Here is a 56,030-nt window from a genome sequence, read left to right on the forward strand (position 1 = left end):
TTCATCCTTGACCGCCCTGACGATCACGCCACCGCGCATCCGGGCGACAATCCCGACGCCACCGCCCGCACTGTCCTCTACGGCGTGCTCCAACACAGCGGTGCTGAGCTGTCGGCGCACGAGACCATCACCGCCGAACAGGACCGGTGGGGCTCGATCGCCCAACTCGCCGCCGAATACGAAACCATCGCCGCCGCAGCCCAACACGACCGCTGGGCTGCTCTCATCACCACCAGCGGCCTCACTACCGACCAGGCGCAAGCCGTGATCGACTCCGATGCTTTCGGCGCTCTGACCGCGGAACTGCGCCGGGCCGAAGCCAACCACCACAACGTCGACACCCTCCTGCCACGCCTCATCAAGGCGCGCGGATTCGCCGACGCCGACGACATCGCCTCCGTCATCCACTACCGCCTCGCCCAGGCCACCGCCCGACCCGCCGGCTCCGGCCGCACACGACAAGCGCCGCGTCTCATCGCAGGGCTCATTCCCGAAGCCACCGGCCCCATGACCCCCGACATGCAACGGGCCCTGACCGAACGCCGCCACCTCATCGAAACCCGGGCAGAAGCCGTCCTCGACACCGCCCTCCACACCCACGAGCCATGGATCACAGCACTCGGTCCGATACCCACCAGTGGGCGGGAGCGGCAGCACTGGCGACGCCGCGCCCTGGTCGTCGCCGCCTACCGCGACCGCTACGCGATCACCGACGGGAGTCCACTCGGACAGGTGCCGCAGGCGACCGCGCAGAAGATCGATCGTGCCCGCGCAGATGCCGCACTTCGCGCACTTACGAGCCCGCAGCACCGAGACCAGCAGCGGCCAGCTCAGAGCCTCGCCCGAAAGCTCGAGTTTTGACCAGGCCAATCGCAGGACAGAGGAAGGGCCTCACATCACGGGATGCGAGGCCCTGCACGAAGAGGGCGGTGCTCGGGCGCCTACATCGACCGCGTCGGCTTATCCGTTGACGGCACCGGGCGGTGTGCGAACTCCGGCCCCATCGCTGCTCGATCAGCGCCGCGGCCAGGCGCCCGGTTGATCAGATCCTCAACGTCTCTCCCGTCGGTGACCAGGTGGGCGGTGCCGTTACGCAGCAGCATGTGCGGGCCACTGCTGGTCACCGAGGTCACCGGTCCCGGGACCGCGCCGACGCTCCGGCCCAAACGCTGCGCCTCGACCGCCGTATGCAGCGCACCCGAACGTACGCCCGCCTCGACCACCACGGTGCTCCCAGACAGCGCCGCCATCAGCCGCCCGCGCGCCAGGAACCGCTGCCTCGTCGGCACCGACCCCGGCGGCACCTCACTGACCAGCAGACCAACATCCGCGATCCGATCAAGCAGTTCCCGGTGACCGGCCGGGTACGGGCGGTCCACCCCGTTAGCAAGCACCGCAACCGTGTCCGCACCCGACGCCAGCGCTGCCCGGTGAGCGGCGCCCTCGATCCCGTACGCTCCACCGGCCGCCACGACCCGCTCGCCGCGCGAGAGGTCGCCAGCAACCTGACTGGCGACATGCTCGCCATACGCCGTCGCCGCCCGAGCACCCGTGACCGTCACCAGATCCGCGGTCGGCCGGGCCAGGAACGACGTGGCACCGCGCGCCCACAGCACATACGGGGCACGGTCGCCCAGCTCATTCAGTACCTGCGGCCAGTGCGCATCACCCGGAATCACCGTGGCAACCCCTGACTGCTCGATGCCGCGCATCCGTTCGGCCACATCCTCAACTCGGTGCGGCAACGCGAGACGATCGCGCCAAACCTGCGCGTCCACACGATTCAACCCCGGCACCGCGCCGTCGCCGTCGAGCAGGCGGATCGTCTCGACGCCACCTTCACGGGCGAGCAGCCGCCCGGTGATGGCGTCGTCGGGTTCAGACAGAAACGACAACAGCATCCGCGCGCGACGTTCATCAGTCGCCAGATCAGCGATACCGGCCATGACGTGGCCTCCTTCTCGGTCAGATGACGCCGAAAAGGTGCACAGCACGCACGCAGCGGGCTCGCGGTCAGGCGACTGCAGCCACGGAGCGGCGAGACAGACGACGCTCGCGCCATTCGACAGCACGAGCCTGCAGCAGCAGGGCCACGCTGACCGGGCCCATGGTCGCGAACTTCATCGCGTTCCAGACGCACAGCACCACCAGCACGTGCAGCCAGCCCGGTGCGCCGTCCTCGATCAACACCGTGAGGAAGCTCGCGACGTACAGGTAGGGGAGTACCAGCAGCATCGCCGGCACGCCCCACTTCAGCCCACGACGCGCGCGGATCGCATCGAGCAGGATGTTGGTGGGCATGTATCGGCGCAGGAAGTAGCGCGTGTAGACGCTGCCGATCCAGATCAGGCGGAACATGAGCACAGTCCTCTCCTCGTCTCCGGCGACAAGGAATCATGAAGGACCGCTCCGGCCGAAGCCAGCTGGTCGCCCCACCACGTCCGGCGGTGGGCCACGCAGGTAGAGGCCGCCTACCGTCAACGATACCGCCGTCGGCGTTGCCTTGGAAGAGGCTCGGCGCACCATGGGTCTGCGTGGCTCCGTGCATCCGCTCAGCGAACGAGGTTCAATAGATGCAACAGGTGAGAGGTTCCCGACGGCGCCCAGCGAGATGATCGGGCTGGAGCAGAGGGAGCAGACAATGCCCGAGAGTCGCCACCGGTACCTCTACGAGCGTCTCGGAGACCACGACTTTCAGCAGCTCGTCAGCGCACTGCTTGCGAATCAGTTCCCCGACTACATTCCGATGGCACTGCGTCAGGCCGATGGCGGACGCGACGGCCTGCGCAGGGTTGACGCTTCGAAGGTCCTGATCTATCAGGTCAAGTGGTCGGTCACTGGCAAGGAGAAGGACCCGGTCACCTGGCTCGACCAGGTCGTCAAGAACGAGGAAGCCAGTCTGAGGCGTCTGGCGGCGCAGGGAGTCCGTCACTACACACTGGTCACTAACGTCGGCAGCACGGCCAAGGAGGATTCGGGCACGTTCGACCGACTGGACAAGAAGCTCCAGGCGTACGCGAAGGAGTTCGGCTATGAGCAGATGGCCTGCATCTGGCGCGAGGCCCTGAACCCGTGGGTCGATAATGCCCCCACCGAGACGAAATGGGCCTACGCCGAGATGCTCGCCGGGTGGGACCTGGTGCGATACCTTGTCGCCGAACACGTCGGCGTCGGGGCGGATAAGGCGCATCGTGACCTGGTCCGCAAGGTTGCCGCAACCCAGTGGGAAGAGGACAAGCGCGTCAAGTTCAGCCAATCTGACGTGGACCGAGAGAAGATCGTGGACCTCTTCGTCGACGTCACCGCCGATCGTGTCCACACCGCAGCCAGCCGACACTCGCAAGCACAAGCAGCGAACACAGTGGGTGGTGCCGCCGCCTACCTGCTGCGCGCACCGGCTCCTTTTACACTCGTCCGCGGCGCGCCGGGACAGGGCAAGTCGACGCTGAGCCAGTTCATCTGCCAGGCCCACCGCAGGTTGTTCATCCCCGAGGCCGAGTGGCCTGACTCGCTCCCCAAACTGGATCAACCACGTTTCCCTATCAGGCTGGACCTGAGCGACTATGCACTCTGGCTCGGCGGCAACAACGTGTGGGACCACCACGCCGAGGACCGCAGGCAGCCGAAGGCCAAGGCACGTAGGGGCGAGCAGGCGACGATCGAGTGCTTCCTTGCCGACCTGATGACCCACGAGAGCGGCGGAATCACCACCGACGCGAAGACGGTGCAGGACATCTTCGAGCGGGTGCCCAGCCTCGTCGTGCTGGACGGGCTCGACGAAGTCGGCAGCGCCACCATGCGCGGCAGGATTGTTAGAGAGATCGACAAGTTCGTCAGTCGCGGAAAGGCCTACACCGACCCGCCCAAGGTCATCGTCACCACGCGCCCCAGCGCCGGTGAACTTCCTGAGCCGTCGTCCAACCTGTTCGAGATCGTGACCCTTAACCAGCTCACCGTCGAGCAACGGGACACGTACCTGCGCAAATGGTGTGCGGTCCGGGGGATCAAGGGCAAGGACGGTCGTGCCTTGCGGAAGAGCTTTAAGGACAAGAGCCGCGAGCCCTACATCAACGAACTCGCCGGTAACCCGATGCAGCTCACGATCCTGCTCGATCTCCTCCACCAACAGGGTGCTGCTACGCCCACGCAACGCACCGATCTCTACGACAAGTACGTCGAGCTTCTCCTGGCCCGCGAAGCGAACAAGCATCCCAAAGCGGTGCGCGATCACAAGGAAGAACTACTCGAGATCATCCCGTTCCTCGGCTGGTACCTCCACGCACACACCGAGGAATCTCAGATCAACGGCCGCATGAGCGTGGGCGAACTCAAAGAAGCAATGCGGCACTTTCAACGCACCTACGGCAACCGCGAGTCGATCGTCGACCAGCTCTTCGAGGGCGCCAGTGACCGCCTGTGGGCACTGACCAGCAAAGTCGACGGAACCTACGAGTTCGAGGTCCTCTCCTTACGGGAGTACTTCGCCGCCCGCTTCCTCTATCACAACGCGGGCGAGGACAACACGGACTTCGACAGCACGACCGTGCTACGCGAGCTGCTACGTCGACCGTATTGGCTCAACACCGCCAGGTTCTATGGTGGCAACGCGAAGGGCAACGGCATCTACCCCCTGACTGCCGGAATTGAGCAAGAACTGGCCCAGAGCACATCGCCCGCCTCCTACCTCGCCGCATGGGCACTACTCACAGACGGTGTGTTCCTGCGCCGCCCCCGCGAGGCACGCAAGATCCTCACAGCACTCTGCTCCGACGCCGGGATCACGATCCTCCTGGCAGCGCTCGACCGCCGCGACATCATTCCGCTGCCCGAAATGCCCGACCTCCCAGGCGAGGACGGCCCTGATCCAACCTGGAATCGGCTCACCACTCTGATCAGCAAGGACCCAACCGACAGTGACAACACTCAGCGCGTACGCGCTCTGCGCGAGCTATTGAACCAACGCAGCCAGTTCGGCACATGGTGGTACAAGCAACTCACCGCAGCCATCGGCACACCTCAGCAGAACGCATGGCTCAACATCGGTGCTCAGTGCGAGGCCGGCGCTGGTGTCGCCGCATCGTTCGAGCACATCGACCTTTCCGAGGGCGCTGCTGAACTCTTTCTGAGCGCTGGCCTCGTCCCGGCGCCCGGAAGCGCACTCGAAGCAGCACTCCTCAACGCGGTCTTGGATGGAGAGTGCCCGCACGTGACATCGACTCGATCCATGCCAGCACAAGTCGCGGTCGCCCTCTCCCCAAGAGCCTTCCTTACGAACTCCAAAACGGGTTTCGTTGCCAGCGACGAGAAGACGAAACGTCGGCGAAGCGACGCGATCAGCCAGCTCAGAAGGACCGGATCTCCGTACGCTCAGATAGCCAAGCAGCGAGCCTTCAAAGCTGGGCAGAAGGGCAGTACGTTCCCTTGGTCGGAGACCGCCGCCGCTTTGCACGCACACGCCGGGCGCCGGTGGCTTGCCTCTGAAATCGCCATCCTCGGTGCGGCGTCTCCCTTTTCGCTGGCCTACACTAAGAAATCCGGTACGACGCCCTTCGGAACTACTAGCCACCCCTCCGAACTCCTTGCTCAGGCCCGTGCCAACGGCCGCAATGCTGAATGGTGGCGCGAGCAGTTTGAGGCCCTCGATAACGACCTGGATAGCGCGGAATGGGCTCTCGCCCTGTGGTGCACCGCTTCCGGCCCGGTCATCTCAGAACTGATGCCGTTGCTGGAGACCGTGCTAGCCCAGCTACCTGCGCCGCGGCGCACCACTGTACTCCGTGCCGCCGAACAGGCTGCACGTTACGGCTGGCTGAGAGGTCGACCGGTGACCGCGGCGACGGGCGACCCGGAGCTGGCCGCCCTCAACCAACTCCGAGTCCCGGGAACGTCGACGGCGGAGCGAGGCGGCGTGATGTCCTCAGCTCGCGAAAATTCGGCGGGGTCACCCTCGCTGCTCAGCGTGGCCCGAGAGCAGAAGTGGCTCAAGGTCGATGCCATGCCCAGTTATCGGTAGGGGCAGCAGTGGAAGCGTGCGGATCGTCGTCGGTCTCACCGCACTCGACCATGCGTGTCTCGTAGGGTTACGCCTTCGGCGAGAAGGTAGTTGCGCACGGTGCCGGCGGAGTACCCAAGACCGGTACCGACACGTTCCAGCGATTCGCCCTCCGCATATCTACGGGTCATTTCAGCTACCTCAGAAGGGGATGGTGCGGTGCGGCGGAGACGGACTCCCCGCGCCCGCAACAGAGACCCTAGCCGCTGCCGGCTCACGCCGAGGTCCCGCATGATCTCCCGCAACGTCTCTCCGGTCGCGTACCGGGCCTCAGCTATGAGCAGCTCCTCCTCGCTAATCTGTGTCTGCTGCCGGGCGCGCGGCGCCTCGCTATCACGCGACTGCCTAGTGCGGAGCCTGATCGCGCTGTGCATAGATCTCATCCGAGACAGCCGCGGGGCAAGTTTCGACAAGCCTCCCGCTAGGTCCACAGAGGATTCAGCAGCGCCCGTTCCGCATCTGCGGGGCGGGCGCTGCTGTGTTCCGCGCACCGCGCGGCTCAGGCCAGCTCGCGCGGGTACTCACCGCGGTAGCCGAGGAAGTCCACCCGCAGGCCGTTCTCGCCGCGGCGCACCCGCACCATGCGGGTGATCGAGTAGATCGCGCCGACCACTCCGAGGTATTCGAGCATCTCCTCGATCTGGATGGCCAGCATGAGATGCCAGGTGACCTGGCCGAAGTGCTTCTCAATGTGGCCGCCCACGGTCTCCAGCACCACGGCACCCAGCAGGAACACCGCACCGGAGAGCACGAGGCCCACCACCACGGAGCGGGGCAGATGCCACAGCAGCGGCAGCATCACGAGCGCCACGAACAGCACCACGATGATCCCGGCCGCCACCCAGCTGTAGGACAGCAGCCCCTCCGGCATGTGCAGCTTGAGCTTCCCACCGACCCGGTACAGCTCCTCGTGCAGCATGCTGGCCTCATCCGCGGACGCATACAGCGCGATCGCCGCCAGGATGTACCAGAGGAAGGATCGGCGGTCAGCGGCGAGCCCTACCACGACCGCGGTGACGGCGAACAGCATCCAGAGCGACGCCGCCCACCAGGCCGCAACGTTCGCCTCGCCGGCCACATCGAACCGCTGGAACAGCCACAGCCACACCGTGTCCGCCCACTGCGTCTGCACCATCCGCACATACAGCAGCCCTGACGCGGTCACCACGAGCGCGGAGATGACCGCGAGGACAGCGGCCAGGCGGGTGCTGCCGAGGCGGCGCGGCCGGGCGGGGCGGCGCGCTTCGCCGGCGACCCCCGCGGCCTGGGGACCGACGGGGCCTGAGGTGGGAGGCGCCGCCACCGAAGATGAACGCGACATGACCATCAGCCCTCCAAGAAGTGAAGAACAGCCTGAGGTTAGCCAAGTGGTCGGCAGATTGCCCACAAAGGCGGTCGGAGCCACACGCACCTCACGCACCAGGCACTCCCCCGGGAGGAGAAGGACGGCTCGGCCGCGTCACTCACCGATCGTCAGCTGCTCCGAGGCGGGCAGGCCGACGGGGTCATCCCCGAACGGTGCAACCTCCAGATACGACGGCACACCGCCATCGATGAACAGCAGGACGAGAGCGGAACCGTCCGCGAGATCGGCGGACAGCACGATCCTCTCGCCGCCGCTCGGGTGATCGGGCGCCGGCTCCGGTTCCAGCTCGATCGACGGGCACAGCCCGCAGCCGCACTCCCCCGACACCACGAACGCATCCAGCATCCCCAGCCACCGGTCACGGTCGGCACCCGTCGGCACCGCTTCACCACCGCCCGGCACCGCCTCGCGGATCAGCACGTCCAGCAGGGCGCGCTCCGCCGCGCTGAGGGACCGCCGCGCCGACGCGGCGTGGTCCGCGCCGGTCATCGGTTCGTGTCTGCGATCAGGCGCGGCCGAACCGACGCATCGGTCTGCAGCCAGGCCGCGATCACCCGCGGGCGCACATCGAACTCGTGCAGACGCTCGATCGGCAGCCACGCCGCCCCCGTCTGATTCTGCGAATCCGGCAGCGCCCCCAGACCCGGCTCCTCACCCTGCTCCAGGCCGCACCAGAACATCAGGTTGATCTGGTGGAAGCGCGACCCCGTCGGCTTCCCATCCTGGCGGCCGAGCCGCTCCGAAATGACCTCACAGACCACCGCGAGATCATGGACCCGCACCTGCACGCCGATCTCCTCGAGGCACTCGCGCCTCACGCCGTCCTGCACGGTCTCCCCGTGCTCGAGACCGCCGCCGGGAACAGCGAAGAAGCGCCCGCCCGTCACCGGGTCGGAGAACTCCTCCAACAGGATGTGCCCATCGGCCTGGATGAGCGCGCGCACGCCCGTGCGAACATTCGAATACCCCGGATCCAGCTCCATGCCGGTCACGCTACCACCGCCCCGCCGGCCCCACAGGACAGTGTCCGAACAGTCAGGGAAGGGAGGCTCCCATGGCCGCAGAGCAGGGCGAACAGACTTCGCAACCTGCCCCGCACCGCCCCGACGCCCCACCCGTCTGGGCGCTCGCCACCGCGTTCGCCGGCGGCGTCGTCGGCGCCGCCCAGTCCCGCATCAACGCCGAACTCGGGACCGCACTGGCCGACGGGTTCGCGGCCGGACTCACCTCCTTCACCGTCGGCCTGATCGTCGTCACCGCCGTCATCGCCGCCCGGCCCCGCCTGCGCCGACGCACCGCCGATCTCCTCACCGACCTCGCCCGCGGCCGCGTCCCCTGGCTGTACGCCTTCGGCGCGATCGGCGGCGTCGCCTACGTCCTCGGCCAGTCCCTCGTGGTGGCACTGACGGGTGTAGCGCTGTTCCTCGTGTGCGTCGTGGCGGGGCAGACGATCAGCGGAATGGTGCTGGACCGGGTCGGCTTCGGACCCTCCGGGCCGCGCACCGTCAGTCTCAACCGTCTCGGCGGCGCCGCCCTCATGCTGGTCGCCGCCGCGATCTCCGTCTCCGGCGGCTTCACCGGAGGCATCCACGTGCTGCCGCTGCTCGCCCCCATCGCCGCGGGCCTGCTCATGGGCTACCAGGCCGCCGCGAACGGCCAGGTCACCGCCCACGCCGGCCATTTCCTCGTCGCCACCCACTGGAACTTCCTGCTCGGCACCGTTCTGCTCGCCGCCGCCGCCATCGTCAACATCGTGGTCAACGGGCCGCCGACGGTGCCGCCCGCCGATCCGCTCCTGTTCACCGGCGGAGTCCTCGGCATCGCCGTGGTCGGCGTCAGTGCCGCCCTGGTGCAGTACCTCGGCGTCCTCACCTTCTCCATGACGCTCGTGGCCGGCCAGATCATCGGGTCGCTGCTGCTGGATGCTGCGCTGCACCCGTCGGCCCTCACCCTCCCGACCGTGCTCGGTGCCGCCCTCACCCTCGTGGCCGCTGTGCTGACCGCCGGGATGTGGCCGCGGCGGCGGGGCCGGGCGCGGGCAACCGCGACGGAGTAGGCTGAAGTCCCGCCGACCCCGGCCAGCAACCACGGCCATTCCCGGCCAGCGACCGACCCGAAGGAGCCGACGTGCCCGCACCGCGCGACACCGCCCTGCTGGTCCGCGCCGCGCGCCTCTACTACGAAGAGGACTTCTCGCAGGCCGACGTCGCCCGCACCCTCGGCATCTCCCGCTCCAACGTGTCCCGCATCCTCGCGCGCGCCCGCGACCAGGGCATCGTCACGATCCGCATCTCCGACCCGGAGGCCGCCCCCGCACGCGTCGGCGACCTGGAGCGCATCCTCATCGAACGCTTCCACCTCGACGACGCCATCGTCGCCTCCGACTCCGGCGAACCCGCGATCGACGCCGTCGGCCGCTCCTGCGCCGAACTCGTGGAGCACCTCGACGCCCAGTCCTTCGGCCTGTCCTGGGGGCACACCCTGCAGACCCTCGTGTCCCACATGGAGCCGCGCGGCACCCGGCAGAACATCGACGTGCTCCCCCTCGTCGGCGGGGTGTCCGGCCTCGACACCCTCGACTCCGGCGACACCCTGCTGCGCGTGTTCGCCTCCCGCCTCGGCGCGAAGCCAACGCCGCTGTACGCGCCGGCGCTTCTGGAGTCCGCGACGGCGTACTCCGCGTTCATGGGTGAGTCGTCGATCGCGTCCGTGCTGGAGCGCGCCGGCGGGGTCGACGTGGCGCTCATCGGAATCGGCTCCAAGGGCAAGCACTCCTCCACCCAGATCCTGCGCGCCATGAAGCTCACCGACGACGAAATCGCCGCGTTCGAAGCGCAGCAGCCCGTCGGCGACCTCTGCGGCCGCTACTTCACGGCCGACGGGGCCGAGATCGGTCCACCCACCAGCCAGCGCGTCATCTCCGTGACGTTCGACCAGCTCAGGTGCATCCCCACCACCGTCGGCCTCGCTGCGGGCACGGAGAAGGCGCCCGGCGTGCTCGGCGCGCTGAATACGGGCCTGCTGAACGTGGTGGTGCTGGACGTGGCGCTCGCGCAGGCCGTGCTCGGGATGGTCTGAGGCGGGCGAGGCCGGCAGCCGGGCACTCCGCCCGGGGGCACTCCTGCCGGGGCACTCCGGCCGGGGCGCGCCAGTGCAGAATTCGACGGATGTTCGTTATTCCGCCTGAATTCCGACCATCCGACGAATTCTGTGATCGGTGATCGCGCCGCAGCGTCCGCCCCGGGGTGGGATTGGCCGGCCGGGACAACGAAAGCGACTTTTTTGCGGATCGACCAGGGTCTTACTGCAAAAAAGTCGCTTTCGAATGTCGGCGTCCACGGCAGTCAGCGGTGGCGGCGCGAGCGGCGACTCTTGGGGGAAACGCCGCCGCGCCGCCGTCAGCACTCAGTCCTTGAGGCGGACCTTCCGGGCACGCATGGCGATGCCCAGACCGATGGCGCCGCCGGCAGCGGCGATCAGACCGCCCACCTCAGCGCCCGTCCGTGCCAGGACACCGCTCGGAGCAGCCTGCGCAGGCTGCTGTGCCGAGCCGGTCGAGCCGGCTCCCGCAGTACCCGGGGCGTCGGCGCCGCCCTTGCCCGGCGCGTTGGCCGAGGCGTCGCCCGGCCGCTCCGGCTCACCAGGCTGCTCAGGCTGCCCCGGCTCAGGCTGCCCGGGCTCAGGCTGCCCGGGCGCCGGCGCTTCCACCACGGCACCGAACGCGTCGCAGTCCGCCATCACGGTGGTGAGGGCTCCCGCCTTCACCCCGTCCTCGAAGAACCAGACGGCGCGCTGATCGCCGTCGCACACGTCCGAGATCGCCATGCCCTCGTGGTTGCTGTTCGGCAGGCCGGCCGGGCGGGCCAGATGCGTGATCTCCGGCTCGCCGCCGGTGAGGGCGAGGCGGGTGGTGACGCCGTCGAAGCCGTCGTCCGCGTGGACCACCAGGGTGCGGGCACCCTCGCGGTAGTCGAGCGCCATCGCGCCGTCGATGCCGGTGGCGAGATCCGCGACCAGGGTGGCGGTGCCGTCCGGGTGGAGCACGAACGCGTACACGTGCCCGTTGGCCTCCAGCGCGGTGAAGAACACGCCGCCGGACACGGCGTCCGGGTAGGCGCCGATGGTGAACGGCTTGCCGGTCGCCTGGTCCACGAACGCGCCCTCAAGGCCGGCGCCGTCAGCGAACTCGACCGCTTCGATGCCGGTGTTCGCGGACACCTGCGGCAGCAGCTCGGTCAGGTCCCATTCGGCGGAGGCGACCACGTCGGGCCCGGCCGCATTCGGATCGACCTGAAGAATCGTGTTCTGGTTGACTCCCTTGTCGCCGTTGTCGCGCTCGGACGCGGCGTAGAGGAGCCCGTCGGAGGCGGCGGTGATGCCCTCGGTGTCGGGGCCGGCGGCCGACGGGTTCTCGGCGTCGCGCTGGAACCGGCCCCGTTTGCCGTCAGCCCAGCCGTCGGCGAAGGACACGGTGCCGTCGGCGGCGGCGTTCAGCTTCCAGATGGTGCCGGTGCCGTTGTCGATGGCCCACAGGACTCCGTCGCGGTAGTCGAGGCCGGAGGAGTCCTCCAGGAACATGCCCTTCTCATCGAGGACGGTCGGGTCCTGGGCGCCGGGCCAGTCCTCAGTGTCGGGACCCGTCGGCTGCTCCCCCGTGTCGCCGTCGCAGGCGTTCGGCGCGCCCTTGGTGCCAGCGGCGGTGTCGACGACGTCGCCGGTGCCGTCAGGGCAGCGGCCGAGCGTGGTGGCGGAGTGGTCGCCCCACTCGATGATGTCGACCCGGGCGCCGAGGCGGTTGCGCAGCTCCACGTGGTCGTTCTTGCCGAGGCCGAACCCGAAGTGGGTGCCGGTATCGAACACGTACATCTCGCCGGGCTGGAGCACCGTGCCCTCGGGCACGGGAATGACGTCGGCGGCGTGGCCGACGGGATCGTTGTCCATCACGGTCCAGCCGGAGATGTCCACGGGGGTGCTGGAGGTGTTGGTGATCTCCACCCAGTCGGTGGCGTCGCCGTTGGATTCGATCTCGTTGATGGTCACGAGCGGACGGGACAGGATGTTCGCTTCGCCGGGGGTCGCTTCGGTGAGGGCGAAGGTGCCGACGCCGTCGGGGCTGCGGCCGAACGTGGCGGCGGCTTCGTCGCCGTCGATGGCGGCGTGGCCCTGCCAGGAGAAGGAGTCGATCTCCTTCCCGGTGGTGTCGAACAGGCGGATGGAGTCGCCGGAGCCGATGCCGATGGCGGTCTCGAACGTGCCGGCGTCGTACGCGCCGGTCTGGTCGTTGAACACGAGGCCGTCGCTCTTGGCGTCCACCACGAGGTGCTGGCCGGGCTGGATGACGGTGCCGTCGGGGAAGCGCCACCGGTGGTCGTCGGAGTTGTCGCGGATTTCGTACCCGGAGATGTCGAGCGGTTCGTCGCCGGGGTTGACGAACTCGACCCAGTCGGCGGGCGCGGAGTCGATCTCGTTGATGGCCATCGACCCGCTGCTGGGCTCGGGGGTGTCGGCGGTGCAGTCGTTGGCGCCGCCGAGGGTGACGCGGGTGGCGTGGGCCCAGTCGCCGATGCCGTCGCCGCAGCGGGCCCAGGCACCGAGCGGGGCGGTGGCGTCGTACATGTAGGAGTCGACGACCGCGCCGTCGGCATCGCGGATCTCGACGCGGTCGCCCTTGCCGAGGCCGAAGTCGAAGTCGCCGTTGCCGGCGTCGTCGACCTGCGTGAGGACGAGGTATTCGCCGGGCTCAAGGGTGCCGTGGAGGTCACCGAGGCCGGGCCGGTCCTTGTCATCATGGAGGGACCAGCCGTCGAGGTCCACCGGTTCGCTGCCGACGTTGAGGATTTCAACGGCGTCGGATCCGGGGCCGTTGTAGACGATCTCGCTGATGATGATGCTCGGCGAGTCGGCCGACGGGGTCGCGGCTGCCTCGATGCTGGCCGGTGAGGAGGGGGCGGCCGTGGCGGCCAGGGAGAGCCCGAAGGCTGACAGTGCGAGGCAGCTGGCGAACGCTGCCGTACGGGTGGGGATCCGCATGGGGAACCTTTCGCGTCACGAAGCGGGGGATGGGGACAGAACCGTCGGCCAGTGTGCGTGAGCAAGGCGACCCGAACGTGTCGCGGAGGTGAACGGCGAGGGCGCGGTCGCCGACGGCACCGCTGGGGGGCGGCCGACGGTTCCGGCGAGGGCGCGCGAAACGAAAGCGACTTTTCTGCGAAATGACCGCAGTCAAAGCGCAAAAAAGTCGCCCTCGATCAGATGAGCTGGGCGCGGAGAACCGCGCCGGCCTCAGCCCTTGACGATCGTCGCCTGCTGGCCGTCCTCGCTGAACTGGACGCGGGCGTCGAGGTCCTCCACGGTGTTCAGCACGTTCACGGTCGACACGGTGTGGCTGAGCAGGTGCATCTTCACCCGCTCACCGGAGTCCGAGCCGACCGCTGCGATCGCGTTGCCCACGGTCTCGAGATAGGCGGGCAGAGAGGTCGCGAGCAGGTGCAGGCCGAGCTCCTCGTCGATGTACCAGACGCCGCCGGCGTTGCCGTTGTCCGCGATGGTCACGATGATCGCTTCGTCGGCGGTCTCGAACAGGGGGTAGTACTCGTCGGTGTCGCCGAGCAGGGTGTACGGACCGAGGTCGGTGCGCTCATCGATGACGAGGTTGACCTCGAAGTCGTCGTCCAGATGGATCCCGGCGAACTCGTCCACCAGGGGCTGCAGAACGGGCGGGATCTGAGCGGCGGTCTCGTTCGGGTCGATCAGCTGAGGGCCGGCGCCGGGCACGGTGCCGGCAGCGGACGCGGAGTCGGTGGCGGCGGAGGAATCGGTGGAGGCATTCTCTGCGGCGCCAGCGGCCTTCACGAACGCGGTGAGGCGCTCGAAGGCGGGGCGGGCGGCGGAGAGGTCAAGCATCTGGGCGGGCTCGGTGTACGTCATGGGAAGTCCCTCTCTCGCAGGAGTGACCGGGCGGCGTGCCGGCACCGCTCACGATACCGGCAGGGGTCTGCGGCATCTCAGCGGCGCGGCCGACGGGTGCCGAATTTCCGAGAAGTTCACGCCCCGGGGTCGGCGGGCTCGGTCGGCGCGGTCGGCTCCGAGGGCTCCGTCGGCGCGGCCGGCTCAGCAGGCGCGGCGGGCCCGGTCGCAGTGGCGCGGATCGTCAGACCGAGGTCGGTGGCGCACACGAGGGAGCGGCCGCCGCTGGTGGCGCGGACGTACTCGCGCAGGGCGTCGTGCTCGGGGCCGATGATGAGGCAGACGTCGGTGACGCCGGCGTCGGCGAGTGCGGAGATGACGTAGTCGAGGAACGGCCGCCCCACATCGATGAGCGCTGTGACACCGCTGCCTGCGGCCGCGGCCTGCTCGGCTGTGAGGGCGGCCGACGGGTCCTCGCGGCGCATGCGGGTGCCGAGGCCGCGCGCCAGAATCACTGCATGTGTCGTGGCCATGACTTCCACGCTCATGCGGGGACCGGCCGCACGCGGCTCACGCGGCGGGTTCGCCCCGATCCGACAAGCCGATCACCGGTTGCGTCCCTCACATTCCGGGCGGTGCTGGAGACCGTCCTCCCAAGCTGGCGTCCAGGTTCGCGGGGGTCTGTTCAGGTTCGACGGGGGCGCTGTCAGGAACCGCCGCGAATCCCAGCAGATTGGGAGCCTAGTATCAGCGCCGCCCAAGGTCCATGGGTTTTCATGGTTTCAACGCGTTACGAGCGGACAGTCGTTTGAGGAGAGGACTGATCCAGAAAAGCCGTGACGCGGGGGAAAGGGATATGGCCCGGGCTCGTGGGGACGAGCCCGGGCCCTTCTTTAACCGCCCGGCCCCGGCCCGGGCGCAGCCCCCGGAACCGGCCGTGGCGGCGAGGGCTGTGCACATTCCGACCAAAAACGGCATCATTGCCCTGGCGGGGCCCTCAACGGGCCGTTTTGCTCCAGATTTTGTCCGGCCGCGCCGCGCACCGCCCCCGCAGCGGCTATCGCGCCCCCCGACCCAGCAGCCGGCTCACCCGCGGATTTCGGCCGACCCGCCGGCGGCTTTCCTCCGGTTCACCCGCGGATGTCGATGCCGAACACGCGCTTGACCTGCGCGGTCACCATCTGCGGGTGCCGCCGGTCAGACGGCGTCGACGCCCACGGCGTGAACAGTCCCGGGAAGTCCGGGTGCGTCACCTTCCCGTGCGTCGGGCCGGAGGTGCTGACCCGGAACCCGTGCGCCTTCAGCCGCAGCCGCAGTTCCCGCAGGTCAGCGGGATGCCGTGTCCCCTTCTTCCGACGGTTCGACGGTCCGCTCACGTCGATCGGCGCCTCCGCTTCGAACTCCTCCGGCCGCACGCTCAGCGCGTACCGGCTCGGCAGCACCGCGATCACATGGTTGTCCGCACGGCGCACCTGCACGGTCCACTGGCCGCGCAGAAAGTGATCGCTCGCGCCGTTGTCCGCGGTCCACACTTCCTCCGGATCGGCCACGGTCATCACCACCGTGTCGTGCGTGATCACAGCGAGCGACGTCCCGGACAGCAGCCGGATCTCCCGCTCGATCACGCGCAGCGGCCGCGTGTAGGGCCGCGGGTCGGAGGGATTGAGGGTGACGACGGCGTCGTCGGGTGCGGCCGACGGGTTCGGCACCAGCTCGAAGCGCTGCGGCTTGCGCGGGCCCGGCTTCGGGGCGGCCGACGGGTTCTGCTCGCCCGCCTCGAGCTGCTCCCGGGCCCGCTGCTGCGCCTCTCGGCTGGGAATCTGCGTGTAGTCGACCGGCCGCACTTCAGCGGCCTGCCTCCGTCGGCCCGCGAGCTGGGCGGGAGAGGGCGCGCCGGGACTGCCGGGATGCTGGCGCGGCTGGCGGGGTCGGGAGGTCATGGCTCCACGGTACCGGTGCGCTACCCTGATCGGTGCACTGGCGCCGTCACACCACTGCCCGTCACCCCGATCTGCCCGCTGGAGGCCCCATGTCCGACCGCTCCTCCGCCCCCACCCTGGCACGCCGCCCCCGCCCTCTGCGCGCCGTGGCGGCCGCTGCTCTCGCCGCGGGTGTGCTCGTGACCGGTGCGGCCTGCTCGTCGGACGCCAACGGCGGCGGCAACCCGGGTGCTGAGGTGCGGATGAAGGAGTCCCAGTCGCCCGAGCTGAAGGACGGCGCCGCCTCGGACGCCGGCGGTGCCGAGAACACGGCCGGCAGCGGGGTGCCCCGGATCGATTCCTCCGCCCGAGCCTCCGAGGGCCTGACCGACGCCTGCACCGGCGAAGGCGCCGTCACGATCGCGCAGGGCAAGGAGCCCGAGCCCGCGATGAAGGACGGCGAGGACACGGTGAAGTTCGCGTTCGAGGAGGCGGTGGACGGCGAGCATGTGAAGGCCGCGCAGTTCACGATCGACCTCGGCGACGGGCCGCAGAAGATGGAGCCGGCGAACATCGGCGACCAGTTCGAGATCGGCGAGCACCGCTACTCGGTGACGTCCGTGTGCGACGACAGTGCCGCGCTCGATGTTGTGCAGTGACTCGGGCGTCGCGCCAGCCCGCCCCCTCCCCGGCCCGGCGCCGCGCCGCCGCTGATCCGCCATGACGCTCTGCGCCCACTTCGACCGCGGTGAATGCCGCTCCTGCACCCTCCTCCCCCAGCCGTACCCCGCGCAGCTGCAGGACAGGGACTCCCAGGTCAGGGGCCTGCTGGAGCCGTTCGGCGCGGGGACCGACGGGTGCTGGCTGCCGCCGATCGCCTCGGCGCCGGCCGGTTTCCGGACGAAGGCGAAGATGGTGGTCGCCGGCACCGCCGCGGACCCGATCCTGACTCTGCCGGGGGCTGAGGAGCCCGTCGGCCACTCCCCCGCCCCCTCGGTCTCCGCCGCTCCCGCGCCCGCCGGCGCAGCCGCTCCCGTGGACCTCGCGGACTGCCCGCTGTACCCGCCGATCATCCACGACGTCCTCGCCTCCGCCCGCGAGGTGATCCGCCGCGCCCAGATCCCGCCCTACTCGGTGGCGCGCCGGCGCGGCGAGGTGAAGTTCGTTCTCGTCACCGCCGCGGAGGATCAGGCGCTCGTCCGCTTCGTCCTGCGCAGCGATTCCGCTCTCGGCCGGCTGCGCGAGCACCTCGACAAGCTCGATCCGCGCGCCGTGGTGGTCAGCGCGAACATCCACCCGGAGCATGTGGCCCGCCTCGAAGGCGACGAGGAGATCCCACTGACCGAGCAGCGCGCCATCACGATGCCGGTGGGGGATGTGCCGCTGCGGGTGCTGCCGCAGTCGTTCACGCAGACGAACACGGACGTTGCCGCGCAGCTGTACCGCCAGGTCGGCGACTGGGCCGCCGAGCTCGTCGACGAGAACAGCGGCCCGAGCGGAGGGGCGGGCCTGCGGGCGTGGGACCTGTACTGCGGCGTCGGCGGGTTCGCCCTCCATCTGGCGCAGCGCGGCGCCGTCGTCACCGGCGTGGAGATCTCCGCCGACGCGATCGACTCCGCCCGCGCCACCGCCGAGGCCCTCGGCCTCACCGACAGCACCGGCTTCCATGTCGCGGACGCGACGGCGTGGGCGCGCGAGCAGGACCCGTCGGCCCTCCCCGACCTCGCGGTGGTGAACCCGCCGCGCCGCGGGCTCGGCCCCGACCTCACCGCCTACCTGGAGTCCGCGCCGATCCCCCACGTCATCTATTCGTCCTGCAGCCCGGCGAGCCTCGCCCGCGATCTCGCCGCGATGCCGTCGCTGCGCCTTGTGCGCGGCCGAGTCGTCGACATGTTCCCCCACACGCCGCACGCCGAAGTCGTCGTGCAGCTGACACGGAAGGAGAAGCGCGCATGACAGCGCAGCGCCGCGTCACGATCATCGCCCTCGGCGGCACCATCGCCATGGAGCAGGCAGCGCCCGGCGAGCACGCCGCCCCCGGCACGCCCGCACCCGTCGGCCCCGCCGGCTCCCCCGCCGCCGACTCCCCGGTGCCGGGCGTGGAGGTCACCCGCGTGCAGGTCGCGAACGTGGGCTCGCCGTCGCTGCGGTTCGAGCACGTGCGCGCCGCCCTCATCGCCGCCGATGAGGCCGTCGAGGCGGGGGCCGACGGGGTCGTCCTCACCCACGGAACCGACACCCTCGAGGAGACCGCGTTCCTCCTGTCCCGCCTGTGGACGCGCGAGGAGCCCCTGGTGATCACCGGTGCGATGCGGCCGGCGAACGCCGCCGGTGCCGACGGGCCCGCCAACCTCCGTGACGCGGTCCTGACCGCCACCGCAGAGTCGGCGCGCGGCCTTGGGGTCCTCGCCGTGTTCGACTCCCACCTGCACCTCGGCGACCGCGTCACCAAGACCAGTTCCCGCAGCGTCACCGCCTTCGACTCGGTCCCCTCCGGGCCCATCGGCGTGGTGCATGCGGACGATGTGCGGCTGGTGTACCGGCCGACGGATGCCCCGCTGCGCCTGCTCGCCGGCACGGCGGCGCGGGATCTGCCGGAGGTGCTGCCGAGTGTGCCGATCATCGGAACGGGCCTCGGTGACGACACGACGATGCTCGACCTGATCGCGGCGAGCGTCGGCGCCGGTCCCACGGGCGCCGACGACGGCCCCGGGGCAGGGTCCGCGCAGCCGATGGCAGGGGCGGCGCAACCGCTGGCGGGGCCCGCGCGGCCGGTGGCCGGGGTCGTCATCAACGCCGCCGGGATGGGGCACGTCCCCGCCGGCCACATGGACCCGATCCGGTCGCTGATCAGCGCCGGCGTGCCCGTGGTGGTGTCCACGCGCATCCCAGAGGGCGGCACCTCCACCTACCACTACGCCTACCCCGGCAGCGAGGTCGATCTGATGGATGCCGGTGCCGTCATGGCGGGGGCTCTGAGCGCCCACAAGGCGCGCCTGCTGCTGCAGATGCTCCTCGCCGACGCCGCACAGGGCCCGTCGGCGCCGGCAGCACCCGCGGGCTCGGCGGCGCCGGCAGCACCGGCTGGCCTGCCCACCCTCGCCGATCTGCGCGCAGCGTTCGACGTCTTCAGCTACGAGTAACCCCCGGGGCCCCGTCGGCCCACGCCGCCCGGCCACCGCGCCCCGCGGTGCCCCGCCGCGCCCCGCCGCCGGCGCTCGTACCTCCCGGCCGACGGGTGCCGGCGACCGCGAGCATTGGCGCATAGCGGCACACCGTTCCGTCTATGGAGCTGGTGCGCCGCTATGCGCCCACCGATGCGCGCGGTGACGTGAGTGGGTGGGCACACCGACCCAGCCGCGTCAGAGGAGGCCGCGCTGCCGCAGGTAGGTGCTGATGCCGCCGCGGTGCCGCGGGAAGCCAGCGCCGAGGATGAGCGCGAGGTCGATGTCCTCGATCCGCTGCACCACGCCCTCGTCGACCATGCGGGTGATCTCGTCCGCGAGGCCCTTCTCGACCTCCTCGAGGAGCCGGTCACCGGTCTTCGGCCGCGGCTGGTCCGGCTCGCCCTCATTGGCGCGGGCGAAGACCTCGTCCACCTCGGCGCGCACGGGTGCGGGCGGGCGGTGGCCCTCCTCCGTGAACCGCTCCCCCGCCTCCGCCATGGCGTGCAGGCCGCGCGAGGCGTGGAACCGTTCGGGGCCCTCCTTGTCCACCATCACCTGGCCAACGTGGTCGGCCACGGCGAGGCCCACCATGTCCAGCAGGGTGAGGGGACGCATCGGCAGGCCGAGGGCGTCGAGGGACTCATCGACCTTCTGGGCGGAGGCACCGGCGTCGATCGCGGACAGCACCGTGCCGAGCATGCGGAACAGGAGGCGGTTGACGATGAATCCGGGGGCGTCGGCGGAGTCCACGGCGAACTTCCGCATCCGTCGGACCACTTCGCGGCCGGTGGCGAGGGTGGTCTCGTCGGTGGCGTCGGTGTGGATGACCTCCACGAGCGGCATCTTCGCAACGGGGTTGAAGAAGTGCAGGCCCACCACGCGCTCGGGGTGGTCGAGCTTCGAGGACATCTCGGTGACGGAGAGGCTCGAGGTGTTGGTGACGAGCAGGGCATCGGCCTCCAGGACGTCCTCGAGTTCCGCGAAGACGGACTGCTTGATGCCCATGACTTCGGGGACGGCTTCGAGGACGAGGTCGGCGCCGCGCAGGTCCTCGAGATCCGTGGTGGCGGAGAGGAGCTCGGCGGCGTCCGCATCGCCGGCGTCGGTGAGGATGCGCTGGGCGTTCGCGAGGCCCTTCGCGGCGATGGCGTCGTCGAGATCGCGCATGATGACGGGGACGCGCAGGCCGCGGGCGAGCTGCGCGGCGATCTGGGAGGCCATCAGGCCTGCGCCGGCCACGCCCACCTTCGTGATGTCCTTCGCGCCCTCGATCGGGGTGCGGGACGGCTTGCCGCGGCGGAGCAGTTCAGCGGCATGGAGGGCGCCTTCGGCTGCGGGGGTCTGCGCGAGCTCCACGATCGCGTCGGCTTCGCGGGCGAGGGCGTCCTCGAGGGTGGAGTCGAGCAGCTGGGTGACGAGGGTGAGCACGCGCAGGGTGGCGGGCGCGCCCTGCGCGTCGCGGACGCGGGCGAGCCTCTCCCGCTTCTTCAGCGCCTCCACCAGGGCCTTCGCGCGGTCCGAGTCGGCGGCGGGGAGTGGTTCGGCGCGGTCGGCGGCGGCACCGGCCGCGGCGGCGCTGTCGCCGGCATCTGCGGCGCGGTCGGCGCCGTCGGCGGAGTCTGCGGCGCTGCTGCGGCTGTCCGGGCCGACGGCGCCGGACACACCAGGGTTCTCGGCGACGTAGTCGAGAGCGGCGTCGAGGTCATCGACGAGGGCGAGGACCACGCCGCGCTCCAGGGCGGTCTGTGCGTCCATCGTGCGGTCCTTCGCGGGCTCGTCCACGATGATCGTGAGGGCGTCCTCGGGGTCGATGAGGGCGGGCAGAAGGGTGGTGCCGCCCCAGCCGGGGAGGATGCCGAGGCTGGTTTCGGGCAGTCCGATGCCCTTCACCTGGGGGCCGGCTGTGCGGATCGAGGCCATCAGGGCGGTTTCGAGGCCGCCGCCGAGAGCGGCGCCGTTGATGTGGGCGAGGACGGGGACGTCCACGGTGCGCAGGAGCACCTGCAGCCCGTGCATCTTCCGCGTCATGTCGCGGATGACCTCGGGGTCGGTGCCGGCGGCGAACATGGCGAGGTCAGCACCGGCGAGGAAGATGCGGTCCTCGCCGGTGAGGGCGATGGCGCGGATGTCGCCGTTTCCGGCGGCGGCGACGGCCTGGGCGACGGCTTCGACGAGGTTGTCCACCGACTGCCGGCCGAGCGTGGCGGGTTTGGGGCCGCCGGCGCGGGCGGTGATCACGCCGACGGGGCCGAGCGTCGCGTGGTCGCGGACCTCGTAGTCGAAGGCGGTGACCTGTTCGGTGTAGTTCGTCATTGTCGGCGTCCTCCTCGGCGCTCACAGGTATCCGGTACTCCCGGTTGCAGGTACCAGTGTGGCGCATGAGGCTGGACCGCCGCTACCCCGTGCCGCCCTCCCCCGCGCCGCGCTCGCCGCTGCCCCTCGGCGACGCGCTCCCCTGCTGGCCCTCGCCGCGCTCCCCCGCTGCCCGCAGGAGCTCCTCGAAGCGGGAGCGGCTGAGCGTCACGGAATCCTCCGCGTCGTCTGCCCGATCGGTGCCGACGAAGTCCTCCACGAACGGCGTCTGCGCCGACGCCAGTACGGCATCCGTCGGCCCCTCCGCGACCAGACGGCCGCCTTCGATGACGGCCACGCGGTCCGCGAGCGCGAGCACGTCCAGCACATCGTGGGTGACGAGCAGCGCTGTGGTGCCGGCGAGGCGGGCCCGCAGCAGGCGGCGCATCGCCGGGGCGAGGGCGGCGTCGAGCGCGGCGAGGGGCTCGTCGAGCAGGACGAGGTCGGGGTCGGTGGCCAGCGCACGGGCCAGGGCGATGCGCTGCGCCTGGCCGCCGGAGACCTGGTGCGGGCGGCGGCCGGCGAAGTCACCGCAGCCGACGGCCTCCAGCTCCTCGCGGGCCCGGGCGCGCGGCCGGCGCACACCGTGGGCCCGCATGCCGAACTCCACGTTCGCCAGCACGCTCATGTGGGGGAAGAGCAGGGCGCGCTGTTCGAGGCAGCCGAGGCGCCGGCGGTGGGCCGGCAGGCCGGTGAGATCGCGGTCGCCGAGGGTGACAGTAGAGCCGTGGCCGGTGAGGGTTCCGGCGAGGACATCGATCGTGGTGGTCTTGCCGGCTCCGTTCGGGCCGATCAGCGCGAGGGTGGTGCCGAGCGGCCAGGTGAGGTCGAGGTCCACGGCGCGGTCGGGGACGCGGGCGCGGACGTGGACGGCGGGGCCGACGGGGGCCGCGGCGCCGTCGGGGCGGGCGGGATCCACGGCGCCGACGGAGTCAGTCATGGCTGCTCCTCACCTGCAGCCGCATGGAGATGCCGACCACGACCGCGGCGACGCCGAGGAGGATCGCGGCGAGCGCCATGGAGAGTTCGGAGTCGGATTCGCGCAGCAGGTAGATCTCCAGCGGCACGGTCCGCGTCACGCCCTGCAGGGAGCCCGCGAACGTGATGGTGGCACCGAATTCGCCGAGCGACCGCGCGAATGCGAGGGCGGTGCCGGAGGCGATGGCGGGCAGCACGGTCGGCAGCGTGACGCGGAGGAATGTGCGGGTGGGGCCGGCGCCGAGCAGGGCGGCGGCCCGCTCGAGCCGGCGGTCCGAGGCGCGGATCGCCCCTTCCAGCGCCACGATCAGGAACGGCAGGGACACGAACACCTGCGCGATCACAACGGCGATGGTGGTGAAGCCGATCTGCAGTCCGAAGGCGTCGAGCTTCTCGCCGATGAGGCCGCGCCGGCCCAGGGTCACCAGCAGCGCCATACCGGCCACCACGGGCGGCAGCACCATCGGCACGGTCACCAGGGTGCGCGCCCAGGGCGTCCACCAGGCGCGGGAGCGGGCGAGGATGTGCGCGGCGGGGATGCCGAGCAGCATCACCACGACGGTGGAGGCCAGGCAGGTGCGGATGCTGAGTCCGAGGGCGTCACGGGCGGTGGGCCGGGCGAGCAGTTCCGGGATCTGCGACCACGACACGGTGGCGAGCAGACCCGCCAGGGGGATCACGAGGATGCCGAGGGCGAGGGCGAACGGCGCCCACGCCCACGCCGGCGGCCGGGTCACTGGACGCCGAACCCGTAGGAGCGCAGGAGGTTCTGCCCCTTCTCACCGGTGAGGTCCGAGATGAACGCACGGGCGGCCGACGGGTTCTTCGCCTCCGCCGTCACCGCGACCCAATAGGTGCTGGGGTGCTCGCTCGCGGCGGGGATCGGGAAGGTCTTCACCGTGTCTCCGGCGTTCTTGGCGTCGGTGCGGTACACCAGGCCGGCGTCGGCTTCGCCGCTGGTGACGGCGCCGAGCACGTTCGTCACGGAGGTCTCCTCGGACACGGGCCTGAGGTCGAGGCCGGCGGTGTCCGCGACCTTCAGGGAGGCGGCTCCGCACGGCACGGACTTCTCGCACACCACGAGGCGGGTGCCGTTCAGGGAGTCATCGAAGCCGGTGATGCCGGCGGGGTTGTCCGCGGGGGTGACGAGCACGAGCTCGTTCGTGGCGATCTGCTGCGGTTCCCCATCGAGGAGGCCGGCCTTCTCGGCGGCGCGCATGGTGCGCTCGTCCGCGGTGACGAGGACGTCCGCGGGGGCGCCCTGCTTGATCTGCTCCACGAGCCCGGAGGAGCCGTCGAACGAGAAGGACTCCTGCACGGCGGTGGAGTCGGCGAACTCCTCGAACGGGGCGGTCAGGGATGCGGCGGCGAACACGGTGACGGGCTGGGCGCCGTCGGACGCACCGGAGCCGTCGGCGCTGGACCCGCCGGCGGATCCGCAGGCGGTGAGGGCGAGGGCGGCGGTGGCGGCGAGGGCAGCAGCTGCGCGGATGGGGAGGGCGGGATGAGCGGGGCGGAGAGTCACAGGAGGGCCTTTTCGATCTGAACATCGGTGGACTTCACCAGGGCGGAGGCGACGGAGCCGACGTCGAGGCCGAGCTGGTCAACAGCGTCCGTGGTGATGACGGAGACGACGTGGAACGGCCCGGCCTGCAGCTCCACCTGGCTGAGCACGTCGCCGCGGCGCAGCGCCACGACGAGGCCGGTGAAGCGGTTGCGGGCCGATCGGGTGCCGGCGCGGTCGTCGAGCGCGCCTGCGCTGGCGGCGGCGGACTCCGCGGTGTCACTGGCGAGGCGTGCGAGGTCAGCGCCGTCCACGACCTTCACCCCGGCGCTGTCCTTGGCAGCGCTGAGGCGGCCCTGGTCGATCCAGCGGCGCACGGTGTCGTCGCTGACGCCGAGCAGAGCGGCTGCACGGGATATCCGAATCTGCGTCATAACTCCGCAGTCTACACCGCATCTGCGGAGTCAACGTGGGGCCGGAGTCCGCGTTGGCGGATACGCCACCGCGTCAGGCCTCCGCGAAGACGGTTCGCACGAGACCAGCCGAGAGGACAACCCGGTCCGCCGTCACGAGCTGGGCTCGATGCCGTATCGCATGGGAGACGATCATGCGGTCGAAGGGGTCCCGGTGATCCCACGAAAGGGCTCCCGCGAGGATCATGTCCTCGCCCGTCAGAGGAATCTCGAGGATCCGAGCCTCCTGGAGGAGCTGACTCCACGACTGCAGGACCGGTTCACCGGCGAGTTTTCCCACTCGCGTTCTTTGGGCGATCTCGAACGCGGAGGCCGCGGACACCACAAGCCGGTTCTCCGCCTTCTGGAGCTCCTCGCGGAGCTCAGCCTTCACACGCCCCGGGGAACCGAGCAGCCAGAGAAGCACATGGGTGTCGAGAAGATACGTCACTCCCACAGAGCAGCCTCGGACTCATCCATGGGTGCGCCGAAATCGTCGCTCACGGAAATGAGCCCCTCAAGCTGACCAAAGCTTCGCGTGTCGCCGCTCGCCACCGGGACAAGGACGGCTCGGGGTCGATGCGCTCGTGCGATCACAACCGACTCACCGGCCTCCGCTCGGGCCACGAGCGCTGACAGCTGCGCTTTGGCTTCCGCAATGTTGTACACAGTCATGCCACCATGATTCCTTGACCAACTGAGTTGGTCAAGGTTCAGGTCAGGGCTGTTCGCAGTGAAGGGCACGACACATGGAGCCCCTCCCGGAGCCACGCGAACGCCCTGGGCCACGCGAGCACGCTGGCCTACGCGAACGCGCTCACTCCGGCGATCTCACGGCCCACGAGCAGCGACTGGATCGTGTCGGTGCCTTCATAGGTGTGGAGCGCTTCGATGTCGGCCATGTGCCGGATCACCTGGTTCTCCAGCAGGATCCCCACCCCGCCGAGCAGGTCGCGCGCCTCCGCAGCAACGGACCGGGCGGCGCGGGTGCAGTGCACCTTCGCCATGGACGCCTGCACCGGTGTCAGCGTGCCCGCCTCATCGAGCTGAGCCACGCGGAAGCAGTGCAGCTGCGCCCCCACGAGGGTCTGCAGCATGTCCGCGAGCCGCACCTGCACATGCTGGGACTTCGCGAGCGGCCTGCCGAACTGGGTGCGGTCCTTCGCGTACTGCGCGGCGATCTCGAAGCAGGCGATGGCGTGCCCGAGCGCGCCCCAGGCCACACCGGCGCGGGTCGCTGCGAGCACGCGGCCCGTGTCCTTGAAGGAGCGGGCCTCCGGCAGACGCGCATCCAGCGGCACTCGCACACCGTCCATGCGGATGTGCGCCTGGTGGATGGCGCGCAGGGACAGCTTCCCTTCGATGAGGTCGGCGCTGTACCCGTCGAGGTGCTGCTCCACGATGAAGCCGGAGACCTGCCCGTGCAGCTGCGGATCGGACTCGTCATCCACGCGCGCCCACACCACGGAGACGTCGCAGTTCGCGCCGTTGCCGATCCACTTCTTCTCCCCGGTGATGACCCAGTGATCGCCCTCGCGGCGCGCCACTGTTTCCAACGCAACGGAGTCGGAGCCGTGATCCGGTTCGGTGAGGGCGAATGCGCCGAGCTTCTCGGCGGAGGCGAGCGCGGGCAGCCACTTGTCCTTCTGCTCCTGGGACCCGAGCAGGGCGATGGAGCGGGCGCAGAGCCCTGCCTGCACGCCGACGACCGTGCCCATGGAGCCGTCGATGCGGGACATCTCCATCGTCACGAGGCCCGCACCCAGGGGGGAGAGCCGCCGGTGGCCGGGGATATCGAGGCCGTCGGTGAGGAGGTCGGAGTCGGCGAGGAGCCGCACCAGGTCCATCGGGTATTCGGCGGCCTCCCACGCCTCGTTGATGCGCGCGAGGATCGGCTCGGTCAGGGCGTGCGCGGCCTGCCACGCTTCGAGGTCCTCCCCCTGCACGCCGGCGAACAGGCCGTAGTAGTCGGTGACGGGGCTGAGGGGGTACCCGTCGGCCGCGGGGAGGGGGCGGCCAGCGGAACCCGTCGGAGGGGCGGTGGCGGCTGGGCCGGCGGGGGCGCTGTCGCGGCCGACGGGGCCTGGGGTGGCGGGGGCAGGGGTCATGTCAGCGGATCCTTTCGATGATGACGGCCATGCCCTGGCCGCCGCCCACGCAGAGAGTGGCGAGGCCGTAGCGGCCGTCCCTCTCCTCGAGGCCGTTGATGAGGGTGGTGATGAGGCGGGCGCCGGTCATGCCCCAGGGGTGGCCGAGGGCGATGGCGCCGCCGTGGACGTTGAGCTTGTCGTCCGGGATGCCGAGTTCGCGCTGGGAGGCGACGACCTGCGCGGCGAACGCTTCGTTGAGCTCCACCAGGTCGATGTCCTCCATGGTGAGGCCGGCCTGGTCGAGGGCTCGGCGGGTGGAGTCGATGGGGCCCAGGCCCATGATCTCGGGACTGAGGCCGGTGACGGCGCTGGTGACGATGCGCGCGAGCGGTGTCAGGCCGAGCTCGCGCGCCTTCTCCTCGCTCACGAGGATGAGGGCGGCGGCGCCGTCGTTGACGGGGCAGGCGTTGCCGGCGGTGACGGTGCCGCCGGGGCGGAACACGGGCTCGAGCGCGCCGGTCGCCTCCAGGGTGGCGCCGTGGCGGGGGCTGTCGTCCGTGTCGACGACGGTGCCGTCGGACAGGGTGACGGGGGTGATCTCGCGGGCGAAGAAGCCGGACTTCTGCGCCTGTTCGGCGCGGTTCTGCGACATGACCGCCCACGCGTCCTGGTCCTCGCGGGAGATGCCGCAGTGCTCGGCGACGTTCTCCGCGGTCAGCCCCATCGCGATGTACGGATCGGGCAGCTCGCCGCTCTCGCGCGGGTCCCGCCACGGCATCTGGCCGGGGGCGCTCTGGGCGCGCTTCTCGGTGCGCTCCCACGCGTCGCGGAAGATCGGGTTGCGGACGTCCTCATCGATGATGCGGGCCCCGGCGCCGATGGAGAGGGATTCGACGCCGGCGGCGATAACAACATCCGCCTGACCTGCGGCAATGGCGTTCGCGGCGTTGCGGGTGGCCTCGAGGCTGGAGGCGCAGAAGCGTGTGACGGTAGCGCCGGGGACGTGGTCGAGACCCGCGAGGATCGCGACGGTGCGGGCGAGGTTGCCGCCCTGATGGCCTTCGGGGATGGCACAGCCGAGCTGCAGGTCGTCGATCTCGGCGCGGTCCAGTGCGGGGATCGTCTCGAGGGCCGCGGTGATGATGTGGGCGGCGAGGTCGTCCGGGCGCAGGTCCTTCAGGGAGCCCTTGCGGGCGCGGCCGATGGGGGTGCGCGTGGCGGCGACGATGACGGGGGTGGGCACCTGTGCCTCCTGCCTTCTCAGGTATGTGGTACTCACGGTTCTATGTACCGGGGTCCATTGTGGCGCACGCACCGCGAGCGCGCCACCGGATCGGCCGAATCCGCGGTCCGACGAGTGCACCCGCCCGCTGTTTCCTGGACAATGAACCAGCCCACCACCGATCAGCCCGACCCGACCGGAGACCCGCCCCATGGAGGAGCCCATGCCGAACCGCCGCCTGCTGCTGCGCTCCGTCGGCACCGGCGCCGTCGCCGCGCTCGGTCTGCTCGGCCTCGCCGGAGCGACCCGCCAATCCCGGTGGGCCCGCTCCGACCTCCTCTCCGAAGCCGTCGTGTTCGACGGCACCTCCCGCCGACTCCTGCGCCGCACCGAGATGGACGACCTCATCCCCGGCACTCGAGTCATGCACACCGCCGAGCGGGCCGACGACCTCGTCACCGCCACGGAGGGCTTCCTCGCCCAGGCCCAGCTGCCGGTGCTGCGGACCCCGTCGGCCCTCCCCCGCGACCTCGACACCCAGGCCCTTCTCGACATCCACTCACTCACGTGGGAGCTGCCCTCACCGGTGGCGGCGTGGACGCCGGCCTGGCGGTACACGTGGCCGCGCGACACCGCGCACGTCATCGCCGCGCTCACCGGGCGGGGGCAGTGGCCGTGGGCGCTCGCCCTGCTGGAGACCCTCGCGGCCCAGCAGCGGCCCGACGGCCGCTTCGAAGCCCGCTACATCCCCGGCACGAACCGCACCCCCGATGCCCGGCCGCTGCAGCTCGACGGCTGCGGCTGGTTCCTGTGGGCCGCCGCCGACCTCCTCGCCGATGAGCCCGCGCTCGCCGGGCCCGCCGCCGAGAAGCCGCGCGGCCGGGTGGATGCGCCGCGGGAGCTGCGAGCGGCGCTGGCGCGGTCGGCTGCGGCGCTGATGCGCGCCACGGGCCGACGGAGCCTGCTGCCGCCCCCGAGCCCCGACTACTGGGAGGTGGCCGAGCGTCGCCTCACCCTTGCCACCGGCGCCATGGCCGCAGCGGGCCTGCACGCCGCATCGCGCCTGGTCAGCGCCGGCATCCTCACCGATGAGGACCTCGCCGGCGCAGGGTCAGTGCCGGTGCTGACCCGCGGCTCGACGACCTCCTCTGCGCCTCTGACTGCGGGCATGCTGGCCCAGCGTCGTGATGGGACGACGGCGGCGCTGATCGCCCGGTTCCGTCGGCGCGGATACCAGCGGTACGCCCTCGGCGGCGGTGTGGACGCGGGCGTGCTCATGCTGCTGCCGCCGTACCTGCCGCGCGCGGTGTCGGACGCGAACCCGCAGGTGATCGACGCGGCGCTCGCGGCGTACGAGAAGATGCGCCGGCCCGCCGGCGGTGTTGCGCCCGGCGCCGGGTGGAAGAAGGACGGCATCTCATGGACCCCGCAGACGGCGATGTTCGCGCAGGCCTACGCCCATCTCGGGATGGAGAAGGAGTCCCGCACCGTGCTGCGGTGGCTTGCAGAGCACCGGACCGCGGCGGGCGCGATCCCGGAGAAGGTGCTGTCCGACGGCACGCCCGCGGCAGTAGCGCCGCTGGCGTGGAGCGCCTCGCTGATCGTCGCGACGCTGACGCAGCTGGACGCCGCGCGGCGCTCGGAGCCCGCACGCGCTGCGGACGCGTAGGACAGCCGCCCGCGACGGGTCAGTGCGTGCGTCAGCGCAGGCGGCGCAGCACGGTGAGGGTGTCGTCGATGGTGCCGGTCTGACCGTCGGGTCCGGTCACCTCCCGCACCACCACCTCGGAGCGCTCGATGCTGTAGTCGCCGGTAGCGATGAGATCCGCGAAGAGCGCGCGTTCGTGTTCGGGGCGGATCTCGTGGAAGGACCGCGGCTCACCCTCAGCATGCTCGTGCCCCGCCTTGTGCTCGCTCTCCTTCCACGACGGGTGCGAGCCGTGGGACAGCATCACCAGCGCACCGCCCGGCGCCAGCCACGTCGCGGCGCGGCGCAGCACGCTCTCACGGTCGAGTCCGGCGAAGGACTGGAAGAAGCTCGCGGTGATCAGGCCGTAGCCGCCGGCATCGGCGCGGCCGCCGTCGGCCCGGAACCCGTCGACCCCGAACCCGTCGGTCCCTTCCCCTGCGGGACCCTCCCAGGCCTCGAGGTCGCGGGCGAGGAAGCGGGCGCTGCCACCGGGGTGTGCCCCGTCGGCTCCCGCCGTCAGGCCCTCCTGCTCGGCGCGGGCGGTGGCGCGGTCCACGGCGACGGTCGAGATGTCCACGCCGGTGACTCTCCACCCGGCGCGGGCGAGCCAGAGGGCGTCGCCGCCCTCCCCGCAGCCGAGGTCGAGGGCGCGGCCCGGCTGCATGCCGATCGCGGTGACCGCCGCGCCCAGGGTGGGGTTGACGTTTCCGGTCCACAGGGCGTCGCGTTCGCTGTAGCGGGCATTCCATTCCTCGGCTGCGCTCATCATGAGTGCAGGCTAGCGGGAACGGCGGGATAATGGCCGTGAACAGCCGCTGCGACGAAGGAGCACCACCATGACCGGATCCGCCCCCGACCTCCGACGCGAACGCATCGACTACCACGAAGGCACCCTCACCGAAGCGGACGCCGGCCGCGACCCGCACGCCCTGTTCGACCGCTGGATGCAGGACGCCATCACCCGCCGCGACGAGAAGGACGACCTGCCCGAACCCAACGCCATGGTGGTCGCCACCGCGGACCGCGCCACCGGCCAGCCGCACTCGCGCACCGTGCTGCTGAAGGGCCACGAGGACGGCCGGTTCCTGTTCTTCACCAACTACGAGTCCGCCAAGGGCCGCGAAATCGCGGAGAACGACCGCGTCGCCATCAACTTCACCTGGTTCCCACTGCAGCGCCAGATCCGCATCGAAGGCACCGCCGCGAAGCTGCCCGGCGCCGAATCCGACGCCTACCACGACGTGCGGCCCCGCGGAGCCCAGATCGGCGCCTGGGCGTCACCACAGTCGCAGACGATCACCGACCGCGAGGAGCTGAACCGCCGCAACGAGGAGGCCGCCGCCCGCTTCGACGGCGAGGACACCGTGCCCCGCCCGCCGCATTGGGGCGGGTACGCCGTCACGGCGCACCGCTTCGAGTTCTGGCAGGGCGGCGGCGACCGCCTCCATGACCGCCTCGTGTTCGAACCCGTCGGCCCTGACACCGACGGCGCCAGCCCGGCCAGCCCCTCCGCCCGCAGCGAATGGACCGTGACGCGCCTCGCGCCCTGAGCTCAGGCCGCCCCCGGGTCCCGAGTCAGCCGACGATCATCAGCCAGCCCGCGAGCGCCGCGAGGGTGACGGCGAGGACGGGCAGGGTCAACACGATGCCGGTGGTGAAGTAGCGGCCCCAGCCGATGTGGATCCCCTTCTTGTCCAGCACGTGCAGCCACAGCAGCGTGGCGAGCGATCCGATCGGGGTGATCTTCGGACCGAGGTCCGAGCCGATCACGTTGGCGTACACCATCGCTTCGTGCGTGAGCCCGGTGGCGCCCGCACCGGCGATGGCGAGCGCGGCGATCAGCACCGTGGGCATGTTGTTCATCGCCGAGGCGAGGAACGCGACCACGATCCCCACGCCGAGAGCGGTGACGAGCACACCATGGTCGCCGAAGAACGAGAACAGACGCGCGAGCTGGTCGGTGAGCCCCTGGTTCTTCAGGCCGAAGACCACCAGGTACATGCCGATGGAGAACAGCACGATCTGCCACGGCGCACCTTTGATCGACTCCCACACCGGCACCACCTTGTTCTTCGACGCCACCGCAATAAGGACCAGCGTGCCGATCCCAGCGATCACGGACAGCGGGATGCCGAGGGGATCCGCGGCGAAGTAGCCGACGAGCAGCAGAGCGAGAACACCCCAGCCGGCTCTGAAGGTCAGGGGGTCCTTCACGGCGGCCGACGGGTTCGGCAGCGCCTCGACGCTGTACGTCTTCGGGATGGAACGACCGAAGTAAAGCAGCAGGACCGCGAGCGAGGCGAGCACGGACACTATGCCGATGGGCACCATCACGGTGGCGTAGCGAGCGAAGGAGATGCCGAAGAAATCGGCCGAGACGATGTTCACGAGGTTCGAGACGACCAGCGGCAGTGACCCGGTGTCGGCGATGAACCCCGTCGCCATGACGTAGCCGAGGGCAGCACGCCCGTCGATCCTCAGGGCGCGGAGAATGCCGATGACGATCGGTGTGAGGATGAGCGCGGCGCCATCATTTGCGAACACCGCCGCTACAACGGCTCCGAGAGCGATGATCAGAACGAACAGCAGGCGCCCGCTGCCCCGGCCCCAGCGGGCCACGTGCAGCGCGGCCCATTCGAAGAACCCGGCTTCGTCCAGCAGCAGGGAGATGAGGACGATCGCGACGAACGCGAGGGTGGCGTTCCAGACGATCCCGACGACTTCGGGGACGTCCGACAGACCCACGACGGTGGTGGCGAGAGCAAGAACCGCGCCGATGAGGGCGGAATAGCCGATGGGGAATCCCTTCGGCTGCCAGATGACGAGGGTGAGGGTGGCGGCGAAGATCCCGAGGGCGACAAGCGTCATCAGCGGACGGTCCTTGTCTTCTCGCTCTTCAGCCCGTCGAGGAGCTCGCGGACCCGTCCGTCGATGTCATCGCGCACCAGGCGCATCCGCTCCATCCCCTCGATGCCGCGTGCGCTGGGCTCATCGGTGATCCAGGTGTCGATCTCGGCACGCATGCCGTCCACGGGCTCCACCTGTGCTTCACTGCCGAGCACGATGACGCGGTCGGCGCGGCACAGCAGGTCGGGGTCGATGGCGGTGGGGGTCCCCTGGGACATGTCGGCGCCGACTTCAGCGATCGCAGCGGCCGATTCCTCATTGATCGAGGTGCCCGGGTTCGTGCCGGCGGAGTGGACCTCGACGGTGTCACCGCCGTGCTTGGCCGCGAGGGCCGCTGCCATCTGGGACTTGCCTCCGTTGCGGGTGCAGATGAACAGGAGAGTGGGGGTGCTGGCGGGGCTGCTGGGAGTATTCGTCATCGAGGGGCCTTTCGGAGATGGCGGCAGTTCACGCAGTCGGTTCGGCGCTGCTGCGCATGTCTGTACCGATGGGGTCAGACGGCGTGAGACAGCACGCCTCAGTCGCCTCAGGGATGAGGGATGCCAGGTGCGCCAGCGAATGCACGGGCGTGGCGAGCTGTTCGCAGCAGATCGAGTACACGTTGGAGCGCCCCTGGGCGCTGACGGTGATCATGCCGGCGTCACGCAGCGCTGCTATGTGGTGGCTGACCAGCGCCTGGCTGAGTCCGGTGGAGTCCTGCAGATCTTTGTTGGACGCAGGTCCGTCCGCGAGGGTCAGCAGGAGCGTGAGTCGATTCTCGTCCGCCAGAGCCCGCATCACCGGGAGCAGCTGCTGCGCCTGCTCGCGCGGCGCGTTCCCAGCGTCCTGCAACTGTGGCACGGGTGAGTCAACCATGCCACTATTATCCATAAGCAGGCATTGATGTGACAAATCTGCGCTGATGCAAGAAGCGCAGGTGCGCGGAGCAACTCACCTCGGAGCCCAGTCCTCCGCTAACGCGCTCCGCGCACCCTCCAGATCCCTGCAGATCAACTGCGGGTGAGGTCCGCTTCGTCCATGCGGTAGTCGTATACGCGCTTGTACTTGCCCTGCGAACGCGGCAGCGTGCCCGGCTCCACCGTCTCCACATCCACCGTGGAGCCGATGCGGTTCTTGATCAGGCGCCGCAGCAGCTGCGCCGCACCCGTGATGTCCTCCTGGGGAACGCCGGGCACGGACTCGATCTTCACGGTCAGGGAGTCCATGCGGCCCTTGCGGTGCAGCTCGAGGATGAAGTGCGGGGTGAGGTGCTCGATCTCCACCGCGATCTCCTCGATCTGGGTGGGGAACAGGTTCACGCCCCGCAGGATGATCATGTCGTCCGTGCGGCCGGTGATCTTCTGCATCCGTCGGAACGCAGGCCGGGCGTCGCCCGGAAGCAGAACGGACAGGTCCTTGGTGCGGTACCGGATGATCGGCAGCGCTTCCTTCTGCAGGGTGGTGAACACCAGCTCGCCCTGCTCCCCGTCGGGCATGGTGCGGGAGAGGTCATCGGGGTCGACGATCTCGGGGTAGAAGTAGTCCTCCCACACGGTGGAGCCCTGCTGGTGGTCGACGGATTCACCGGACACGCCGGGCCCGGTCACTTCGGAGAGGCCGTAGATGTCGGTGGCCTTCAGTCCGAGGCCCTTCTCGATCTCCTGGCGCATCGGCTCGGTCCACGGCTCCGCACCGAGGATGGCGATCTCCAGGGAGGAATCGGCCGGGTCGAGGCCCATGTCCCGCATCGCATCCATCACGGTCAGCAGGTAGCTGGGGGTGCAGCAGATGACGCGGGGCTTGAAGTCGCGGATCACCTGGACCTGGCGGTCGGTCTGGCCGCCGGACATGGGGATGACGGTGCAGCCGAGCTTCTCGGCACCGGCGTGGGCACCGAGTCCGCCGGTGAACAGGCCGTACCCGTAGGCGTTGTGGACCATATCGCCGGGGCGGACACCGGACAGGCGCATGGAGCGCGCCACCACGGTCGCCCACGCGTCGAGGTCGTTGTGGGTGTAGCCGACGACCGTCGGCCGGCCGGTGGTGCCGGAGGAGGCGTGGATGCGGGGGATCTCGCTGAGCGGCTTGGCGAACATGCCGAACGGGTAGGCGCGGCGGAGGTCCTCCTTGGTGGTGAAGGGGAACTTCGCGAGGTCACTCATCTCGCGGATGTCGTCCGGGTGGACGCCGGCGTCATCGAACTTCTCCCGGTACATCGGGGCGTTCTCGTAGGCGTGGCGGACGCTCCACTTCAGCTTCTCCAGCTGGAACTCCTCGAGCCTGTCGCGGCTCCAGGTTTCGCGTTCGTCGAGGCCGTCGTTGGTGGTGGTGACGAGGGGTTCGGCGGCGGTGTGCACGTTGGTCATGGTGTGCCTTTCATCGTTGAAGGGCCGGCGGTGTCCGTCGGTGCTTCGGCTGCGGGTGGGCGGTGGATCGGATCATTCGGTCGGAGGGCCAGCGGGGGCCGGAGTGTCAGGGCTCAGCGTCGGGGGACGGTGCGTGAGCGACCCCGGAACAGCGCCACAACGGTGCTGGGGCCGCTGCCGGACCCGTCGGCCCCGGGGTCCTGGGCGGTGACGGTGACGTCGTAGATGCCGGAGCGGCCCTCGTGCTGGGCGACGGCGTGGGCGGTGAGGACCTGCCCGTCGGTGGCGGGGCGCAGGAAGTTGATGTCCACGCCGGAGGCGACGGTGACGCTGTCGAGGTCGGCGGCGTCATTGCAGGCGATGGCGAAGGCGGTGTCGGCGAAGGCGAAGATCATGCCGCCGTGCGCGGTGCCGTGGCCGTTGAGCATCTCGCGGCGCAGGCGCATCCGCACGAGCGCATCGCCGTAGTCGGCGCGCACCACCTCGACCCCCATCCATTGGGAGGCGAAGTCGTTCTCCAGCATGGGGTGGTGGCCCGCGAGCGCCTGCGGGTCCGACGGGTTCGTCATCCGGGCGACCCCTTCCATTTACTGAATGAGTGTTCAGGTAATGCACGAGCACTGTTTCATGTGCTCACGGTCACACGGGGCGGTTTCGGGGCGCGTGCGCGCAGATGCAGACCCCGTGCACGCATCGTCAATCACCCCCTGTGACGCGGCACGAACCCTTCCTGTGACGCGGCGCGAACCCTCCCTGTGACCCAGTTGACACCCGTCCGCGAATCCGCCAATACTGAACGACAGGTCAGGAATTCGGCGCCGATGCCGACCCACCCAGGAGGACACCATGACCACCACCCACGACCCCCGCGCAGCCAGCAGCGCCGACGAGCTCACCGCCGAGCAGCTGCAGGAGCGGTTCGACGCGCTCATCGCCGCCGATCAGCGCATCGAACCCACCGACTGGATGCCGGAGGACTACCGCCGCACCCTCGTGCGACAGATGTCCCAGCACGCCCACTCGGAGATCATCGGCATGCAGCCGGAGGGCAACTGGATCACGCGGGCGCCCTCGTTGAAGCGCAAGGCGATCCTGATGGCGAAGGTGCAGGACGAAGCCGGTCACGGGCTCTATCTGTACTCCGCTGCGGAGACCCTCGGCACCCCACGCGATGAGATGTTCGAGCAGCTGATGAGCGGCCGCGCGAAGTACTCCTCGATCTTCAACTACCCGGCCAGGTCCTGGGCGGACATGGGCGCGATCGGCTGGCTGGTGGACGGCGCCGCGATCTGCAACCAGGTGCCGCTGTGCCGCGCGTCGTACGGCCCGTACGGCCGGTCGATGGTGCGCATCTGCAAGGAGGAATCGTTCCACCAGCGGCAGGGATGGGAGATCCTCTACACCCTCAGCCACGGCACCCCGAAGCAGAAGCAGATGGCGCAGGACGCCGTGAACCGGTTCTACGGCCCAGCGCTGCAGATGTTCGGCCCACCCGATGACCAGTCGCCGAACTCGCAGCAGTCGATGGACTGGAAGATCAAGCGCTTCTCCAACGATGAGCTGCGCCAGCGCTTCGTGGACATGATCGTGCCGCAGGCCGAAGCGCTCGGCCTCACCCTGCCGGACCCTGACCTGGCGTGGAATGAGGAGCGCGGCCACTACGACTACGGCGAGCTCGACTGGGACGAGTTCTTCGGCGTCATCAAAGGCCACGGGCCGTGCAATCAGCAGCGCCTGCAGCACCGCATCGACGCCCACGAGAACGGCGAATGGGTGCGGGAGGCCGCTGCCGAGTACGCCCGGAAGATGCAGGAGCGCGCCGCCCGCGCCGACACCGACACCGCACCAGCAGGAAGCGAGCAGCGATGACCAGCGAGAACACACCAGCGCAGGCACCCGTCGGCCAGCAGTCCGAGAGCGCGACCGGCGGCGCCCCCGCGGGCCGGCACCAGTGGCCGATGTGGGAGGTGTTCGTGCGCCCCTCGCGCGGCCTCTCGCACGTGCACGCCGGGTCGCTGCACGCCCCCGATGCGCAGATGGCGCTGCGCAACGGCCGCGACCTCTACACGCGCCGCAACGAGGGCGTGTCCGTGTGGGTGGTGCCCACAGCGGAGGTGTCCGCCTCGGACCCGGACCGTCGGGATGCGTTCTTCGAATCCGCCAAGGGCAAGGAGTACCGCCACGCCACCTATTACACGAAGAGCGAAGGGGTGAAGCACCTGTGAGCATGGGCAGCGTGGGCCAGGACTCCGCCACCATCATCAGCGCCGGCAGCGCCCTCACCGCCGAGAAGCTGCTGGACTCCGGCGTCACCGCACCGGAGCGGACCGCTGAGTACGCGCTGCGCCTGGGCGACGACGCTCTGATCCTTGCGCAGCGCCTCTCCTGGTGGATCTCCCGCGCCCCCGAGATCGAAGAGGACATTGCGCTGGGCAACATCGCCCTGGACACCCTCGGTCATGCCCGCATGCTCCTCACCTACGCCGGCACCGCGTGGGACAGGTCCGAGGACGACCTCGCGTACTTCCGCACCGAGGAGGAGTTCCGGTGCGCGCAGATCGTCGAAGTGGACAACGGCGACTTCGGCCGCACGGTCGCGAAGAACCTCATCATGTCCGCCTACTTCTACGAGCTGTACTCACGCCTCGTGGACTCGGCCGATGAGACCCTCGCCGCGATCGCCGCAAAGGCGGTGAAGGAGGTCGACTACCACCTCGACCATGCGGTGCAGTGGACTCTGCGCCTCGGCATCGGCACCGAGGAATCGGCCGGACGGATGCGCGCCGGCCTGCGGGACGTGTGGCCGTACCTGGACGAACTGTTCGAGGACGAGCCGCTGCATGACGATCTCGAGGGCATCGCCGTGCGCCCCTCCACACTGCGCGCTCCCGTGATGGAGCGCCTGGAAGTGGTGCTGGCGGAAGCGGAACTGGAGGTGCCGGAGGTGAAGCAGGCCCGCACGGGCGGCCGACGCGGCGAACACCGCGAGGCGCTCGGCTTCCTGCTCGCCGAGATGCAGTCCCTCGCCCGCCAGCACCCCGGCGCCACCTGGTGAGGAGCCGTGATGGGTGAGGAGAGCATGCGCGCCGACGGAGCCCAGCGCAGCGACGGCGCCCCACACGCTGACGGAGCTCAGCGCGCCGACGGGCGCCGCCCCGCCGATGCGCGCGACGCCGCCGTCTGGGACGCCGCTGCCACCGTCATGGATCCCGAAGTCCCCGTTCTCAGCATCGCGGACCTGGGGGTGCTGCGCCGCGCTGAACTCCTGGCCGACGGCACCGCCCTCGTCACCATCACCCCCACCTACTCCGGGTGCCCGGCTATGGACGCCATCACCGCCGACGTCCACCGCGCCCTCACCACCGCCGGGTTCGAGAGGACCCGCGTGGAGCTCACCCTCTCCCCCGCCTGGACCACCGACTGGATGAGCGACGAGGGGAAGGAGAAGCTCCGCGAGTACGGGATCGCCCCGCCGACGGGGTCGGCACCCGCCGGCCCCAAAGGCCCCATCCCGGTGAGCCTCAGCGTGCCGTGCCCGCGCTGCCGGTCCCTGCGGACCCGGGAGCTGAGCCGCTTCGCATCCACGGCGTGCAAAGCGCTGTACCAATGCTCCGACTGCCACGAACCGTTCGACTACTTCAAGGTGCACTGATGACCGCTCCCAGCCCCGACAGCCCCGCACCCGTCGGCCCCGCCTCGACCGGCACTGGCGCCGCCCCCGTGCGCGCCGCCCGCCGCCGCGCACAGTTCCACACGCTGACCATTGCGGAGGTCCGCCCCCTCACCGACCAGTCGATCGAGGTGACGTTCGCCGTCCCCGATGAGCTCGCCGGGCAGTTCGACTACGCGCCCGGACAGTACGTGGCGCTGCGGATGGACATGGACGGCGAGGAGGTGCGCCGCTCCTACTCGATCTGCCGGCCGCCCACCCCCGGGTCGCTGTCCATCGCGATCAAACGCGACCAGGGCGGGCTCTTCTCCAATTGGGCGAACGACAACCTCCGAAGCGGTGACCAAATGCAGGTGATGAGCCCGCAGGGCGCGTTCATCGCGCAGCACCGCCTCACCTCCCTCAACGACGCCGAGGAGATCCGCGCCGAGGTGGAGCGAACCGGCGGCGCCCGCTTCGTGTGCGCCGCCGCCGGATCCGGCATCACCCCGATGATCGCGATCATCACCTCCCTGCTGCAGATCGACGGCACGGCCGTGGACCTCATCTACGCCAACCGCTCCGCCGGCGACGTGATGTTCGTGGACGAGCTCGCGGACCTCAAGGACCGCTACCCGCAGCGGCTCGCGATCCACCATGTGCTGTCGCGGGAGCAGCGGGTCTCCCCCATGCACTCCGGCCGGATCGACGCTGACAAGCTCCGTCTCCTGCTGGACACGATTGTGGAACCGTCGATCGTGGACGAGTGGTTCCTCTGCGGCCCGATGGAGCTCGTCCAACTGATCCGTGACGAGCTCGACGCCCGCGGCGTGAGCAGCGACGATGTCCGCTTCGAGCTGTTCACCACCGGTGAGAACTCCGGCGGGCAGCGCGGCGCCCCACCCGTTGTGGTCGACGAATCCGGCGACAACATCCAGATCCGCTTCCAGCTGGACGGCCTGTCCAGTGAGGTGAAGACCCCGCGCGGCTCCCGCGAAACCGTGCTGAACGCGGCGCTGCGGGCCCGCTCCGAGGTGCCGTTCGCGTGCGCCGGCGGCGTCTGCGGCACGTGCCGCGCGAAGGTCGTGGAAGGAACCGTGGACATGGCGGAGAACTTCGCGCTCGAAGCGGACGACGTCGACGCCGGGTACGTCCTCACCTGCCAGTCGCGCCCCACATCCGATTCGCTCGTCGTCGACTACGACGCCTGACCAGCCCCACCGCGCGCCCACCCCACGCCCGCTCCACCGATCCGCACCGCCCCGCGCCCGCGCTCTGACCCGAAAGGCCCGCCGATGATCCACTCCACCTGCACTGACGGCCTCGCCGAGATCGTCCTGGACGCCCCGCAGAGGCTCAACGCCGTCGACGCCGAGGCCCTGCACGAGTTGGTGGAATCCGTCGGCCGGGCGGAGGCCGACGGGGCCCGCGCGCTCCTCCTGCGCGGAGAAGGCAAGGGATTCTGCGCCGGCCGCGACATCGCGGGCGTGGACCCCAGGGAGGATGACGTGATCGGCTTCCTCGGCGGCCCCGTCACCGACGCGATGCGCGCCCTCGCCGACCTCCCCATCCCCACGTTCGCGGCGGTGCACGGCGCCTGCCTCGGGGTGGGGCTCGGCCTCGCGCTCGCCTGCGACGTCGTCTACACGGCGGAGGATGCGAAGCTCGGCTCACCGTTCAAGAACCTCGGCGCCACCCTCGATTCCGGCGGCCACTGGCTGCTCGCCGAACGCCTCGGCACGCACCGCGCCATGGACCTCATCATCACCGGCGACCTCATCACCGGCGCCGACGCCGTGCAGGCGGGCCTGTTCTCACGCGCGGTCCCGTCGGCCGACCTCCTCGACTTCACGCGGGAGCGGGCACGGGCGGCGGCGAGCGGGCCGACGGGGGCCTTCCTCGCCTCGAAGCGCCTCCTCGCGCGGATCCGCGATGAGCGTCTCGGGTTCTGGGACGTGCTCGACCTGGAGAACCGCGCCCAGGCGGACCTCTGCGACACCGACGACTATCGGGAGGGCTTCGCCGCGTTCCAGCAGAAGCGGCAGCCCCGCTTCACCGGTGGTCGGTGACGGCCTGCTCGACCGGGTCGCCGGCGCACCCCGCGCCGCCCTGTATGCGCACGCCGACCGGCCGTGATGTGCGCGCTCGTGCAATAGGCCCGTGCACGCAGACGCACCCCGCCGCCACGTGACCTCTGTCACCATAGTGGGCACCCGTTCAATGACGAAATGAGGAGAACCCCATGGAGACCTTCGAGTCCCTTCTCGCCACCCCGGCCACGACTGGCCGCCGAGCCCGGCAGCGTCGTCCGATTGGATGGCTCACTGCAGCCCTTCTCTTCGCCACACTTCTGACCCCTTCACCTTCGGCGGCATTTGCGAGCGAAGCACGGAGCCCCGAACAGGTCACGAGCGCATCCAACACCGTGATCCAGACAGCATGGCTGCCCTATGATTACGCGAAGATCACCACTGCACAGAAATGCGAGAATCGAAGGAACTGGCTCATCAAGAACGTGGCCTGGATCAATTCCGGCAACTCCATGTGCCAGCGCTTTGTTCGGTCTCAATGCCCGACCACCTACTACTGGATGGTCATGGTCCAGGACAAAGGTGCATTCAGAAGCACCGGGGAACGCTCCAGCAGGAACTCAGCCCAACCGGCCGCGCTATCCGAAGGACACACGTCGACGCTCTCCTGCTGATCGGCCCACCAACTACCCCGGAGGAGACGTCCAATGTTTATGACGGGCATCGCGCTTTTGGCAGACTTCACCGCTCTCGCCCCAGGTGAAGGCGGGGTGGGCGGTTTCAGGATGTCGCTGCGCAGCCAGTCGACCGCGCCTACTCGAGACACAAGCACCCCACCCGTCATCACTCTGGTCCACATATGCGACACCGACAAGGTCGAACAGTGGGAGCAGACCGTCTCAGCCCTGGACGGCAGTGCAACGATCCACTACGCAGGCATGGCCGAGCTCGTCGGAGATCCACACCATGACCGGTCGGTGATCGAGGTCGTCGCCGCTCAGGTCTCGCTGGACATCAGCGATGCTCTCCGGCTCGCACGATGATCAGCCGTGATGTGCGCGCTCGTGCAATAGGCCCGTGCACGCAGACGCACCCCGCCACCACGTGACCTCTGTCACCATGGTGGGCACCCGTTCAATGACGAAATGAGGAGAACCCCATGGAGACCTTCGAGTCCCTTCTCGCCGCCGTCGCCGCCGATTCCGGCCGCGAAGTCCTGAACCCCGCCACCGGTGAACTGATCGGGCACGTCGCCCAGCACACCGAGAAGGATCTCGACGCCGCTGTCGAGAAGGCCGCCGCCGCGCAGAAGGAATGGGCGAAGAAGTCCGATGAGGAGCGCGTCGCCGCCCTGATGAAGGCCGCCGACGAGGTCGAGCAGAACGCCGGCGCCCTCGCCGAGATCATCTGCCGCGAGCAGGGCAAGCCCCTGTCCGGCCCGGGAGCGAACTTCGAAGCGGGCGCCGTGGTGGGCTGGATGCGCGCCACCTGCGCCACCGAGCTGAAGCCCGAGGAGATCGACCTCGGCGACGGCAAGAAGGCCACCGTCCACCACCGCCCCGTCGGCGTTGTGGGCGGCGTCAACCCGTGGAACTGGCCCGCGATGATCGCCACCTGGCAGTTCGCTCCCGCGCTGCGCATGGGCAACTCCATCGTGATGAAGCCGGCCAGTGACACGCCGCTGTCCGTGCTCGCCACCGCCTACCTCGTCAACAAGCACCTGCCGGAGGGCCTGCTGACCGTGCTGACCGGTCCCGGTTCTCTCGGCGGTGCGATCTCCGCCCACCCCGGTTTCGCGAAGATCACCTTCACCGGTTCCACCGAGACCGGCAAGAAGATCGCCGAGGCCGCGTCGCAGAACCTCGCCCGTCTCACCCTGGAGCTCGGCGGCAATGACGCCGGCATCGTGCTCCCGGACGTAGACGGCAAGGAGATCGCCGAAGGCCTGTTCTGGGGCGCGTTCATCAACACCGGCCAGACCTGCGCCTGCCTGAAGCGCCTGTACGTCCACGAGGACGTGTACGACGACGTCGTCGGCGCTCTCGTCGAGGTCGCGAAGCAGATGCCGATGGGTGACGGCATGGACGAGAAGAACGTGCTGGGCCCGCTCACCAACGAGTCGCAGCAGAAGATCGTGGCGGACCTCGTGAATGACGCGAAGAACCGCGGCGGCAACGTGCTGTTCGAAGGCGAGGTCGCCGGAGGCGATAAGGGCTTCTTCCACCCGCTCACCCTCATCGACTCCCTGCCTGCCGACGCGCGCCTCATCACCGAGGAGCAGTTCGGCCCGGCCCTGCCGATCATCAAGTACAGCGACGTGGACGATGCGATTGAGCAGGCGAACAGTGTGGAGGTCGGCCTCGGCGCATCCGTGTGGTCGAAGGACCCCGCGAAGGCCGCTGAGGTGGCGGCCCGCATCGAGGCGGGCACCGTGTGGATCAACTCCCACGGCACGATCAACCCGATGGCGCCGTTCGGCGGCATCAAGCAGTCCGGTTACGGCGTGGAGTTCGGCGTGGAGGGCCTGAAGGCGTTCACCGTTCCGCAGGTGATCCACAGCTGACCCCAGCGGCCGCCGGGCCGCCCGGCACCGGGCATCGTGGCCGCCCCTCATCGACGGAAGCGTCTTCTCCGCGGGCCTCAGGGATCACCCGCCGAGGAGGCGCTTTCGTTCTGCCCGCGCGGCGAGGCGGCGGCATCGGGCGCGCGGCGCGGCGAGGCGGCGGCATCGGGCGCGCAACGAGGCGACATCGAAAGCGACTTTTTTGCAGTATGACCGCGGTCGGTACGCAAAAAAGTCACCCTCGATTCAGCCGCCGGGCCTCTGCCTCCGGACGGCCCCGGGACAACGGCCGCTTGCGTCCGACCGACAGCCGTCTGGCCCCTCCTCCAGCCACCTGGCCCCTTCTCCAGCCGCCTGGCCCCTTCTCCAGCCGCCTGGCGCCGGCCGCCACAACAGAGTTCGACGGATGTTCGCTATTCGCTGGAAATAACGAGCATCCGTCGAATTCTGTGGCGGGCAGGGTCGGGCTGAGACCGCCGCGGACGGGCCGAGACCGCCGGGGCCAGTGCCCGGGCGCCGGTCAGCGGCTCACTTGCCCCATTCGGTCGGCGGGCCGGCCTGCAGCAGCACGGCGAACAGACCGGAGATGAACACGAGCAGCACGATGGCGGCGAGCACCGGGTGGCGCAGGATCACGGCGAGCAGCTTCTCGGCCGGGCCAGAGGCGCGCTCCTGCGCGGCCGCCGGCTCCTCCCCGTGCCGCGCAACGCGCCACTGATCCGCGAGCAGGCCCTTCGCGTCCACGTGCTTCTCGAACGGCAGGGTCGCGAACGGGACGATGGCGAGGACGAGGCCGAGGATGCCCTTGGCGGCGGGCCAGCGCTGGTCCGTCCACACGAGCACTGTGGAGACGCAGTAGGCGAGGAACACGAAGCCGTGGATGCTGCCGCCGATGCGGACGGGCAGGTCGCCCATGTGCAGGGCGTACTTCGCGATCATGCCGAGGATCAGCAGCGCCCACGTCACCATCTCGAGGGTGGCGACGACGCGGTACAGCGACCGGGGGCTGATGCCGCGGCTCACGGGGGTCGACTGTGCGGGGCGGCTGGACGAGGTGCTCATGGTTCTCCTGACGAAAGACGGCGGGCAACCATTCCATCATCACGGCCCGACCTGCGTTCGGCATCGACCGAACGATTGATGGGGCACGTCTCACGCGTCACGTCGACGGGCCGGCGGCCGGGCCGGGCAGGTTCGACTGGTGTCGGATCAGCGCTAGCCTGGTGGGCAGCCGCGTGGCCCACCCAGGACCGCCGCTGAGCTGCGCCACCACGCGCACGAAGCGCAGACACCAGTGAGCCGCCCGTGCTCGCGCATGAACGAAGCCTCCCGCCCGCCCCTATGAAGGGGAGGGCCGGGAGGCTCCGTTGATAGGGGGCGCGGGCCGACGGGTGCCGGCCAAGTGACCGACGGGTGCCGGAGGCTCCGAGCCGGGCGCCCCAGCGCCGGTGCGCCCGTCCGTCAATCCACGGGCGGTTCGTCCAGCTCCACGGCGGCGCGGCGGAACACCTCCGGCCGCACCCGCTTCAAGTACTCCCCGCGGATCAGACCGATGATGCCCGCAGCGATGATGATGCCGGGCATCACCGTGATGAGCACGGGCGAGCCCGTGCCGATCAGCAGATCGAAGTTGATCAGGATCAGCACGAACACGACCACCAGGCCGATGCCGGCCACGAGCGGCGCCACCAGGCGGGTGAACACGCCCGGCACCGCAGTCCCGCGGGGCGCCCCGTCATGATCCGCGGCCGTGTGCACACCCTCGCCGCGCCCGCGCTTCACGAAGAACCCGATGACGGCGAAACTGGTGATCGCCATCAGGAACACGAGGCCGAACGCGGCCGCGTTGCAGAACCACGTGAACAGGGTGACCACCGGGAACAGCGGCCCCTCCGGGGCGTTCGCCCCCACCACCGCGAACACGGCGATCACGACCAGCGCGAGCACGCTCTGCGCTGCGGACCCCGCGATCGGCGCACCCGTGCGGTGCGAGGTGTTCTCGAAGAACCGCGGCAGAACACCGGTGCGCCCCAGGGAGAAGAAGTAGCGCGCCGCGGCGTTGTGGAACGCGAGCAGTGCCGCGAGCAGGCTCGTGATGAACAGGACGTTCGCGATGTCGGTGAAGACCGCCGGCATCTGCTCCCCGAGGAACACGAACACGAGATCGGGCCCGAGCTCCTCTGACCGCGGGACGATCTGGGACGGCCCGATGCCCACCGCGAGCGCCCACGAGGAGAACGCGTAGAACAGCGCGATGATCGACACCGCGATGAACGTCGCCTTCGCAACGGACCGCTGCGGGTCCCGCACCTCCTCGGAGTACACGGCCCCGGATTCGAACCCCATGAAGGCGGCAATGCCGAACGACAGCACCGCGCCGATGCCGGGGATGAACAGCTGATCCGGTGAGATCGGGGCCGCGCTCACCCCTTCGGGCGCCACCGTGAAGGACACGATGTCCACCAGCAGCACCACGATGAACTCCAGCACCACCAGCACCGCGATGATCTTCGCGGACAGGTCGATGCGGTTGATGCCGAGCAGACCCACCAGCGCCCACACTGCGAGGGCGCACGCCCACCACGGCAGCGCCGCCCCGACCATCGCCCCGAGGAAGCTCGAGACCACGAACCCGGTGATGCCGTACAGCCCGATCTGCATCAGGTTGTAGGACACGAGCGCCAGCACGGACGCGCCGATGCCCTGCCGCACTCCGAGCCCCGCCGCGATGTAGGCGTAGAACGCGCCGGCGTTGCGGATCTGGGCGCTCATCGCGCCGTAGCCGACGGCGAACAGTGCCAGGATCGCGCCGAGCAGCACGTACCCGAGGGGCACGCCGAGGATTCCGGCGACGGCGAAGCTGGTGGGGACACCGCCGGCCAGCACCGTCAGCGGTGCGGACGCGGCGATGATGAGGAACACCAGGGACGCCACCCCGAGACGGCCCGCACCGGGCACGCCGAGGGTGTCGTCGTCATGGGTGCGGCGCCCGTCGGCGTCCCGGCCGACGGATGCGCGCCCGACGGGTGCGCTGCCGTGCGACCCGGTGCCGGCACCGCCCTGGCGGGCGGTCGCCTGGGACATCACTCCCCGCTCTCAGAGGTGGAGCAGCCGCACTGGCAGGACCCGTCGGCACCGCCCTCCGACGGCTTCCCGTCCGTGCGGGACACGTTCGTGTCGCAGCAGGAGGGGGCGTCCGAGGAGCCGCCGGGGAGGTTGAGCGTGGGGTTGCGGTCGAGGAAGCCGGAGGGCTTCAGCCACATGCTCGAGTAGTCCACCGGCATGATCGGCCAGTCCTCCGGGCGCGGCAGGTGCGTGAGGCCGAAGGAGTGCCACACCACGATGTCGCCGCTGTCCACGGGCCCGGAGTCCTTCACGAACTCGGGCAGGCCGCCGCCGGTGTGCTGGTTGGGGTACATGCCGGCGGGGAACAGTTCGCCGTCCTTGTACTCCGTCACCCACAGGTGCTTCGTTGCGAACGATGCGCGGGCGGCGACCGTGGACTCGTCCGCGTTCAGCAGCGTGGTGCGGGCCTCCGGGATGAGGTGGTACTTGGTGGGCTTGCCGACGGCGTTCTTCCGCTGATTGGAGCCGATCTTCCAGGAGCGGCCCACCGTGTTGTCGCCGAGGTAGCCGCCGGCTTCGGTGATGCGGTTCTCGGTCCAGGTGAAGGCGTTGCCCCATTTGTTGCCCTCGCCCATCGGCATGCGCTTGATGTCGACCTCTTCGACGAAGTTGTCGGTGCCGTCGAGGTCGAAGTCGAGGCGGGCGCAGAAGATGTGCTGGTGCACGGGCGCGTACAGCCCGGGCGCCATCTCGGTGGCGTGCGGCAGGTCCAGGCCCGGTTCGTTCGCACCGGCGAACACCAGGCCGGTCGCCTTGGTCTCCAGCTGAATGGTGCCGTCGAGGTACAGGTACCAGAAGAAGCCGTAGTCGTAGTTGCCCACGGTCGCGAAGTAGGAGATGACCAGCCGACGGGACCGCCGCGAATGCTGGGTCTCACCGTCCAGTTCGCGGTGCTTCCACAGCACCCCGTAGTCCTCCTCGTGCATGCAGATCACGCGCGGGATGGACATCGGCTCGCCGGTGTCGGCGGCGACATGGCCGTCGAAGTAGTGGATGACTCCGAGGCAGTCGCAGCCGATCTCCAGCGAGTTCGCGTTCTTGCCGAGGTGGTACTCGCCGGCGTCGAAGTAGGAGATCCAGCGGCGGCACTCGGACGTGTCGCCGTAGGGAACCACCATCTCGGGCACGGAGGCGCGGTGCAGAACGGGGCGGACCTCGCCGCCGTTGTCATCATCGCGCCAGGTCAGCTGGTTGAGCACGAGGCCTTCGCGCATGGAGAAGCCCACGCGGAAGTCCCAGTTCTCCCACCGCACGTGGGAGCCCTCCACAGCGAAGCTGGGGCCTTCAGGCTGGGTGATCTCCAGCGGCTTCAGGGTGGTGCGGCGCTCACCGGAGGCCTCATGGTCGTAGTCGCCGTCCACGTCCGGGAGGGGTTTGATGCCCTCGTCCCAGAACTTCACGATTTTGCGCTCGGTGACGTTCAGCAGCACCACAAGGCCCTCGACCGGGTAGGACCACGGGTTCCGTCGGCCCTCCGGTGGGCAGAAGGTGAGGGAGCGCATCATGCGCTTGCCGACCTCGTCGGGCTCCCCGAACTGGCCGGGGGCGAGCGGGACCACGAGGGCGCGCTCCATGGCGGCCTCGTCGAAGCCGCGCTTGGTCATCGCATCCCGCCAGCGCTCGTCGGCCTTGACGATCTGGTCGACGTCCTCGTACTCCTCGAACAGGTACTGCGGCTGCCCGTAGGGCGCTTTGTCGGTGGGGAGGGTGTCGACGGAGACGACCTCATCGGAGTCGAGGTCCACGACGGCTTCGCGGACGCGGCCGGTGTCGCGGTCCAGCAGGGTGGAGACGACGCGGCGCATCAGCGGCTCGCCCGCCTTCCATTCGAGCATCTTCGCCTTCGGCGGCTCCACCTGGATCTGCTGCGCGAAGCGCGTGTCCTCCTGGAGGTGGCCGGCCTGATCGAGGAGGTCGCGCACGCGCGTGATCTCGTCGGGGGTGAGGCGGTCCAGGGGATGGGTGGGGGTCTCGGTGCCGTGGCTGTCGCGGGCTCCGTGCGTGTGGGTTGCATCTGGCTTCATTGCCATCTCCTCCTTGAGCACTATGGGCCCCGTCACATTATCTGAACGCCCGTTCAGTCTCTTGCGTTTGCGTGCACTGTGGTTGCGGTCACACGCTGACCTCGTCGGCGCGCTGCGCGGAGGCGCGGTAGGCCGACGGGGTCACGCCGAACTCGGCGCGGAACATGCGGGAGAAGTGCGCGGCGTTCAGCAGGCCGTGGCGGGCCGCGAGCCGCGCCACCGGCGTCGAGGTGTGCAGAGGGTCGGCGAGGTCGCGGCGGATCCGCTCCAGGCGCCGGTGCCGCATCCATCCGGCCACGGTGATGCCGCGTTCGGAGAAGAGGGCGTGCAGGTGGCGGGTGGAGATGAAGTGCTCCTCCGCCACGGCCGACGGGGACAGCTCCGGATCGGACAGGCGTCTCTCGATCGTCTCCAGCACCTCGTGCAGCAGCTGCCGGCGCGGGTCATCGCCCAGGCTGCGGCGCAGCTCCGCGGACAGCACGGTGACGAGCAGGTCGATGGCGGTCTGGGCGAGGCGTTCGATGTCGTCATCGGCCATCTGCACCATGGAGCGGGCGAGGCCCGCGAGGAACGGGTTGACCACGGCGCCGAGCGGGGAGTCGAACGGGAACACGACCGCGGTGACGCGGGAGAGTTCGTCGCGGGGGATGCCGAGCCGCTGGTACGGGAAGGCGAGGACGATGGTGTGCATCCCGGTTTCGGAGCGCAGGGCGTAGGGGCGGGAGGCGTCGTAGATGGCGATGTCGCCGGGGCGCAGTTCGGCGGTGCGGCCGCCCTGTTCCACGGTGCAGTCGCCGTCGACCTGCAGGGACACTTTGATGAGGTCGCTGCCGCGCACGGCGATCATCTCGGGGGTGCGCAGCACGTCGGCGGGGCTCTGTTCGATGCGGACGATGTGGACGGTGCCGGCGCTCTTGGCGATGCTGCGGGCCTCGAAGTCCGGGGCAGGCTCGACGCTGGCGGGCCCGGTGGTGGCGCGGTCTGCGTCGGCCCCGTCCCGGGTGCGGTCTCCGTCGGCCCGCGTGCGGGGGCGGATCTCGAGCGGGGCGAACAGGTCCGCGCAGCCCGCTTCCCACTGCTCGCGGGTCATGGCGGGCCCGCCGATGGCGGGGAAGTCGAACGGCTGCACCTCTTCACCCACCTTTCGCGACGCTGCTGGTTGCCCCAGGTCTACCACAGCAGTGCACAGCAGGCGGGGCAGTGTTGCGAAGTCGCAACCTCCGCTCCCGCGCGCCCCTGCCCAGCCGCTCACGCCCGGCCACACCATCCCGCCGGGGCGAAGCGCCGACCTCGGGGCCGACGGATTCCGGCGTTTCCGTTGCGGCGACCCCGATATCGTGCCACTCTGGCTGAACGATCGTTCAGGAATCCGTTCGACCCGCTGCACTGGCGCAACCGGCCGGCCCCGATGCCCGGCCAGAAGGCGAGGAGAAGTGACCGACGCATTCATCGTGGGCGGCGCCCGCACCCCCGTGGGCCGCTACGGCGGCGCCCTGTCCGGCGTCCGCCCGGACGACCTCGCCGCCCTCGCGATCCGCGCCGCCGTGGAGCGCACCGGCATCGACCCTGCCGCAGTGGACGAGGTGATCCTCGGCAACGCCAACGGCGCCGGGGAGGAGAACCGGAACGTAGCGCGCATGGCGTGGCTGCTGAACGACTATCCGATCTCCACGCCCGCCTCGACCGTGAACCGCCTGTGCGCCTCCGGGATGACCGCGATCGAGCAGGCCGCGCGCATGGTCCGCTGCGGGGATGCGGACATCGTCATCGCCGGCGGGGTGGAGTCGATGAGCCGCGCCCCGTGGGTGATGGCGAAGCCGACCGCAGCGTTCGCCAAGCCCGGCGAGGTGGTCGACACCGCCATCGGGTGGCGCTTCGTGAACCCGCGCTTCGCGCCCGGCGGGGACCTCTCCCGCGAGGACCGGATGACGTTCTCGATGCCGCAGACGGCGGAGGAGGTCGCTGAGCGCGAGGGCATCAGCCGCGAGGACGCCGACGCGTTCGCTGCCCGCTCCCATGAGCGCGCGCTCGCCGCCATCAGGGGCGGGTCGTTCCGCGACGAGATCGTTCCCGTGGAGGTGACGGGCCGCAAGGGCGCGGTCACCACTGTGAGCGATGACGAGGGCCCGCGCGAGGGCTCCACACCGGAGGTCCTTGCCGGCCTGCGGCCCGTGGTGAAGCCGGGCGGCGTGGTGACCGCGGGGAACTCCTCCTCGCTGAACGACGGGGCGAGCGCGGTCGTCGTCGCCTCCGCTGCCGCGATCCGGGAGCACGGCCTGACGGCGCGGGCGCGGATCGCAGGGTCGGCCGCCGTCGGCCTCGAACCCGAAGTGATGGGGCTGGGCCCGGTGCCCGCCACCCGGAAGGCGCTCGACCGCGCGGGGTGGCGGATCGGCGACCTGGGGGTGGTGGAGCTCAACGAAGCGTTCGCGACCCAGGCGCTGGCCTGCATCCGTCGGCTCGGCCTGGACGAGTCCATCGTGAACTCCCGCGGCGGCGCGATCGCGCTGGGGCATCCGCTGGGGTCGTCCGGGTCGCGGATCGTGCTGACCCTGCTGCACCGGATGGAGGCCGACGGGGCCCGCCGCGGCCTCGCGACCATGTGCGTGGGTGTGGGCCAGGGAACGGCGATGCTGCTGGAGCTGCCCGAGGAGGCGCGCGCATGAGCACCTTCGCCGGTTTCGAACGCCTCCGCATCGACGAGCGCGACGACCGCCTCACCGCCACGCTCTCCCACCCCGCGACCCGCAACGCGATCGACCAGCAGATGGTCAGTGAGCTGCACGCCGTCTGCGCCTACCTGGAGGCTCAGCCGAAGGTGCTGATCCTCACCGGCGACGGCGGTGTGTTCGCCTCCGGGGCGGACATCGCGCAGCTGCGAGAACGCCGCCGGGACGATGCCCTCGCCGGCATCAACTCCACGATCTTCGACCGGATCGCGCGCCTGCCGCTGCCGGTGATCGCCGCGCTCGACGGCTACGCCCTCGGCGGCGGCGCCGAACTCGCATTCGCCGCCGATCTCCGCATCGGCACTCCCTCCCTCGTGATGGGGAACCCGGAGACCGGGCTCGGCATCATGGCCGCCGCCGGCGCCACCTGGCGCCTGAAGGAGCTCGTGGGGGAACCGCTCGCGAAGGAGATCCTGCTGGCCGGGCGGAAGCTCACGGCCGACGAATGCCTCGCCATCCGCCTCGTCTCCTCTCTGCACGAACCGGATGACCTGATGGCGGCGGCGCACGACCTCGCCGACCGGATCCTCCGCAGCGACCCGCTCGCCCTGCGCCTCACCAAGGCCGTGTTCCATGCGCCGGCCGCGGCGCACCCGCTGGTGGACACGCTCGCGCAGGCGACCCTGTTCGAATCCGATGCGAAGTTCGAGCGGATGGATGCGTTCCTCGCCAAGCGCGAGGCCCGCCGCGCCGAGAAGCAGCGCGCCGCCGAGGCGGACACGACGAAGGAGAAGCCCCATGACTGACCCCGCCCCCGTCGGCCCCACCGACACCGCCGCCCTCCCCCGCCGCGTCGGCGTGGTCGGCGGCGGCCGCATGGGCGCCGGCATCGCCCACGCATTCCTCACCTCCGGCTGCGACGTCACCGTCACGGACACCGACCAGGACCGGGCCGACGCCGCCCGCGAGCGCATCCTCGCCTCCGTCCAGAAGTCCATCGACCGCGGCCAGGACGTGGACGCCGCCGACTGCGCGAGGCGGCTCACGGCGGCGGCATCCGTCGGCGCCCTGGAGGACCGCGAGCTCGTGGTGGAGGCGGTGCCGGAGGACTGGGATCTGAAGGTGCGGACCCTGCAGTCCGTGCGGGCCGTGCTGCCGGCGGGCGCGGTCCTCGCCACGAACACCTCGAGCCTCAGCGTGGACCGACTCGCCGAGCATCTGGAGGAGCCGGCCCGTTTCCTCGGGCTGCACTTCTTCAATCCGGTGCCCGCGTCCACTCTGATCGAGGTGGTGCTCGGGGAGCGGACGGACGAGTCGACGGCCCAGGCGGCGCGCGGCTGGGCGGAGGCGCTCGGCAAGACGCCCGTGGTGGTCCGCGATGCGCCTGGTTTCGCGTCCTCCCGTCTCGGTGTGGCGATCGCGCTGGAGGCGATGCGGATGGTGGAGGAGGGGGTTGCGTCGGCGGAGGACGTGGACCTCGCGATGGAGCTGGGGTATCGGCATCCGACGGGTCCGCTGCGCACCACGGACATCGTGGGGTTGGATGTGCGCCTCGGCATCGCGGCGTACCTGCACCGGGAGCTCGGTGAGCGGTTCGCGCCGCCGCAGATCCTGCGGGACAAGGTTGCCCGCGGTGAGCTCGGCCGGAAGACTGGGAAGGGATTCTTCGACTGGCCGCAGTGACGGCCGCCGATGACCGCGCCGCCCAAGAGATCGTCGACCGCAATGAGCGCGAACGCGCCGCGCAGCACCTCGGCGACGCCTGAACCCGTCGGCCCGCCTGAACCCGTCGGCGCGCCTGCGCAAGCATGGGCGCATACGGGCACACCACCGCCGTCAACGCAACGGCTCGCCCGTATACGCCCGTCGATGCCGAGTCGTCGTCGCTATTGTGGACGCATGCCCTCCCAGCCGCGTCCGCCCGCCCAGCCCGTCTCGCACCGCGGTCGACGCGCCGGCCACAGCGGCACCCGTGAAGCCCTCCTCGATGCCGCGCGCGACCAGTTCGCTGACCACGGCTACGACGGCGCCTCCCTGCGCGCGATTGCGTCGCAGGCCCAGGTGGATCCGGGCCTGATCAGGCACTTCTTCGGCTCGAAGCAGGACCTGTTCAACGCCGCCATGGAGGACCGCGCCCTCATCACGGACCGCCTCATGGCCGCGATCGCCGGCCCGCAGGACGGCATCGGCGCGCGAGCGGTCGACGCCTACCTGCGACTGTGGGAGGACGAGGACACGTCCCCGATCCTGATGAGCATGGTGCGCTCAGCGATGACCACCGATCACGGTGCGGACCTCATCAACGAGGTGATCGTGGCGCGGCTCGCTCCGCACACGGAGATCGGGATCGATTCGGAGCCCGCGCGGCAGATCACGCTCGCGGGAGCGCACCTGCTCGGTGTGGCGGTGTCGCGCAGCATCCTCAAGGCGCCGCCGCTGGTGGAGATGAGCCATGAGGAGCTGGTGGAGGCGCTCGCGCCGATGGTGCAGGAGACCGCCGACCGCGTCATCGAGGCCCTCAGTGGGCGGGACTCCGGCGTTTAGTCGTCCTGCCCGCAGGCGCTGTCGGGGATGGGGCGGCCGAGCACGGCGTTGGTGATCCGCACGCTCGCCACGAGCTTCCCGGTTTCCTCATGCACCACGTCGACGCTGTGGGTGGTGAGGGTGCGGCCGAGCCGGATCGGCGTGGCGGTGACGATGAGGGTGCCGTCGGCGAACGCGCGGTGGTGGCTGGCGGAGACTTCGATGCCGACCGCGCTGCGGCCCATCGTGGAGGCGTAGATGTTCGCGGCCCAGGACCCGGCGGCTTCGGCGACGGCGATGCTGGCGCCGCCGTGCAGCGACCCGAACGACTGCCGGTTCCCTTCCACCGGCATCGTCAGCACGACCTTCTCGATGGACTGTTCGCGCACCTGCACGCCCATGGCGCGGTCGAGTTCGCCGAGGGTGATGCTCCACGGCTGGTGGGTGGGGGCGTCGGGCTCGGTCATGCGGAGTCTCCTTGGGGGCGGGCGGGGCTGGCTGGCTTGCGGGCGAGCGGGACCGACGGCTGCCGGGCAGCGCCGACGGGCGCGGGGCGCCCGCCGGAACCCCTCGTGCGCTGGGTCACTTTCCGTTAGAGTACACAATACTGACCGAGCGTTCAGGATTGCGCCCGGTTCGCGCCGCCACGGAAAGGACCACTGCCGATGACCGCCACCGCTGACGCCCCCGGCCGCCCGGACACCGCACCGATCGTCCCCTCCTACGTGCAGGGCCGGTGGTGGACGCCCGCCGATGCCGGCGTGCAGGATCCGTCGGCCGCTGACGTCCACGACGCCTCCACCGGGCACCTGATCCGCCGCGTCTCCGCCGACGGCCTCGACCTCGCCGCCGTGGTCGAGTACGCGCGCACCACGGGCCGCGCCGGCATCCAGGCGATGACGTTCCATGAGCGGGCGCTCGCGCTGAAGCACCTCGCACTGTTCCTCACCGACCGCAAGCAGGGCATGTACGAGCTGGCCGCCGCCACGGGCGCAACGAAGCGGGACAACTTCGTGGACATCGACGGCGGCATCGGCGTGCTGTTCACCTACGGGTCGAAGGGGCGGCGGGAGATGCCGAACTCGACCGTGATGATCGACGGCCCGTTCGAGCCGATCGCGAAGGACGGCTCGTTCGGCGGCGAACACGTGTTCACGTCCATCCCCGGGGTGGCTGCGCAGATCAACGCATTCAACTTCCCGGTATGGGGCATGCTGGAGAAGTTCGCGCCGGCGTTCCTCGCGGGCCTGCCGTCGATCGTGAAGCCGGCGACGCCGACGGCCTACGTCACCGAGGCGTGCGTGCGGCTGATGGTGGAGTCAGGGATCCTGCCGGAGGGGTCGATCCAGCTGATCTCCGGGTCGGCGCGCACCCTGCAGGACCACCTGGACTACCGTGACGCGCTCGCGTTCACCGGCTCCGCGAGCACCGCGGACCTGCTGCGCTCGCACCCGTCGGTCCAGCACGGCGGGCTGCGGTTCACTGCGGAGGCGGACTCCCTGAACGCCGCGATCCTCGGCCCGGACGCCGCACCCGACACCCCGGAGTTCGAGGCGTTCGTGAAGTCGGTGTTCGCGGAGATGACGGCGAAGGCCGGCCAGAAGTGCACTGCGATCCGCCGCATCATCGTGCCTGCGGCGGTGGCGGAGGACTTCACGGCGGCGCTGCGGGACCGGCTCGATTCCCGCGTGGTGGTGGGCGATCCGCGCGAGGAGGCCACCACGATGGGGCCTCTGGCGTCGCTCGAGCAGTTGGCGGACGTGCGCGGCGCCATCGCGTCGATGGTAACGGCGGGCGGCCGCGCCGTCATCGGCAATGCGGAGGCGGCCGACGGGGCTCGCATCGGGGAGGCAGCCGGAGGAAGCGCCGCGCAGACCGGCGCGTTCATGGAGCCCGTGCTGCTCGCCTGGGACGATCCGCGCTGCGAGGCCGCGCACACCATTGAGGCGTTCGGCCCCGTCTCCTCCCTCTTCACCTACGACACGCTCGAGGAGGCCGTGGAGCTTGCGGCGCTCGGCCGCGGCTCCCTCGTGGCGACGGTCTGCACCAACGACCCGGAGGCGGTGCGCACGCTCGCGCTCGGCATCGCCGGGCACCACGGCCGCATCCACCTGCTCAACCGGGACGACGCCCGCACCTCCACCGGTCACGGGTCCCCGCTCCCCCACTTCACGCACGGCGGGCCGGGCCGCGCCGGCGGCGGCGAGGAGCTCGGCGGCATCCGCGCGGTCAAGCACTACATGCAGCGCTCCGCGATCCAGGGATCCCCCGATCAGCTCACCGCCGTCACGGGCGTGTGGCACGCCGGGGCCCGTCGGATCATCGCCGGCTGCGAGAAGTTTGGCGCCTCGGCCGACGCCGTCCACCCGTTCCGCCGCGCCCTGGACACCCTGCGTGTGGGTCATGCCTTCGCCTCCGACCTGCGCACGGTCCGAGCCGAGGACATCGCGGAGTTCGCGGAGTCCACCGGGGACGTGTTCTATGCGCACACGAACC

Annotated in this window: 51 protein-coding genes and 1 pseudogene (1 of these 52 running past the window's edge); 23 read left to right on the forward strand and 29 right to left on the reverse strand. The window is 70.1% G+C overall.

The genetic code is table 11. The features are described from left to right. A pseudogene (locus FHX50_RS09410) lies at positions 1-861 on the forward strand (MobF family relaxase); the annotation flags it as partial. A gap of 80 nt (positions 862-941) precedes the next feature. Here the strand turns inward: FHX50_RS09410 and FHX50_RS09415 are convergent. Beyond that, positions 942-1,946, reverse strand: a complete 1,005-nt coding sequence (locus tag FHX50_RS09415) for a DNA-processing protein DprA (RefSeq protein ID WP_183376934.1) — start codon at positions 1,944-1,946, stop codon at positions 942-944. A 67-nt stretch (positions 1,947-2,013) separates the two neighbouring features. Then, a complete protein-coding gene (locus tag FHX50_RS09420; protein WP_183376936.1) occupies positions 2,014-2,358 on the reverse strand; it encodes a sulfate permease in 345 nt (114 codons plus the stop codon). 283 nt (positions 2,359-2,641) lie between these two features. Here FHX50_RS09420 and FHX50_RS09425 point away from each other — a divergent pair, with 283 nt between their 5' ends. Further along, on the forward strand, positions 2,642-6,013 hold the full coding sequence (locus FHX50_RS09425; RefSeq protein ID WP_183376938.1) for an NACHT domain-containing protein: 3,372 nt from the start codon (positions 2,642-2,644) through the stop codon (positions 6,011-6,013). A gap of 538 nt (positions 6,014-6,551) precedes the next feature. Here the strand turns inward: FHX50_RS09425 and FHX50_RS09430 are convergent. The 3 genes from FHX50_RS09430 to FHX50_RS09440 all read right to left on the reverse strand — a co-directional run bounded on the left by FHX50_RS09430 (position 6,552) and on the right by FHX50_RS09440 (position 8,401). Next, entirely contained in the window at positions 6,552-7,373 is an 822-nt protein-coding gene (locus FHX50_RS09430) for a hypothetical protein (RefSeq protein WP_183376940.1), read from the reverse strand. Positions 7,374-7,511: 138 nt separating this feature from the next. Then, positions 7,512-7,907: a hypothetical protein gene (locus FHX50_RS09435; protein WP_183376942.1), complete on the reverse strand. Its 396-nt coding sequence runs from the start codon at positions 7,905-7,907 to the stop codon at positions 7,512-7,514. Next, complete coding sequence (locus FHX50_RS09440) at positions 7,904-8,401, reverse strand: NUDIX domain-containing protein (protein ID WP_183376944.1); 498 nt, start codon at positions 8,399-8,401, stop codon at positions 7,904-7,906. The genes FHX50_RS09435 and FHX50_RS09440 overlap by 4 nt, the downstream gene beginning before the upstream one ends. A 71-nt stretch (positions 8,402-8,472) precedes the next feature. Between FHX50_RS09440 and FHX50_RS09445 the strand changes: the two genes are divergently transcribed. Both FHX50_RS09445 and FHX50_RS09450 read left to right on the forward strand, forming a co-directional pair. Next, on the forward strand, positions 8,473-9,474 hold the full coding sequence (locus FHX50_RS09445; RefSeq protein WP_183376946.1) for a DMT family transporter: 1,002 nt from the start codon (positions 8,473-8,475) through the stop codon (positions 9,472-9,474). A 71-nt stretch (positions 9,475-9,545) separates the two neighbouring features. Further along, the gene (locus tag FHX50_RS09450; RefSeq protein WP_183376948.1) at positions 9,546-10,496 is read left to right on the forward strand and encodes a sugar-binding domain-containing protein; all 951 of its coding nucleotides are present in this window, start codon (positions 9,546-9,548) and stop codon (positions 10,494-10,496) included. 327 nt (positions 10,497-10,823) lie between these two features. Here the strand turns inward: FHX50_RS09450 and FHX50_RS09455 are convergent, their stop codons facing one another. The 4 genes from FHX50_RS09455 to FHX50_RS09470 all read right to left on the reverse strand — a co-directional run bounded on the left by FHX50_RS09455 (position 10,824) and on the right by FHX50_RS09470 (position 16,264). Further along, the gene (locus tag FHX50_RS09455; RefSeq protein ID WP_183376950.1) at positions 10,824-13,448 is read right to left on the reverse strand and encodes a lamin tail domain-containing protein; all 2,625 of its coding nucleotides are present in this window, start codon (positions 13,446-13,448) and stop codon (positions 10,824-10,826) included. Positions 13,449-13,700: 252 nt separating this feature from the next. Then, a complete protein-coding gene (locus FHX50_RS09460) occupies positions 13,701-14,345 on the reverse strand; it encodes a hypothetical protein (protein ID WP_183376952.1) in 645 nt (214 codons plus the stop codon). Between the two features lie 116 nt (positions 14,346-14,461). Next, positions 14,462-14,857 (reverse strand): glycosyltransferase family protein, encoded by a 396-nt coding sequence (locus FHX50_RS09465; protein WP_183376954.1) that lies wholly within the window; start codon positions 14,855-14,857, stop codon positions 14,462-14,464. 597 nt (positions 14,858-15,454) lie between these two features. After that, a complete protein-coding gene (locus FHX50_RS09470; protein WP_183376956.1) occupies positions 15,455-16,264 on the reverse strand; it encodes a hypothetical protein in 810 nt (269 codons plus the stop codon). Between the two features lie 89 nt (positions 16,265-16,353). On the opposite strand from FHX50_RS09470, the gene FHX50_RS09475 reads away from it, so the two are divergent. The 3 genes from FHX50_RS09475 (at position 16,354) to FHX50_RS09485 (ending at position 19,386) form a co-directional block, all read left to right on the forward strand. Continuing rightward, positions 16,354-16,902: a hypothetical protein gene (locus FHX50_RS09475; protein ID WP_183376958.1), complete on the forward strand. Its 549-nt coding sequence runs from the start codon at positions 16,354-16,356 to the stop codon at positions 16,900-16,902. Positions 16,903-16,963: 61 nt separating this feature from the next. Beyond that, positions 16,964-18,199: a methyltransferase domain-containing protein gene (locus tag FHX50_RS09480; RefSeq protein ID WP_183376960.1), complete on the forward strand. Its 1,236-nt coding sequence runs from the start codon at positions 16,964-16,966 to the stop codon at positions 18,197-18,199. Beyond that, positions 18,196-19,386 carry an asparaginase gene (locus FHX50_RS09485; RefSeq protein WP_183376962.1) on the forward strand — a complete coding sequence of 397 codons (1,191 nt, stop codon included), beginning with the start codon at positions 18,196-18,198 and terminating at the stop codon, positions 19,384-19,386. Before FHX50_RS09480 ends, FHX50_RS09485 begins: the two co-directional genes overlap by 4 nt. Before the next feature lie 219 nt (positions 19,387-19,605). Here FHX50_RS09485 and FHX50_RS09490 read toward each other — a convergent pair whose 3' ends face one another. The 9 genes from FHX50_RS09490 to FHX50_RS09530 all read right to left on the reverse strand — a co-directional run bounded on the left by FHX50_RS09490 (position 19,606) and on the right by FHX50_RS09530 (position 28,029). Next, on the reverse strand, positions 19,606-21,723 hold the full coding sequence (locus FHX50_RS09490) for a 3-hydroxyacyl-CoA dehydrogenase NAD-binding domain-containing protein (protein ID WP_183376964.1): 2,118 nt from the start codon (positions 21,721-21,723) through the stop codon (positions 19,606-19,608). Between the two features lie 82 nt (positions 21,724-21,805). Further along, positions 21,806-22,702, reverse strand: a complete 897-nt coding sequence (locus FHX50_RS09495) for an ABC transporter ATP-binding protein (protein WP_183376971.1) — start codon at positions 22,700-22,702, stop codon at positions 21,806-21,808. Beyond that, the gene (locus FHX50_RS09500) at positions 22,695-23,477 is read right to left on the reverse strand and encodes an ABC transporter permease (protein ID WP_183376974.1); all 783 of its coding nucleotides are present in this window, start codon (positions 23,475-23,477) and stop codon (positions 22,695-22,697) included. Before FHX50_RS09500 ends, FHX50_RS09495 begins: the two co-directional genes overlap by 8 nt. Further along, positions 23,474-24,265: a molybdate ABC transporter substrate-binding protein gene (gene modA, locus FHX50_RS09505; RefSeq protein WP_183376975.1), complete on the reverse strand. Its 792-nt coding sequence runs from the start codon at positions 24,263-24,265 to the stop codon at positions 23,474-23,476. The genes FHX50_RS09500 and modA overlap by 4 nt, the downstream gene beginning before the upstream one ends. Further along, positions 24,262-24,678: a TOBE domain-containing protein gene (locus FHX50_RS09510; protein ID WP_183376976.1), complete on the reverse strand. Its 417-nt coding sequence runs from the start codon at positions 24,676-24,678 to the stop codon at positions 24,262-24,264. The genes modA and FHX50_RS09510 overlap by 4 nt, the downstream gene beginning before the upstream one ends. 73 nt (positions 24,679-24,751) lie before the next feature. After that, positions 24,752-25,147, reverse strand: a complete 396-nt coding sequence (locus tag FHX50_RS09515) for a PIN domain-containing protein (protein WP_183376977.1) — start codon at positions 25,145-25,147, stop codon at positions 24,752-24,754. After that, entirely contained in the window at positions 25,144-25,371 is a 228-nt protein-coding gene (locus FHX50_RS09520; RefSeq protein WP_183376978.1) for a type II toxin-antitoxin system Phd/YefM family antitoxin, read from the reverse strand. Before FHX50_RS09520 ends, FHX50_RS09515 begins: the two co-directional genes overlap by 4 nt. Positions 25,372-25,499: 128 nt before the next feature. After that, positions 25,500-26,804 (reverse strand): acyl-CoA dehydrogenase family protein, encoded by a 1,305-nt coding sequence (locus FHX50_RS09525; protein ID WP_183376979.1) that lies wholly within the window; start codon positions 26,802-26,804, stop codon positions 25,500-25,502. 1 nt (position 26,805) lies between these two features. Next, positions 26,806-28,029 (reverse strand): acetyl-CoA C-acetyltransferase, encoded by a 1,224-nt coding sequence (locus tag FHX50_RS09530; RefSeq protein ID WP_183376980.1) that lies wholly within the window; start codon positions 28,027-28,029, stop codon positions 26,806-26,808. 202 nt (positions 28,030-28,231) lie between these two features. Here FHX50_RS09530 and FHX50_RS09535 point away from each other — a divergent pair, with 202 nt between their 5' ends. Next, a complete protein-coding gene (locus tag FHX50_RS09535; protein ID WP_183376981.1) occupies positions 28,232-29,677 on the forward strand; it encodes a hypothetical protein in 1,446 nt (481 codons plus the stop codon). A gap of 31 nt (positions 29,678-29,708) precedes the next feature. Here FHX50_RS09535 and FHX50_RS09540 read toward each other — a convergent pair whose 3' ends face one another. After that, on the reverse strand, positions 29,709-30,467 hold the full coding sequence (locus tag FHX50_RS09540) for a class I SAM-dependent methyltransferase (protein WP_183376982.1): 759 nt from the start codon (positions 30,465-30,467) through the stop codon (positions 29,709-29,711). A gap of 67 nt (positions 30,468-30,534) precedes the next feature. Between FHX50_RS09540 and pdxH the strand changes: the two genes are divergently transcribed. Further along, positions 30,535-31,248, forward strand: a complete 714-nt coding sequence (gene pdxH, locus FHX50_RS09545; RefSeq protein WP_183376983.1) for a pyridoxamine 5'-phosphate oxidase — start codon at positions 30,535-30,537, stop codon at positions 31,246-31,248. Positions 31,249-31,273: 25 nt separating this feature from the next. On the opposite strand, the gene FHX50_RS09550 is transcribed toward pdxH, so the two are convergent. The 5 genes from FHX50_RS09550 to FHX50_RS09570 all read right to left on the reverse strand — a co-directional run bounded on the left by FHX50_RS09550 (position 31,274) and on the right by FHX50_RS09570 (position 35,519). Beyond that, positions 31,274-32,566: an arsenic transporter gene (locus tag FHX50_RS09550; protein ID WP_183376984.1), complete on the reverse strand. Its 1,293-nt coding sequence runs from the start codon at positions 32,564-32,566 to the stop codon at positions 31,274-31,276. Then, positions 32,566-33,024: an arsenate-mycothiol transferase ArsC gene (locus FHX50_RS09555; protein ID WP_183376985.1), complete on the reverse strand. Its 459-nt coding sequence runs from the start codon at positions 33,022-33,024 to the stop codon at positions 32,566-32,568. The genes FHX50_RS09550 and FHX50_RS09555 overlap by 1 nt, the downstream gene beginning before the upstream one ends. Positions 33,025-33,052: 28 nt before the next feature. After that, entirely contained in the window at positions 33,053-33,460 is a 408-nt protein-coding gene (locus FHX50_RS09560; RefSeq protein ID WP_183376986.1) for an ArsR/SmtB family transcription factor, read from the reverse strand. A gap of 134 nt (positions 33,461-33,594) precedes the next feature. Further along, positions 33,595-34,950, reverse strand: coding sequence for a phenylacetate--CoA ligase PaaK (gene paaK / locus FHX50_RS09565; RefSeq protein ID WP_183376987.1), 1,356 nt, complete (start codon positions 34,948-34,950; stop codon positions 33,595-33,597). Positions 34,951-35,063: 113 nt separating this feature from the next. Further along, positions 35,064-35,519, reverse strand: coding sequence for a hotdog fold thioesterase (locus tag FHX50_RS09570; RefSeq protein ID WP_183376988.1), 456 nt, complete (start codon positions 35,517-35,519; stop codon positions 35,064-35,066). Between the two features lie 277 nt (positions 35,520-35,796). Between FHX50_RS09570 and paaA the strand changes: the two genes are divergently transcribed. From paaA to FHX50_RS09615, 9 genes are all read left to right on the forward strand, one after another. After that, positions 35,797-36,819 carry a 1,2-phenylacetyl-CoA epoxidase subunit PaaA gene (gene paaA, locus FHX50_RS09575; protein ID WP_183376989.1) on the forward strand — a complete coding sequence of 341 codons (1,023 nt, stop codon included), beginning with the start codon at positions 35,797-35,799 and terminating at the stop codon, positions 36,817-36,819. 89 nt (positions 36,820-36,908) lie between these two features. Then, positions 36,909-37,175 (forward strand): 1,2-phenylacetyl-CoA epoxidase subunit PaaB, encoded by a 267-nt coding sequence (gene paaB / locus FHX50_RS09580; RefSeq protein ID WP_239376425.1) that lies wholly within the window; start codon positions 36,909-36,911, stop codon positions 37,173-37,175. A gap of 2 nt (positions 37,176-37,177) precedes the next feature. Further along, positions 37,178-38,005 (forward strand): 1,2-phenylacetyl-CoA epoxidase subunit PaaC, encoded by an 828-nt coding sequence (gene paaC / locus FHX50_RS09585; protein ID WP_183377008.1) that lies wholly within the window; start codon positions 37,178-37,180, stop codon positions 38,003-38,005. A 9-nt stretch (positions 38,006-38,014) separates the two neighbouring features. Then, on the forward strand, positions 38,015-38,602 hold the full coding sequence (paaD, locus tag FHX50_RS09590) for a 1,2-phenylacetyl-CoA epoxidase subunit PaaD (RefSeq protein WP_281368097.1): 588 nt from the start codon (positions 38,015-38,017) through the stop codon (positions 38,600-38,602). After that, positions 38,602-39,810, forward strand: coding sequence for a 1,2-phenylacetyl-CoA epoxidase subunit PaaE (paaE, locus tag FHX50_RS09595; RefSeq protein WP_183376991.1), 1,209 nt, complete (start codon positions 38,602-38,604; stop codon positions 39,808-39,810). The genes paaD and paaE overlap by 1 nt, the downstream gene beginning before the upstream one ends. A gap of 84 nt (positions 39,811-39,894) precedes the next feature. After that, positions 39,895-40,668 (forward strand): enoyl-CoA hydratase/isomerase family protein, encoded by a 774-nt coding sequence (locus tag FHX50_RS09600; RefSeq protein ID WP_183376992.1) that lies wholly within the window; start codon positions 39,895-39,897, stop codon positions 40,666-40,668. Positions 40,669-40,841: 173 nt separating this feature from the next. After that, positions 40,842-41,303: a hypothetical protein gene (locus FHX50_RS09605; protein ID WP_183376993.1), complete on the forward strand. Its 462-nt coding sequence runs from the start codon at positions 40,842-40,844 to the stop codon at positions 41,301-41,303. A gap of 33 nt (positions 41,304-41,336) precedes the next feature. Continuing rightward, positions 41,337-41,672, forward strand: coding sequence for a hypothetical protein (locus tag FHX50_RS09610; protein WP_183376994.1), 336 nt, complete (start codon positions 41,337-41,339; stop codon positions 41,670-41,672). A 116-nt stretch (positions 41,673-41,788) separates the two neighbouring features. Beyond that, complete coding sequence (locus FHX50_RS09615) at positions 41,789-43,192, forward strand: aldehyde dehydrogenase family protein (protein WP_183376995.1); 1,404 nt, start codon at positions 41,789-41,791, stop codon at positions 43,190-43,192. A 528-nt stretch (positions 43,193-43,720) separates the two neighbouring features. Here FHX50_RS09615 and FHX50_RS09620 read toward each other — a convergent pair. The 4 genes from FHX50_RS09620 to FHX50_RS09635 form a co-directional block, all read right to left on the reverse strand. Further along, entirely contained in the window at positions 43,721-44,254 is a 534-nt protein-coding gene (locus tag FHX50_RS09620; protein ID WP_221187321.1) for a DUF3817 domain-containing protein, read from the reverse strand. A 399-nt stretch (positions 44,255-44,653) separates the two neighbouring features. Next, on the reverse strand, positions 44,654-46,276 hold the full coding sequence (locus FHX50_RS09625) for an APC family permease (RefSeq protein WP_183376996.1): 1,623 nt from the start codon (positions 46,274-46,276) through the stop codon (positions 44,654-44,656). Beyond that, positions 46,276-48,342: a primary-amine oxidase gene (locus tag FHX50_RS09630; protein ID WP_183376997.1), complete on the reverse strand. Its 2,067-nt coding sequence runs from the start codon at positions 48,340-48,342 to the stop codon at positions 46,276-46,278. The genes FHX50_RS09625 and FHX50_RS09630 overlap by 1 nt, the downstream gene beginning before the upstream one ends. A gap of 88 nt (positions 48,343-48,430) precedes the next feature. Then, a complete protein-coding gene (locus tag FHX50_RS09635; protein ID WP_183376998.1) occupies positions 48,431-49,471 on the reverse strand; it encodes an AraC-like ligand-binding domain-containing protein in 1,041 nt (346 codons plus the stop codon). A gap of 304 nt (positions 49,472-49,775) precedes the next feature. Here FHX50_RS09635 and FHX50_RS09640 point away from each other — a divergent pair, with 304 nt between their 5' ends. The 4 genes from FHX50_RS09640 to FHX50_RS09655 all read left to right on the forward strand — a co-directional run bounded on the left by FHX50_RS09640 (position 49,776) and on the right by FHX50_RS09655 (position 53,555). Further along, on the forward strand, positions 49,776-51,008 hold the full coding sequence (locus FHX50_RS09640; protein WP_343064087.1) for a thiolase family protein: 1,233 nt from the start codon (positions 49,776-49,778) through the stop codon (positions 51,006-51,008). After that, complete coding sequence (locus tag FHX50_RS09645) at positions 51,005-51,817, forward strand: enoyl-CoA hydratase/isomerase family protein (RefSeq protein WP_183377000.1); 813 nt, start codon at positions 51,005-51,007, stop codon at positions 51,815-51,817. The genes FHX50_RS09640 and FHX50_RS09645 overlap by 4 nt, the downstream gene beginning before the upstream one ends. Continuing rightward, complete coding sequence (locus FHX50_RS09650; RefSeq protein WP_183377001.1) at positions 51,810-52,694, forward strand: 3-hydroxyacyl-CoA dehydrogenase family protein; 885 nt, start codon at positions 51,810-51,812, stop codon at positions 52,692-52,694. The genes FHX50_RS09645 and FHX50_RS09650 overlap by 8 nt, the downstream gene beginning before the upstream one ends. A 216-nt stretch (positions 52,695-52,910) precedes the next feature. Next, the gene (locus FHX50_RS09655; RefSeq protein WP_183377002.1) at positions 52,911-53,555 is read left to right on the forward strand and encodes a TetR/AcrR family transcriptional regulator; all 645 of its coding nucleotides are present in this window, start codon (positions 52,911-52,913) and stop codon (positions 53,553-53,555) included. Here the strand turns inward: FHX50_RS09655 and FHX50_RS09660 are convergent. Next, complete coding sequence (locus FHX50_RS09660; RefSeq protein ID WP_183377003.1) at positions 53,552-54,001, reverse strand: PaaI family thioesterase; 450 nt, start codon at positions 53,999-54,001, stop codon at positions 53,552-53,554. The genes FHX50_RS09655 and FHX50_RS09660 overlap by 4 nt on opposite strands. 198 nt (positions 54,002-54,199) lie before the next feature. Between FHX50_RS09660 and paaZ the strand changes: the two genes are divergently transcribed. Then, positions 54,200-56,030, forward strand: partial view of a phenylacetic acid degradation bifunctional protein PaaZ gene (paaZ, locus tag FHX50_RS09665; protein WP_183377004.1) — the 5' portion only. Its footprint extends 332 nt past the window's final position; the window shows 1,831 of its 2,163 coding nt (coding positions 1-1,831); the start codon lies at positions 54,200-54,202; its stop codon lies beyond the right edge, outside the window.

It is taken from the genome of Helcobacillus massiliensis (genome assembly GCF_014191425.1).
GTDB lineage: Bacteria > Actinomycetota > Actinomycetes > Actinomycetales > Dermabacteraceae > Helcobacillus > Helcobacillus massiliensis.

Bases quoted from the DNA above. Each gene is read 5' to 3' on its own strand.
- FHX50_RS09655 (WP_183377002.1), top strand. From the start codon at position 52,911: ATGCCCTCCCAGCCGCGTCCGCCCGCCCAGCCCGTCTCGCACCGCGGT.
- FHX50_RS09625 (WP_183376996.1), bottom strand. From the start codon at position 46,276: ATGTCCCAGGCGACCGCCCGCCAGGGCGGTGCCGGCACCGGGTCGCAC.
- FHX50_RS09470 (WP_183376956.1), bottom strand. From the start codon at position 16,264: ATGACCTCCCGACCCCGCCAGCCGCGCCAGCATCCCGGCAGTCCCGGC.
- FHX50_RS09560 (WP_183376986.1), bottom strand. From the start codon at position 33,460: ATGGTTGACTCACCCGTGCCACAGTTGCAGGACGCTGGGAACGCGCCG.
- FHX50_RS09645 (WP_183377000.1), top strand. From the start codon at position 51,005: ATGAGCACCTTCGCCGGTTTCGAACGCCTCCGCATCGACGAGCGCGAC.
- FHX50_RS09475 (WP_183376958.1), top strand. From the start codon at position 16,354: ATGTCCGACCGCTCCTCCGCCCCCACCCTGGCACGCCGCCCCCGCCCT.
- FHX50_RS09660 (WP_183377003.1), bottom strand. From the start codon at position 54,001: ATGACCGAGCCCGACGCCCCCACCCACCAGCCGTGGAGCATCACCCTC.
- FHX50_RS09480 (WP_183376960.1), top strand. From the start codon at position 16,964: ATGACGCTCTGCGCCCACTTCGACCGCGGTGAATGCCGCTCCTGCACC.
- FHX50_RS09495 (WP_183376971.1), bottom strand. From the start codon at position 22,702: ATGACTGACTCCGTCGGCGCCGTGGATCCCGCCCGCCCCGACGGCGCC.
- paaK (WP_183376987.1), bottom strand. From the start codon at position 34,950: ATGACCAACGTGCACACCGCCGCCGAACCCCTCGTCACCACCACCAAC.
- FHX50_RS09440 (WP_183376944.1), bottom strand. From the start codon at position 8,401: ATGGAGCTGGATCCGGGGTATTCGAATGTTCGCACGGGCGTGCGCGCG.
- FHX50_RS09510 (WP_183376976.1), bottom strand. From the start codon at position 24,678: ATGACGCAGATTCGGATATCCCGTGCAGCCGCTCTGCTCGGCGTCAGC.
- FHX50_RS09445 (WP_183376946.1), top strand. From the start codon at position 8,473: ATGGCCGCAGAGCAGGGCGAACAGACTTCGCAACCTGCCCCGCACCGC.
- FHX50_RS09465 (WP_183376954.1), bottom strand. From the start codon at position 14,857: ATGGCCACGACACATGCAGTGATTCTGGCGCGCGGCCTCGGCACCCGC.
- FHX50_RS09415 (WP_183376934.1), bottom strand. From the start codon at position 1,946: ATGGCCGGTATCGCTGATCTGGCGACTGATGAACGTCGCGCGCGGATG.
- FHX50_RS09600 (WP_183376992.1), top strand. From the start codon at position 39,895: ATGATCCACTCCACCTGCACTGACGGCCTCGCCGAGATCGTCCTGGAC.
- FHX50_RS09435 (WP_183376942.1), bottom strand. From the start codon at position 7,907: ATGACCGGCGCGGACCACGCCGCGTCGGCGCGGCGGTCCCTCAGCGCG.
- FHX50_RS09420 (WP_183376936.1), bottom strand. From the start codon at position 2,358: ATGTTCCGCCTGATCTGGATCGGCAGCGTCTACACGCGCTACTTCCTG.
- FHX50_RS09605 (WP_183376993.1), top strand. From the start codon at position 40,842: ATGGAGACCTTCGAGTCCCTTCTCGCCACCCCGGCCACGACTGGCCGC.
- FHX50_RS09555 (WP_183376985.1), bottom strand. From the start codon at position 33,024: ATGACGAATACTCCCAGCAGCCCCGCCAGCACCCCCACTCTCCTGTTC.
- FHX50_RS09570 (WP_183376988.1), bottom strand. From the start codon at position 35,519: ATGACGAACCCGTCGGACCCGCAGGCGCTCGCGGGCCACCACCCCATG.
- FHX50_RS09535 (WP_183376981.1), top strand. From the start codon at position 28,232: ATGCCGAACCGCCGCCTGCTGCTGCGCTCCGTCGGCACCGGCGCCGTC.
- FHX50_RS09520 (WP_183376978.1), bottom strand. From the start codon at position 25,371: ATGACTGTGTACAACATTGCGGAAGCCAAAGCGCAGCTGTCAGCGCTC.
- FHX50_RS09490 (WP_183376964.1), bottom strand. From the start codon at position 21,723: ATGACGAACTACACCGAACAGGTCACCGCCTTCGACTACGAGGTCCGC.
- FHX50_RS09460 (WP_183376952.1), bottom strand. From the start codon at position 14,345: ATGACGTACACCGAGCCCGCCCAGATGCTTGACCTCTCCGCCGCCCGC.
- paaE (WP_183376991.1), top strand. From the start codon at position 38,602: ATGACCGCTCCCAGCCCCGACAGCCCCGCACCCGTCGGCCCCGCCTCG.
- FHX50_RS09540 (WP_183376982.1), bottom strand. From the start codon at position 30,467: ATGATGAGCGCAGCCGAGGAATGGAATGCCCGCTACAGCGAACGCGAC.
- FHX50_RS09485 (WP_183376962.1), top strand. From the start codon at position 18,196: ATGACAGCGCAGCGCCGCGTCACGATCATCGCCCTCGGCGGCACCATC.
- FHX50_RS09550 (WP_183376984.1), bottom strand. From the start codon at position 32,566: ATGACGCTTGTCGCCCTCGGGATCTTCGCCGCCACCCTCACCCTCGTC.
- paaD (WP_281368097.1), top strand. From the start codon at position 38,015: ATGGGTGAGGAGAGCATGCGCGCCGACGGAGCCCAGCGCAGCGACGGC.
- FHX50_RS09425 (WP_183376938.1), top strand. From the start codon at position 2,642: ATGCCCGAGAGTCGCCACCGGTACCTCTACGAGCGTCTCGGAGACCAC.
- FHX50_RS09455 (WP_183376950.1), bottom strand. From the start codon at position 13,448: ATGCGGATCCCCACCCGTACGGCAGCGTTCGCCAGCTGCCTCGCACTG.
- FHX50_RS09630 (WP_183376997.1), bottom strand. From the start codon at position 48,342: ATGAAGCCAGATGCAACCCACACGCACGGAGCCCGCGACAGCCACGGC.
- FHX50_RS09525 (WP_183376979.1), bottom strand. From the start codon at position 26,804: ATGACCCCTGCCCCCGCCACCCCAGGCCCCGTCGGCCGCGACAGCGCC.
- FHX50_RS09620 (WP_221187321.1), bottom strand. From the start codon at position 44,254: ATGAGCACCTCGTCCAGCCGCCCCGCACAGTCGACCCCCGTGAGCCGC.
- paaA (WP_183376989.1), top strand. From the start codon at position 35,797: ATGACCACCACCCACGACCCCCGCGCAGCCAGCAGCGCCGACGAGCTC.
- FHX50_RS09610 (WP_183376994.1), top strand. From the start codon at position 41,337: ATGTTTATGACGGGCATCGCGCTTTTGGCAGACTTCACCGCTCTCGCC.
- pdxH (WP_183376983.1), top strand. From the start codon at position 30,535: ATGACCGGATCCGCCCCCGACCTCCGACGCGAACGCATCGACTACCAC.
- FHX50_RS09430 (WP_183376940.1), bottom strand. From the start codon at position 7,373: ATGTCGCGTTCATCTTCGGTGGCGGCGCCTCCCACCTCAGGCCCCGTC.
- paaC (WP_183377008.1), top strand. From the start codon at position 37,178: ATGGGCAGCGTGGGCCAGGACTCCGCCACCATCATCAGCGCCGGCAGC.
- FHX50_RS09650 (WP_183377001.1), top strand. From the start codon at position 51,810: ATGACTGACCCCGCCCCCGTCGGCCCCACCGACACCGCCGCCCTCCCC.
- FHX50_RS09615 (WP_183376995.1), top strand. From the start codon at position 41,789: ATGGAGACCTTCGAGTCCCTTCTCGCCGCCGTCGCCGCCGATTCCGGC.
- paaB (WP_239376425.1), top strand. From the start codon at position 36,909: ATGTGGGAGGTGTTCGTGCGCCCCTCGCGCGGCCTCTCGCACGTGCAC.